The sequence below is a fragment of the Thioclava dalianensis genome (genome assembly GCF_000715505.1).
GTDB lineage: Bacteria > Pseudomonadota > Alphaproteobacteria > Rhodobacterales > Rhodobacteraceae > Thioclava > Thioclava dalianensis.
Map to the genome: position 1 here is coordinate 1 of NZ_JHEH01000013.1, position 55,947 is coordinate 55,947.

Here is a 55,947-nt window from a genome sequence, read left to right on the forward strand (position 1 = left end):
CTTCCAGCGCTGACTTCTGCAACAACGCCCAACAGATGCAACCTCACAAAATGTTACACTATAACACGTTTCGTGATCATCCGGTCGAAACGCCTCTCACACCGCATTGGAGCCAATCTAGAAACGGTTTTGTGATGCGCAACATGTTGAAAAGACTCGTGAATCATGCATCGGAAGCCGTATAAAGATCACAACGAACGTTGACGATTTTGAAAGGCTCTCAACATGGTCCGGAAGTATGTGATTTACCGCCGCGTCAGCACCCAATCTCAGGGCGAAAGTGGCCTCGGGCTAGAAGCTCAGGACCGCGATATTGCCCTCTTCCTCGATAACTACAGCGACACCCCCTTTGAGGTGCTGGACACCTTCACGGAAGTCCTGAGCGGCAAGCAGGACGACCGCCCGGAGCTGCAAAAAGCGATTGCTCTGGCCCGCTCTGAGGGCGCGGAATTGCTCGTGGCGAAGCTGGACAGACTGTCTCGCAAGGTCAGCTTCATCGCGGCTCTGATGGACAATTCAGCCTTGAAAATAAGGGTCGCGAGCATGCCTCACGCGGATAAGTTCCAGCTTCATATCTACGCGGCTCTAGCCGAGCAAGAGCGCGACTTCATCAGCAAAAGAACGAAGGCCGCGCTGCAAGAAGCCAAGGCCAGAGGCGTCCAGCTCGGCGGTCTTCGCGATGCAACGATGAAGCGCAACGAGGCTGCCCGCGAGGCGGCTGACGCCGCCGCCCAGCGTGTCGCCCAGATCATCCTCCCGATGCGCAACTCCGGCTCGACATTGGCGCAGATCGCGGATGCCTTGAACGCTGCCGCGCTGCCCACTCCCAGAGGCAAGCGCTGGGCACCGATGACCGTTTCGAACGCTCTTAAGCGGCTCGCTGCCTGATCGTCCGTCACCCCCGCTGAGCGCGTCGAGACTGGTGGAATCGTCATAACATAAGCTCGCTGGCTCTCAGGCTCGGTGAAGGCCCGCGTCAGCGGGCTTGAACGCGCAGTCGCGACCTTGCCCAAAACACTATTTTATCATTATTTTTCAATGCATTAGGGACCCGCAAGGGGGGTATGGGGGAGGATCCCAAACGCGCCTCGGTAACTGCGAGCGAGTTGCTCTGCAAAAAAGGGTTTACATGATTCAGCAACAAAATGCCCCGCACACCCCGATTTGGCCCGTATGGCGCAACAGTGAGGCGCTTTTCGACCGGGGGACCCAGCCGGAAATGACCCGGCCCCCTTCCAGAAAGGGCGACACCCCGAATTTGGGAAAATTTTTTCGCCGGAATTGGTGCACATGCCCGAAACCGCCCCCGGAAACCCGTTGCATTGCCCTCATCACGCGACAACCGTTTTGGCGCATCCCTATGAAATCTAGCCATTTTCGGCTATAGTGGCTTTTTGGGTAGTTGTCGGCCCGGCGCGGCTCTCCTCGGTCGCGCCGGGATACCCGAACCGACCGTGCCCAGCCTCCTTGCCATCATCGCGCCTTGATTCAGTGGATAACAGCACAGCCGTGACAGGCCTTTGCCCATTTACCGGGTCAGGCGACGCCATCGTGCATTTTCACTAGTCCTGTCTTTCGCTGCGATTGCGAGGTCGATGAGCCATTGGAGGTCAGGAGAGCGTCTTCCGCTGGCATCGTACGTTGCCGTTAGAAATGGTGACCTGAAGGAAACCGAACTCGGGTACCGCGCAACGACCACACAGATGTGTTAATCTGTAGGTCATCGCCGCCGGTTCATCCGCTTGCTCCGGTTGCGCCCCTTAGACGAAGCGGGATAAGTTGAAAATTGGTAGTGGCCGTGTGATGCTCAACGCACAATATGTAGATTTTGGGATCCTTGGGGGTGATTCTGTATCCAAGGAAGCAAGCGGGCGCCGGATGAATAAGCACAACCTTAACGAAGAAATTAGCCAAGAATTACTTTTCGAGGTCCTTGAAAACCAAGCGACCTTAGACGCTGTACGGGTCTTCCTACGAGACAAGAAATTGTCCCATTCTGCTTCAAGTTGGAAGCAAATGATCGAGGATCGGATTGAACCAGCGCTGTCGAGTGGAGCGATAACGCGGAACGACCTGATTGGGATCATTCGTGAAGCTGAAGAGCATGGCAACAAGCATGTGCGCCTGTTCCATTTTGGCACAGACTACCTAGATAGTATTCGTGGTGCAATAAAGCTAGAAGCAGTCAGTGCTTGGGCAAAGGACAAGGGTTTCCCTGGGACAGGCGAGTACCTCTTTGCAGCCTACCCAACCCACCCGGTTGTAACCGAGGTTAGAATCGGCGACGGCGGAGATACCGACGCGCTCGTCGTCAAAACCGCTAGAACGGAGTATCGGCGGAAACGAGGCGTACTGACGGAGGTCGCTGGTCAGGAAGTATATCTAGCACCTAGGGTCCGGTTTCGCGCCGTTGACGTCTTGAAAATTCGCCGAGATGGCCTCGTAGAAGTGCGCCTAAGTCCTCGAGCAGAGCATCCAATCTCCTATTCAGGCACGGCAAACGCGATGCTCAAGCAGGTGAACGGACTGGTCGAAACAACCTTGATAAGCGAACTCAGCCTATCGACGGCGAAGAACTCATTCTCGGACCTTCAGAAAAAGCAGGAAGTCTCCGAAAACTTCGACCTTTATGAGGCGCAGCACAGAAATGACCGAGGTGACCGAATACAATCCAGCTCACAGGCGGAACAAGGTGGTATACTTAAATCTAGCGTAATGACAGAAGTCATTAAGCAGTTCACCGTCGGTGATCCGGAGGCATACTGCGAAAAGGTCCGCGTTTCTTACTACTTCGGTAAGGTTAAGAGAATAAACGCAATTCTGTCCGAGGACATTAACGAGATAATCTTCACTGCCGGGCTATCTCGAGATGAATACGACGAAGTGCTTGACGCAATCATCAAGGTGAACAGCGAGGAATGATGTTCCAGAGACGTCAAAATGCAGATTGGGAGAACCGCCTCGACACCGAGGTCGGCAAGCTTCGCAATGCGCTGACGTACCGGGAGGTGACGCTGAACCGCTTCAAGGATTTGGTCGGTGCTCCAAGCGAAGCCGAACTAATGCGCGCGCTAGCGAAGCGAGTGTCCGAGGGCAACCTGCGAGTTGTCTACCGCGTAGTGTCACCGTCTACGAAGGCCTCACTTGCCACGTTCAAGAGCCCATGGGACGTGCCTGAGACGATGCTCGATGAGAGCACAGGTGAAGAGATCGACATTGACCGCTATCGGAACGTCGAGCCAGTGTACGTTTCCGAGGCCGTCCGTGCGCAGTGAAAACACCCGCAAAGAGTGGTTAAAAAAGGCCGAGAAGATCCACCGATCAGTGAAGAATCTTAACGGCTTGGAACAGGCAGAAGCGATAAGACAAAAGCTCGACGCAATAGTGGACGAGAGCGAACGTTCTGGCGTCGAAATGTTGGTTTGGTACTGGCTGGGTCACGGGAAGGAGCCCGTTCGATCAGGAGAGTGGCTGAATACGAACCGGATACTGGCGGCGACGTTCGCGGCCGTCTTTCTCATAGGCTGGTTTGAGCTCGGGATATCCTTCATCTGGTCCGGGACTGCCGCGTTGGTCACGACCGTCTTCGTGAGGATCGTCTTCCGCATGCTCGACCGTGGCTTCATGTTCAGGCGGCTCTTCACGGCTTGCATAAGCTCCGGGCTTATCCTGATAGTCCCCGCGCAATTTGCATTCGCATTCGAAACGCCGTTTGGCCCGATCTCTTGGGGTGGGGCTCCGAGTGGTGCGCTCGTCTTGATCTGGGTGATGTGCACGCTCCTAACCTTCTGCGGAGCCGTGTGGGAGCACTACGTTTCCGATAGAACGTAAGTCCATGCTAACGAGTTTTCTTCATCCCGCCATCGGATGCCACCCGGCCAAGTGCCTCTACACCCTAGTCCACAGTGGAGCTTGCCGTTCTTCTATTAGCTGACGTACTTATTGAGGCTGCCGCGAATGAATGTAAGCCGACTGCCTTGGGTACGATGCCCATGCTGAGTCGGCGAGGTTCATGTCCGTTTTGGGCTGATTTTGTTGAAAAACTCTGTGTTTGAGCGGCTGCTGTCAGTTTTCAGAATATTCGTCTGCCAAACAGCTCTCTACAAAACTGTGTTTCCCAACCTTCGGTTTTGGCGAACGGAATTCCAAGTCTTCCGCGCAAATTTCTGATCGAAGAGTTTTTCAACAAAATCGGCTGTGACCGGGCCTTCGCTGCGCCTAGAACATGCGTCCGCTGAGGGCCGAGGCTGTGTGAAAACTCAGATTCCCTGAATCCGACACGAACAGAATTCCGTGGGGAGGGTCAGTATCGTCGATAAGCGGAACGATCACGCGGGTTCCCGGCCTGACGAGAACCTCGTTCCGGCAGTCGTAGACCAGGGGCGAGTTTTTACACAGCCTCGGCCGATTGCACCTCTAAACGAGATGGCGGAGAGCGGGCGCTCGCTGCCTCGAGCACGACCATCCATAACATCGGGTATGCCCTTATCGACTGCGCGCCACAACAGGGGCGATACGACGCCATGCTTTCTCTGCGTCATGACGGCAGAACAATTTAGCAATAGGCTCCCGCTGACGCGGGCCAAGAGCCTGCCCCCGAATGAGCCGCTGAGGCCTATCGGAAAAAAAATTCGATCACGATGTTTAAAAAGTCCGAATTTAGGACGCTATACATAGATGGGGGTGCGGGATTACCTGCGCCCCCATATTTTCAAACAAATATTGAGGACCCACGATGAGTCATTTTGATGACCTAGAAAACGCACGCGTGCGCTACGAGATGGCAGAGCACCTCGAACACCTTTTTCAGGCAGGCATCATCAGAGAGTGCGATCAGCCTGTCTATGGCATCGCGCGGCTTGTGCAAGACAAGGGGCAAGAAATCCTGACGCCCAAGCAGAGCTGGCATTTCCGCACCAAGGTGGAAGAGCCCTATTGTCGGCCAGAGTGTTGGCGATGCGGGTTTACCATCTCCGTCGACCAAGCTTGGGACGTCGAATCTGGCGACCTAAACGACCTGTGCCCCAGTTGCCGCCACGACTGGGATCGAATGTAGTGAAACGCGGAGGGGCGGCGTCAGCCGCCCCGAATCTCATTCATTTTTCTTGTGTCAACTTTTGTGTTAATTGCCTCGATATACCCACCTAGCACGCGCTATAAAAAATCGTTCAATAACAGATACTTATGATGGACTCTGGAGAAATCCTAGACAATTCAAATCTCTCCAGCAGCACCACTTCACCCCCCATCGATGCGACAGATAGCCTTGGCCCTGCGGGGTCTTTTGTCATTTCTGACATCAGATTCGGTGCCCTTACGCGGGTATCGGCGGCATGTCGGCGGGCGGTCGATATTTGTCCCCGCCAAGTTCCGAGGCAGGCCTACCCCGTTCGCAACGCAAGCCCCGTCGAGACATCTCGACAGGTTTCACCAGATCCGTCATGGATTTGACCTCTTTAGGGATTTGAGGAGCAGACGTGATGCGTTGGGCGGTTTGATGACGGTGGAGGTGATTGGCCTGTGCATTGCCGCATGTGCGACGGCATGTGTCATCCTGCGTCCTTTTGGCTGGCATGACTGGATCTTCGCGGTGACGGGCGCTGTGGCGATCGTTGTGCTGGGTGCGCTGCCGCTTTCGGATGCTTTGCATGCGATCGGCGAGGGGCGGGAGGTCTACGCCTTTTTGATCGGGATGATGCTACTGGCCGAGGTCGCGGGGCGCGAAGGTCTCTTCGATCATCTTGCCGCTCGCGCCGTACAGGCAGCCGCAGGTTCGGCGCGGCGTCTCTTCCTGATCCTCTATCTCGTGGGCACAGGCGTGACCGTCTTTTTGTCGAACGACACCACGGTCGTCGTGCTGACACCGGCTGTTCTGGCCGTGACCCGCCATGCGCGCGTGCCACCGCTGCCCTATCTCTTCACCTGCGCCATCATCGCCAATGCGGCGAGTTTCGTCCTGCCGATCTCGAACCCGGCGAATCTTGTGCTCTATCATGGCGTCCTGCCGTCGCTGGGAGATTGGCTCGCGCGGCTCGGACCTTCTGCCGTGGTGGCCGTGCTCGTCAGCTATCTCTCTCTGCGCTGGGTGATGCGGCATGAGCTGGGCACGCAGCCCGCAAGCTGCGACGTGCCGGTGCTGTCAACGGGCGGTTGGGTCGCGGCGGCGGGGCTCGGGATTTCCGCTGTGCTGCTCGTCACGGTCTCGGCTTTGGGCGGCGATCTGGGGCTAGCGACGCTCGGCGCCGGGATAAGCGTCGCCTTGGCGGTGAGCCTGAGCACGCGCCGATCCCCTTTGCCGCTGTTGCGCCAGCTCACTTGGGGCGTGCTGCCCTTGGTGGCCGGACTGTTCGTGCTGGTCAATCTGTTGGAGCAGCAAGGGCTCTTGACCGATCTGGGGCGATGGCTCGGGCAGATGGCTGAGATCTCCCCGCGCCTGACCGCCGGGCTGAGCGGGCTTGGGGTCGGCATCGCGAGCAACCTTGCCAATAACCTGCCCGTCGGGCTGGCCGCGGCGGCTGCGGCCACGGCCGGAGATTTGGGGCATCTCATGCGCGATTGCCTGATGATCGGCGTGGATCTTGGGCCGAACCTTTCGGTGACCGGGTCGCTCGCCACGCTGTTGTGGCTTGCGACCCTGCGCCTCGCGGGGCTGCATGTCTCGGCGCTCCAGTTTCTTTGGGTGGGGCTCAGGGTGATGCCGCCTGCGCTGATCCTCGCGCTTCTCGTCCGTTTGTGCGTGCCTGGATAGGGCGCGCGACCCGCCAACGCGAAAGCGCCGCCTTTACCCTTCCCTCTCAAGCACACGCGTATCGGGCAGAAAGGCGGCGAGTATGCCGATCACCGGCAGCACGGAGCACAGGTCGAACACGAATGTGATGCCCTTCCAATCCGCCAGAGCGCCCAACATCGCCGCACCAATCCCCCCGATCCCGAAGGCGAGGCCGAAAAAGAGCCCCGAGACCATGCCCACCCGCCCGGGCATCAGATCCTGACCGTAGACCAGGATGGTCGGGAAGGCCGAAGCGATGGTGAAACCGATGACCGCGCTGAGCAGAACCGTCGGCGTCAAACCGACATGCGGCAAGATCAACGTGAACGGCAGCACGCCCAGGATCGACGCCCAGATCACCGGCTTGCGCCCGATCTTGTCGCCGATCGGACCGCCTGCAACCGTGCCCGCCGCGACCGCTCCGAAGAACACGAATTGACAGATTTGCGCCTGCTGCGTGCCGATCCCGAACTTCGCGATCAGGAAAAAGATGTAATAGCTCGTGAAGGAGGCCAGATAGATATATTTGGAAAACAGCAGCGCGATCAGCACGCAGATCGCCATGCGAACCTTGCGCCGCGACAGCACCGCATGCCGGATCGGCGCCTTCGCGGATGGGCGTTTCGCATGGCCGTTGACCTTATACCAGCGGCCCAGAGCGCTCAGAATGATCATCCCGGTCAGTGCCGCCAAGGCAAACCACGCAAGCCCCTGCTGCCCGCGCGGCAGCACGATGAAGGCTGCGGCAAGCGGACCGATGGCCGTGCCGAAATTGCCGCCCACCTGAAAGATCGACTGTGCCATGCCATGTGAGCCCCCCGAGGCGAGCCGGGCGATGCGCGAGGATTCGGGATGAAAGATCGAGGAGCCGACGCCCAGCAGGACCCCGCCCGCAAGCAGCACCGCATAGCTTGGCGCATAGGCCAGCGTCAGCAAGCCCAGCATCGAGGACGCCATGCCGAAGGGCAGCGAATAGGGCAACGGTCTGCGATCCGTATAGGCGCCGATAAAGGGCTGAAGGATCGAAGCCGTGATCTGGTAGACAAGCGTCAGACAGCCCACCTGTACAAAGGACAGCGCAAAGTGGCCCTGCAGGATGGGATACACGGCAGGCAGCAGCGACTGAATCATGTCATTGAGGAAATGGCACAGGCTGGCTGCGCCGAGCACAGAATAGCTCGCCCGCCCTCTGGGTGTCGGGGCGGCTGTGATGGTCAGGGACATAGGATCAGCCTTGGTCGGAGAAGAAGCGAGGGTCACTTGCCAAAGAGGCACCTCCGTTCTACGGATCGTGCGATTGGCCTGCCACCTTGAGCGGGCCTCGCTCTTACGCAACTGGGCCAGAGATGCGAGATATTCCTATCGACGCGGTGGATCACATTCGCCGCCCCATCGTCGCGATCACCCGCGATCACCCCGACGGCCGTCAGATCGCGCCGCATTCCCACAGGCGCGGACAGCTGATCTCTGGTGCGACCGGTCTTATCGTGCTGTCCACGCCCTATGGCACTTGGGTCATGCCGCCACAGCGGGGTGTCTGGATTCCGCCCGGCGTGATCCACAATGTCCAGATGGTCGGCGCGGTCCGAGTACAAAGCCTCTATATCGAGCCCGATGCGGCGCGCGGCATGCCCGATCATTGTCAGGTTCTAGAAATCTCCAGCTTCATGCGCGGCCTGATTGTCGAAGCCCTCGATCTTCCGCTCGAATATGATCTGGGTGGTCGGGCGGGAGCGCTGATGACGCTTTTGGGCTATGAGATCGCGCGGCTCCCCACCCTGCCCCTGTCGCTGCCCTATCCGCGAGATGATCGCTTGGCCGCGATCTGCAGACGCTTCATGCAACGCCCGAATATTCACGAGACGATCGACGACTGGAGCGGACGGCTTGGCATGAGCAGGCGTGCCTTCACACGGTTCTTTCGCAAGGAAACCGGGCTGAGCTTCGTGGCGTGGCGGCAGCAAGCCTGTCTGCTGTCAGCGCTGCCACAACTGGCAACAGGACGGCCTGTCACAGCGGTTGCCCTCGATCTCGGATACGAGAACCCAGCCGCCTTCACCATCATGTTCAAGAAAGCCTTCGGGGCACCACCGCTCGCCTATCTCGGGCGGCGGGCGAGCGCCCGGGTCTGAGCGGAAATCGCTCCGATGGAAGGGAAATATTAAGGTTGATCGCGCATCTGTAGGGGACGCCGGCGGAACGGAATGGCGCCGGGATTATCCTTCCCTGATGGCGGAGCAAGGCCATGGTGCCGAGTGACAGCGCGCAACCCACTGATATCTTGCCCCGCGCGCTGGCGGGTGCCCGTCCCGCGCTGATCGGAGTCGGGCTGTTCAGCGCGGTGATCAATCTTCTGATGCTGACCGGGCCGCTGTTCATGTTGCAGGTCTATGACCGGGTGCTGGCCAGTCGCTCGACCAGCTCGCTCTTGGTGCTTTTTGCAATCACGGTGTTTCTCTTCGCGATCATGGGCCTGCTCGATCATCTGCGGGGGCGGGTTCTCGCGCGCGTGGGCGCGCAACTCCAGTCCCGGCTTGATGACGCGGCCATTGCAGCGACGCTGCGCGATGCCGAGCGGCCCGCGATGCGCGACCGTCCGAGCCTCGCGCTCGCCGATCTGCGCGCCTTGCAAGAGCTGTTTGCCTCCGCCGCGCCAGGCGCGCTGTTCGACCTGCCATGGACCCCGCTTTTCATCGGCATTCTCTTTCTCTTTCATCCGCTGATGGGCAGCTTTGCGCTCGGCGGGGCGGTGCTCATCTTTGCGCTTGCCGCACTCAACCAGCGTGTCAGCCGGACCGGGCTGCACAAAGCGGCGCGGATCTCGGCACAGGCCGATCACATGGGCGAAGCTGCGCGCCGCGACATCGAGACGATCCGCGCCCTTGGGATGCGTCAGGTCCAATCGGACAGGTGGCGCGCGCTGCGCGACCGGGCGCTGAGCGCACGCATGCAGGCTTCAGATCGAAGCGGCGCGATTGCGGCGGCAACCCGCGCCAGCCGGATCTTGTTGCAATCCGCGATCCTTGCGCTCGGGGCGTGGCTGGTCTTACGCGACCAACTCACCGCAGGGGCGATGATCGCGGGCTCTGTCCTGCTGGGACGCGCTTTCGCTCCGGTGGAGCAGACCCTCGCTCACTGGCCTCAGATCCAGCGCGCCCTTCAGGCCCGCGCCAGCCTGAATGCGCTTCTATCGGCTCATCTCCCAGACGTCCCGATGCCCCTGCCCCGCCCGCAACCGCCGCACCTTACTGTCGAGGGGCTGGCCGTCATACCGCCCGGCAGCGAGGCCCCGAGCCTGCGCAATATCAGCCTCCGGGCCTCTGCCGGAGATGCGGTTGCGGTGATCGGCCCCTCGGCCAGCGGGAAGTCTTCGCTTGCCCGCGCCCTCACCGGGCTTTGGCCGCCAATCCGCGGCGCGATCCGCCTCAACGGCGCGGACCTCGCGCAATATGACCCCGACCGTCTGGGCGGGTTCCTCGGCTACTTGCCCCAGAAGGTCGTGCTGCTTCCCGGCACCGTGGCTGAAAACATCGCGCGCTTCGCGCCCGATGCCAAGCCTCAGGCGATCATTGACGCCGCGCGCGCCGCCTGCGTCCACGATCTGATCCTCGCCCTCCCGCAAGGCTATGACACGGTGCTGCATGATGACGGGGCCGCGCTTTCGGGCGGGCAGCGCCAACGCATCGGGCTGGCCCGCGCCTTTTTCGGCGAGCCAGAAATGCTCATTCTAGACGAGCCCAATGCCCATCTCGACGATCAGGGCGTCCATGCGCTCAATCTCGCGATCGCACAGGCACGCGCGTCCGGCAAGCTGGTCTTCGTGATGTCGCACAGGCCGTCGGCGTTGGCGCAATGCAACCTTGTCTTACTGCTTGATGGCGGGGTCGCGCGCGATTTCGGGCCGCGCGATACGGTGCTCGCGCGGCTGAACCAGACCGAACCACAGGTGTTCACCTCGCAACGCGGGGCCGTACCATGACGCAAGACTGGTCTGCGCGCCCCTATCTCGCGGCGGGCTCCTTGGTCCTCGGGCTCGGGCTGGGCGGCTTTGTGCTCTGGGCGGTCCTGTGCCAGATTTCCGGCGCGGTGGTGGTGCAGGGACGGGTTGCCTTCGAGATGCAACGCCAGATCGTGCAACATCCCGATGGCGGGGTAATCTCGCAGATCCATGTCCGCGATGGCGATCATGTCAAGGCCGGGGATGCCCTGATCACGCTCGACGATACCGAACTGCGCACCCAACGCACGCTGCTGATCCAGGCGCTCTCAAAGACCACCGCGCGGATTGTTCAGCTGACAGCCCGCATCGCGGAAGACACAGCGCTGCGCTTCCCGCCTGAGCTTACGCAGGCGGGACGCGACGATCCGGGGGTGGCCCGCATCATCGGCGCAGAACGTGCCGCCTTCACCGCGTTCCACGACACGCGCGCGCTGGCCGAGCGCCAATTCACGCAGCGCAAGACCCAGATCGAGGCTCAGATCGCGGGATACACCCGGCAGCGGGCCGCCCAGACACGCCAGCGAGCCTTCATCGCGCAGGAGCTTGCCGTGCAAAGCGCCTTGCTCAATCAAGGCCTGTCGCAAGCGCCTCGCGTGCTGGCCCTGCAAAGGCAAGATGCGGAATTCGACGGTCGGATCGGCCAGCTCACCGCACAGATCGCCGAGGCCCGAAGTCGAATGGCGAGCGATCAGCTTGAGATGCTGGGCCAGCAAACCGCGCAGCGCGCCGCAGCCCAAGAGGAACTGCGCGAGCTTTTGCCTGCCGAGACCGATCTGCGCGAACGGCTTGCCTTGATCGAGACCCGGATCGGTCGCCGCGTGCTGCGCGCCCCGATCACAGGCGAGATCATCGATATGCAGCTCCACACGCTCGGCGGGGTCATGCCCGCGGGCCGCGATGTGCTCTCGATCGTGCCCGCCGGATCGCCCCTGACATTCACCGCGCAGATCGATCCCCGAGAGATCGACAGGGTCACGGCGGGGCAACCTGCCACGCTCCAGTTTCCAAGCTTCAATCGCCGCACCACGCCCAGCTTTCCCGCGATTGTGCGCGACGTCTCGGCCGACGTCATGCGCGATCCACAGACGGGCCGGACCTATTTTCTCGCCCAGCTTACCGTGACAGGACCGGGCCTGCCTGTGCCTGTGGCGCAGGGGCTGAAGCCCGGCACACCTTTTGAGGGTTTCATCGGCACCGGGGCCCGCAGCGTTGCCTCTTATCTCATAAAGCCCTTGGGTGACTACCTTTCCTACGCCCTGCGCGAGGACTAGCCTTCTGCGGCCCGTTCACAGATCGTTGATGAGATGGCACACCGCCGCACTGCGGCGAATTTTTCGGTGTGAACCGTCGCATTTCGTGGTTAATAAGGCGTGATTCAGACGAGACCGGCGGAGAGACGCAACTTGCCCCACAAGCTTTTTCGAGTGTGCCTGACGTTGGCCTGTATCGTCGCGCTGAGCGCATGTACGCTGCCGCGCGGCGTCGGTATGACGAACGAGATCATCGGGCATGGACAGAGCAACAACAAGGATGCTCCCTTCGAGATCGTCCGCGTCAAACGCGATAATGTCGTAGCGCTTGATGCTTGGCCCACCACGGGGTGGTCGGGCACCTATCACTGGTTGCCCAAGACCACCGGCTCCAACGCGCCGCTGATCCAGACCGGGGATATGATCACGCTGAAAGTCTGGGACAACAGCGAAAATTCCCTGCTGACCAATGCCGACCAGAAGGTCGTTCCGATCAGCAAGGTGACCGTGGCTCCGGATGGCACGATTTTCGTGCCCTATGTTGGAGATATCATGGTGCGTGGCATGCGCCCGAATACCGCGCGCAAAAAGGTTGAGGATGCGTTGCAGCCCTTCATCCCCTCCGCGCAGGTTCAACTTGACTATGAGCCCGGCGAGAGCAGCTCTGTCGATCTTGTCTCGGGCGTCGCCAAGCCCGGCACCTACCCGCTGCTCGACCGCAACAGCACCGTCTTGTCGATCATCGCGCGTGGCGGCGGCATTTCACCGACGCTCAACAACCCGCTGGTGCGGCTGATGCGCAATGGGCGGACCTATGACATCCGGTCCAAAAAGCTGTTCTCTGATGCGCGCTATGACACAACCGTCAGCGGCGGGGACAAGGTCGTCGTGCAGGAAGATCAGCGCTACTTCACCGCCTTCGGTGCGAGCGGCAAAGAGAACATCGTGACCTTCCCGAAAGAGACGCTGACCGCGCTTGAAGCCATGTCACTGGTGGGCGGCCTCGACGATACCCGCGCGAACCCGAAAGGTGTGCTGGTGCTGCGCGAATATACGCCCGATCAGCTCCGTCAGGACGGCAAGGGGCCGAACCGCGCGGACGTGGCCTTTGTCTTCGATCTGACCAGCGGCGAGGGGCTGTTCGCTGCCCGCAAGTTCGAGATCAATCCGCAAGATACGGTGATCGTGACGGAGTCCCCGGTGGTGAGCGTGCGCACGGTCTTCGGCTTGCTCAACACCTTGCTAATCACAGGCAACAGGCTGAAATAGGCCGCGCGCCAGTGCGACAAGAAAGGCCCCACGCAACTGCGCGGGGCCTTTTCTATTATGGCAGATGCGCGGCGATCTGGCGCGTCGTTCGGCGGCGGTTCGATCAAATCAAAACCTGACGCGCGCAATCAAGCGTGCATGTCACTCCCTTACGTCACACCATGCAACCGGCTCAGATCACACCATTCGCGGCGAACAGGGTTTTGAGATCGACCTCGGGACGCGCGCCGTAATGGCTGATCACTTCAGCGGCAGCGATACAGCCCATGCGACCGGACACCTCGAGGCTTTGCCCCGTGGCCATCCCGTAGATGAATCCGGCCGCGAACTGGTCGCCCGCGCCTGTCGCATCAAGCGGCACCACACGTTTGACCGGCACATCGACCCGTTCGCTGCCACGGATCACAACCACGTCCGAGCCCGAGCGCGTGCACACGACCGTGCCGCATTCCTGCGCGGCCTGCTGCAAGGCCGGTTCAAGCTCGGTCTGATAGAGCGCCTGCCATTCGTGCTCATTGCCGATCACGTAATCCATCTGATCGCGCACGAGGCGCCGAAAATCGTCGCGGTGACGGTTGACGCAGAACGGATCGCTCAGCGCGATGCCAGCGCGCCCCCCGCCCCGGTGACAGCCCTCAGCGGCCTTGTGAAACGCCGTCTTGCCGTGGTCCTTGTCAAACAGATAGCCCTCGAGAAAGAGCCATTCGCAATTTTCCACGACCTCAAGGGCGACATCCTCGGTGCCAAGATCGGCACCCGCGCCCAGATAGGTGTTCATCGAACGCTCGCCATCAGGCGTGACAAAGATCATCGAGCGCGAGGTCGGAAGCTCAACCGTCGGCACCGGCGCGTTCGGGAAATCGGTGCCCTCAGCGGCAAGCGAGGCGGCATAGAATCGCCCCAGCACATCGTCTTTCACACGACCGATAAAGGCGGTTCCAAGCCCCATATTGCCCAGCCCCGCCAAAGTATTGCCGACCGAGCCGCCCGGCGCCTGCGTACGATCTTTCATCGCGCCGTAAAGCGTCTCTGCGCGCTCGCGCTCGATGAGCTGCATGATGCCTTTCTCGATCCCCATATGATCCAGAAAGCTGTCGTCGCATTGCGCGATCACATCGACAATGGCGTTTCCGATGCCGACGACCTGATAGTTTTTCAAAGCGTTTTCTCCTCGAACTGGCACAGGTCCCGGATCGGACAGGCGCCACATTTCGGTTTGCGTGCCACGCAGATATAGCGCCCGTGCAGGATCAGCCAGTGATGCGCGTGATGTTGAAATTCGACCGGCACATTGTCCTCGATCGCCCGTTCGACCGCGTCGACATCCTTGCCCGGACAGATCCCCGAGCGGTTGCCGACCCGGAAGATATGCGTGTCCACCGCCTGCGCGGGATGCCCGAACCACATGTTGAGCACGACATTGGCGGTCTTGCGCCCGACGCCGGGCAGCGATTGCAGCGCCGCGCGCGAGCTGGGCACCTCGCCGCCATAGTGATCGACGAGGATCTGGCTGAGCTTGATGACATTCTTGGCCTTTTGCCGAAACAGCCCGATCGTCTTGATATGCTCGGTCACGCCATCGAGGCCCAGCTCCAGCATCTTCTCGGGGCTGTCGGCGCGCGCAAAGAGCCCGCGCGTGGCTTTGTTCACGCCCGCATCCGTCGCCTGCGCCGAAAGCGCCACTGCGACCACTAGCGTATAGGCATTCACATGCTCGAGCTCCCCTTGGGGATGGGGCTCGGAAGTCTGGAAGCGGGAAAAAACCTCTTTCATAGAGGCATAGTCGAACTGTTTGGCCATATCCCCTAATGCCTTCCTCCCCGCGCAAGGGCAAGTCTGCGCGGCAATTGGTGAGGATTTTGCGAAAACTGTCGCGATCGGACGCGAGGGTTTTTGCCAGCGCTTAACCCGATATTTGCGCCAACGCGCGACACTCCCCCCAACAGCAGCACCGTCCGGGGACGAAAATGGAATATGGCTATCCCGAAGGCAGCGTCTTCCACGACAGGCGCACAAATCGTTGGTATCTGGCACCCGATTTCGTTCAGTCGGGGGGCCTGTGGTCTCTGGCCCCGGCTCCGGGGGAGAGCGGCACATATGTCTGCCTCTATGACGCGCAGGGCCGGAGTGTCGCGCGCGGAAAGCTGAGCGCTGATCTGCCGTTGTTTCTGGACGGCCCTGACGCGGTCCTGCGTCTCGACCGGATCGAGATCGACGGGGTGTTGTCTCTCTATATCCCCTCGGAACCGCTGGTCCCTGGCCATGCCTATGCGCTGGCCCCGCCCGATTGGGAGGGCAGCCGCCCAGCCTCTCCGGAGCAGATCGCGACGCTGCCAGCGCTTGGGGCGGGCACGCTGATTGCGACACAGTCGGGCGAGGTGCCGATTGATTGGCTGCGGCCCGGCGACATGATCCACACGCGCGATCATGGCTATCAGCCGCTATTATGGCTTGGTCAGCATGTCATGCCGCGCCTCTCCCCGCCCGAATGCAGACCGATCCAGCTTGCCCCGGATCAGTTCGGCGAAGCGCAGCCCGCTCAGGCGATGACGCTTAGTCCCGATTGCCCGATACTGCTTGCGGGCTATGAGCTGGAGCTGTGGTTCGGAGAGCGGGAGATGTTCGCTCATGCGGGCGATTTGACTGTGCCCCCAAAACCCGCGACGGGGCCTCAGGTGCTATACACACTGCTTTTCGATGCGCCCGAGATCGTGCTGGCGGGACAGCTCTGGGTCGGGTCGGTTCACGCCGATGCCGCCTATCTTGCCTTGCTGCCCGATGGCATACGTCACACGATTGCAGCGCAGGTGATCGAAAGCCACCGCACCGCCGCGCGCGGGGTTCTGGCCGACTGGGAGACCGCGCTCTTCACACAGGACGGGATACGCAGCGAGGCAAGTTTTGCCGCCTGATTGCGCAGCTTCCGGGTCGCAGACCGCAGCGTCTCAGGGTACTCTGAGCGCCAAGGAAAGGCTCGCAGATGACCCAGCAGACCGCGCTCGACGACCGTTACCACTACCGCCTGATCGCACGCGCCCTGCGCGAGATCGATGCCGCGGATGCCGCAGGCGAAATGCCCTCGCTTCAAGGGCTCGCGGATCGGCTGGGCATGAGCCCGGCGCATTTCCAGCGCGTCTTCTCGGCTTGGGTTGGCGTCTCTCCCAAGCGCTACCAGCAATATCTCCGGCTCGACCTCGCGCGCGATCTGCTGGCCCGCCAGATGCCGCTTGACGAGGTCGCTGATCTTGCGGGGCTGTCGGGCAGCGGACGGCTGCATGATCTCATCCTGCGTTGGGAGGCGATGACGCCAGGCGCTTTCGCGGCAGGCGGTGCCGAAATCACGATTCGCTGGGGCCTATTCGACAGCCCCTTTGGTCCGTTGATCGCGATGGGCACGGATCAGGGGCTCTGCGGCATCGGCTTTTACGCCGAGACGGGCCAGCAGGCGGCGTTCGAAGACCTTGCCCGACGCTGGCCCGCAGCCCGCTATGTCGAAGACCCCGCGCCCCTGCGCGCTTGGGTCACGGCGGCGCTGTCGGGTCGGGGCCAGGCGCAGATGACGCTGATCGGCGCCCCGTTCCAGATCAAGGTCTGGGAGGCGCTGCTCGCGATCCCCTCGGGACATGTCACGACCTATTCCGATATCGCCACGGCCATCGGCCACCCAAAAGCCGTGCGCGCGGTGGGCACGGCGGTCGGGCGCAATCCAATTTCGTTTCTGATTCCCTGCCACCGGGCCTTGCGCAAATCGGGTGGGCTGGGCGGCTATCACTGGGGATTGGGCGTCAAGCGCGCCATGCTGGGCTGGGAAGCCGCGCGCGCCGATGCCGCGGCCCCACAATAAGGCCCCTTACGTTGCGAAACTGTGATGGGCGGAAAGCTGCCAGTCCGCAAATCTCGATGGAACCTTCCGCGAGATTGAGCGTAAGATTTCAGCCAAGCCTCGAATTTGAGGCGCAGAACAAGGCAGACGAGCGACATGACCACTTATATCAAGACCAAGACCCTTCTTCTGGGCGCCGCCGCCTCGATGGCGTTGGCCGCCTGCGTGCCCGGCGGCTACACCGGCGCAAATAACCCCGATCAGGGCCCCAATGCGAACCGCAATGCAGGCGCCATCACCGGCGCGCTTATCGGTGGCGCGCTGGGCGCGACCAGCGGCGGCGATGAGCGGCTGACCAAAGCGGCCGCGGGTGCCGTGGTTGGCGGGCTGATCGGTGGCGGGATCGGATCGGCCCTCGACCGGCAGGCACAAGAGCTGCGCCGCGATCTGACGACCAACGGCGTGAGCGTCGTGCGTCAGGGCGACCAGCTGATCGTGACGATGCCGCAAGACGTGCTGTTTGCAACCGACAGCGCGAGCCTGCGCCCCGATCTCCAGCGCGATCTCTACACGCTCGCGGGCAGCCTCAACCGCTACCCCGACACCACCGTCGAAGTGGTTGGCAATACCGACAATACCGGCAGCGCCGATTACAACCTGAACCTCTCGCGCAAGCGCGCTCAATCGGTGGCATCGGTTCTGCAAGCCGGTGGCGTGGCACCGGGCCGCATCATCGTGAGCGGCCGTGGCGAGAGCGATCCGGTTGCGAGCAACCTCACCGCCGAAGGGCGTCAGGCCAACCGCCGCGTCGAGTTCATCATTCGCTCGATTCGCTAAGGCCAGCGCGCCTCCAACGGCAGGACAGATCGAAGGGCCGGGGCAACCCGGCCTTTCTTATTGCCCGCCGCCCCCTGCGGTCATATATTTTGACCAATCGGAGGACACATGCCGTTTCAGAAAATCCAAGCCGAAAAGCTCGCCACTGCGGTGGTGCGCCAGATCGAAGGTCTCATCTTGCAGGGCATCTTGCGCCCCGGCGAACGCTTGCCCTCCGAACGCGAGCTGGCAGAACGCCTTGATGTGTCGCGCCCATCGCTGCGCGAGGCGGTGGCGCAACTTCAAGAGTCCGGCCTGCTCTGCGCCCGCGCGGGTGCGGGAATTTTTGTAGCGGATGTTCTGGGCTCGGCCTTCTCACCCGCGCTGATCCGGCTTTTCGCCAGCAATGAACAGGCACTCTTTGATTATATCTCCTTCCGGCGCGATCTGGAGGGGCTGGCGGCGGAACGTGCGGCTCTCTGCGGGTCGGACACTGATCTGCAAGTGGTCAACACGCTGTTCGAGCAGATGGAGGCCGCGCATTCCAAGCGCAATCCGACCCAAGAGGCCCAACTCGACGCGCAGTTTCACATGGCCATCATCGAGGCCAGCCATAACGTCGTGATGATCCACATGATGCGTGCGATGTTCGACCTGCTGGCCGAGGGGGTCTTCTTCAACCGCGCGGTGCTGTTTCGCAATCGGTCTACGCGCGGGCAATTGCTAGAACAACACCGGGCGATGAACGCGGCCATTCAAGCCCGCGACCCGAAAGCAGCGCGCGCCGCCATCGCCGCCCATATGGATTTCGTCGATCATGAGATGACGGCAATGCGCCAGGCCGAGCGCAACGAGGCCACGGCGCGCCTTCGGCTGGCCAATAGCACGCCCGGCTGACGGCCCTTGCCCGGACACGAAAAAACCCGGCCAAGCAGGGCCGGGTTCATCCAAATTCCGTGGCGCGCTCAGGCGCTCAGTTCATGCGCGCTTCGACTTCCGAGATCGACGAGTCGATCATCGCGGCGCGGTCCGCAGCGCTCAACTGCTTGGACAGCACATCGCCCGCAGCCGCAATCGCAACGCTTGCCGCCCGATCCTTGACCTCGCGCAGCGCCTTGACCTCGGCGGAAGCGATCTGCTCGTCTGCCGCTTTCAGGCGCCGTTCGATCGACACTTTGAGATCGGCCTTGGCCTTTTCGGCGGCCGCCTCTGCGTCGCGCTTGGCGGCAGCGACGATCTGATCCGCCTGTGCCTGAACCTCACGCGATTTGCGCTCATAGCTGGCCAGAACCGATTGTGCTTCTTCGCGCAGGCGGCGGGCCTCTTCAAGATCCGAGCGGATATGCCCCGAGCGCTTGTCGAGCATCTTGCCCAGCGTGCTTGGTACTTTCGCGTAGATCACCAACCCGACGAAGAGCAGGAAGGCGATCATCACGATGAAGTTCGTGTTCGAAAGCGAGAAGAACGGACCGCTCGCAGCAAAAGCCGGTTGCGCAACGATCAGAAACAGAAGCGAAAGTCTCTTCATCATCTTATCCTTTCAGCCGCGCATCGACCGCGCGGTTGAGCGCCGCCTTGTCTGCTTTGCCGCCAAGGGCCGTGACGATTTCGCCCGCGGTGTCCTTTGCGACCTCGTCGATGGCAGCCAGCGCGCCATCGCGAATTTCCGCGATCCGCTGCTCGGATTGCGCCGAACGGGCAGCAATCTCTGTATCTGCCTTGGCGATCGCGGCATCGAGGTCCTTCTGGATCTCAGCCTTGGTTTCGCCTGCAATCTTTTGCGCATTCTTGCGAGCCTCGGCCAATGCCTTTTCATAGGCGGCCTCAGCCTCTTCAGCCTTGCGCTTGAAATCTTCCGCAGCCGCAATGTCGCCGGCAATCGTGCCCTGGCGATCCGCCAGAACCGCCGCGATGCGGGGTAGCGCGATCCGCGACAGCAGCCAATAGATCACACCAAGCGTGACCAAAAGCCAGAAGATCTGGTTCGGAAAGCTGCTGAAATCAAGCTGCGGCATGCCACCGGCGTCGGCGGTATGCATATGCTCGGCGCTTGTGGCAGCGCTTGCCATATCGTGCGTTTCGCTTGCCATGTCGTCCCTCGACCCTGCTACACGGTTCCCCTGAAAGGTCACGGGATGGGCCCCGTATGAGCCCACCCGCCTCAAGGAAAGGAGTGCCGGATCAGACGGCGAACATCAGCAGCAGAGCGACGAGGAACGAGAAGATCCCCAGTGCTTCTGCGAATGCGATGCCGATGAACAGCGTTGCGGTTTGGCCTGCGGCAGCCGAAGGGTTGCGCAGTGCGCCCGACAGGAAGTTGCCAGCAACATTACCCACACCGATGGCCGAGCCGCCCATGCCCATGCATGCGAGACCAGCGCCGATGTAAGCACCCATTTGAACGATATCGCCTTCCATTGTACGTCACTCCTTGAGGTTGGAATTGGCAGAATTAGTGTGAAACGGTTTGATCCTCTTGCCCCTTAGTGAGCCGGGTGCAGCGCGTCCTTGAGATAGACACAGGTGAGGATCGTAAAGACATAGGCCTGAATGAAGGCCACGAGCACTTCGAGCCCGTACATCGCCGTGATGGCGACGATCGAAAGCGGCGTCACCGCGATGCCAACGCCAGAGAACAGGATCAGCGGCGCGAAGGCTGCGAACACTTTCATAACGGCGTGGCCCGCCATCATGTTGCCCGCAAGACGAATGGAATGGCTGACGGGGCGCACGAAATACGAGATGACCTCGATCAGCGCGAGCACCGGGCGCAGCGCCAGCGGTGCCGATTGAACCCAGAACAGCCCAAGGAACCCGGCCCCGTTCTTGACGAAGCCCACAACCGTCACCGTCACAAAGACCAGCAGCGCAAGCACGCCGGTTACGGCGATATGCGAGGTCGTGGTGAAGGCGCGCGGCAGAAGCCCGAGGAAGTTCGAGAACACGATGAACATGAACAGCGTGAAGATATAGGGGAAGAACTTGAGACCGTCCTTGCCTGCCACATCCTCGACCATCTTGTGGATGAACCCGTAGGCCAGCTCTGCAATCGACTGAGCGCGGCTCGGGATCACGGCGCGACCGCGCGTGCCGATGACCATCATGAAGAAGATCGCGGCAACGGTGATAGCCATCCAGAGCGTCACGTTGGTCGGCGTGTACCAATGCACCGGGCCGTCTCCGAAGAGCGGCTTAACGATGAACTGGTCCATCGGGTGGAACACCAGCTCGCCTTCGACTCCATGCTCAACTTCAGCCACGTTCGTCATCCTCTTCAGGCTCTGCCAGCAGCGTATCAGCCTGCTCGGCAGCACGATCCTCGTTCATCTCTCTGGCGGAGCGCAGCATGACCCGCACCCCAGCCGCGAAGCCCAGCATCGTGAACAGCACCATGAACCAGGGCAATGTGCCAAGAAGCGCATCCAGCCCGTATCCGATGCCGAAGCCGATACCCAGCCCCGAAACCATTTCGATCACCATCCGCCACGCCATATTGCTTTGGCTCAGGTGATGATCGATGCGTTGCGGAGGCGGCGTCTGCGCCTTCCTCACCGCCGCAAGCTTTTTCTCCAACGCCGCGAGGCGTTCGGGATCCGGCTCTGACGGGTGTTCGGACATTGGACTTGGCCCCGCTCAACTTGGTAGTTTGATAGACGGCGCCCGCGCCTGAGTCAATCGCGATAGCCCTCTGAAGGGCTAGGCTCAACATATTGATAAATAATGATAATGCTGATCGGCGTGAATCGTCGTACACCGCGATGTCACGAAAATGCGAGCGACGGCATATTCAACCGATAGGTTGACGATTGCGCGCGGTCGGGTCATCAAACTCAAATGCTCCCGGTGACTCCGCCCTCTCTCGACGTGATTTTCGCAGCGCTTGCCGATCCGACACGGCGCGCGATCCTGACGATGTTGCTGGAAGACGACATGGCGGTCACGGATGTGGCCGAGCCTTTCGCGATGTCTCTGGCGGCGATCTCAAAACACCTTGGCATCCTGACCAGTGCCGGGCTGATCAGCCAAGAAAAACGCGGGCGGGTGAAGTGGTGCAAACTCGAGCCGCACGCGATGACCGGGGCGATCACCTGGATTCAAGGGTTCGGCCAGTTCGAGCCGCTCGATTTCGATGCGTTCGAGCGGTTTCTGGAGGGCGAGTTGAACGCCTCCGACGCAAGCGAGCCCCTGCCCGAGCCTGCGCAAAAAGAAACCCCGGACGCAATGCCGGGGTCAGGGTCGCCACGATAGAAAGCATTGGCGATCAAATCACCAACAGCCTCAGGCCGCGGTGAAATATTCATACATCAGCTCAACGCCTTCGAGGCCCTGCCCAACAGCAGGCTCGGTCTTGGGCGTCACAGCTTCGGGAGCCGGGGCCTGATCGGCCGTGTAGTAAGCCAGATGCTCTTCGAACAGCCCAGCTTTGCGGGCCTGTTCGGGAAATTCGACGATGGGTGCCATGGAACATGTCTCCAGTCCGGTATCTCTCCCTGACCCTTCATCTAGAGACTCCGGCCCCCGGTTTCAGCCCACAATGGTGCAAACGCGCTATGCGCTTTCTGCAATGCAGCAAAAAGGGCAGCCGAAGCCGCCCTTTTGTGTCTTTGATCTGCTTTCGGAGGCCAAATAACAGCCCGCCGCGCCTCACACCGTGCGGCCGACCATCATCTTCTTGATCTCTGCGATCGACTTGGCCGGGTTCAGCCCCTTCGGGCAGGTCTTGGTGCAGTTCATGATCGTGTGGCAGCGATACAGTTTGAAGGGGTCTTCAAGCTGATCGAGGCGCTCTGCCGTGGCTTCGTCGCGCGAGTCGACGATCCAGCGATAGGCGTGCAGCAGCGCCGCCGGGCCGAGATATTTATCGCTGTTCCACCAGTAGGACGGGCAGGAGGTCGAGCAGGATGCGCACATCACGCATTCATAAAGACCATCGAGCTTCTTGCGATCCTCGATCGACTGGCGCCATTCCTTCTCGGGACGGTTCGTCTTGGTCTCAAGCCACGGCATGATCGAGGCATGCTGCGCATAGAAATGCGTGAGGTCCGGGATAAGATCCTTGACCACCGGCATATGCGGCAGCGGGTAAATCTTGACGTCGCCCTTCACCTCATCCAGCCCGTAGATACAGGCCAGCGTGTTGATCCCGCCGATATTCATCGCGCAGGACCCGCAGATCCCTTCGCGGCACGAGCGGCGGAAGGTCAGGGTCGGGTCGACCTCATTCTTGATCTTGATCAGTGCGTCGAGCACCATCGGACCGCATTTGTCCATATCAAGGAAATAGGTATCAAGCCGCGGGTTCTCACCCGTGTCCGGATCCCAGCGATAGATTTGAAACTTGCGGATATTCTTGCCATCCGGCTTCGGCCAGGTCTTGCCGACGCGGATCTTGGAATTCTTCGGAAGCGTGAACTGAACCATATTGGTCCCCTTTTCCGTCAGTACGAATAGAACGGCCGCGAGGGCATTCGGCCGGATTTACGATAGACACAGGCGTCATAATTGGCCGAGGGGTCACCCTGCACGTTCGCGCCAAGATTGACGTTCACACGCGTGCGCGACTCGAAACCGCCATCGCTGCTCACCCCGATCCGCGCATCGCCCGATAGCGGGCGCACGGGCGCGAATTGGGTGTAGCACTGGCGCTCGGCCAAAGACACCGGCACGGGCGCACAGGCAGCAAGGGAAAGCCCTGCCGCCACAAGCGCATATGCCGGTGCAAAACGCATCAATAGACCCGCTTCTTGGGCGCGATCTTCTTGATCTCGATGCCGCCTTGATCTTCAGGCGTCAGCGGATCCATGTGCACCGGACGGAAGGTCAGATCGACCTTGTTGCCGTTCACATGCATGATCGAGTGCTTGCGCCATTCCTTGTCGTCGCGGTCGGGATAGTCCTCATGGGCATGCGCCCCGCGGCTTTCCTTGCGCGCCTCGGCCCCGGTGATGGTGGCCAGAGCGTTCGGCATCAGGTTTTCCAGCTCGAGCGTCTCCATCAGGTCCGAGTTCCAGACCAGCGAGCGGTCGGTGACCTTGATATCATCGAGCTTGGCGGCCACGGCCGTCATCTTCTCGACGCCTTCCGCCAGCGTCTTGTCGGTGCGGAACACCGCCGCGTCGGCCTGCATCGTGCGCTGCATCTCATCGCGCAGCTCTGCCGTGGGCGTTGCGCCATCGGCGTAACGGATCTTGTCGAACCGCTCGAACACCGCGTCGATCTTGGACTTGGCGATCACCGGGTTGGGGGCCTCCGGATCGACGATCTGACCGGCGCGGATTGCGGCGGCGCGACCAAAGACCACGAGGTCGATCAGCGAGTTCGACCCCAGACGGTTGGCACCGTGCACCGAGGCAGAGCCTGCCTCACCCACAGCCATCAGGCCGGGGACAAGCGCATCGGGCTCACCCGGTTTCGGGTTGATCACTTCGCCATGATAGTTCGTGGGAATACCGCCCATGTTGTAATGCACCGTCGGCAGAACCGGGATCGGTTCTTTGGTGACATCGACACCGGCGAAGATCTTGGCGCTTTCCGAGATTCCCGGCAGACGCTCGTGCAGCGCTTCGGGCGGAAGGTGCGAGAGGTTGAGGAAGATGTGATCTTTCTGATCGCCAACCCCCCGGCCCTCACGGATTTCCATCGTCATGCAGCGCGACACAACATCGCGCGAGGCCAGATCTTTATAGGTCGGCGCGTAACGCTCCATGAAGCGCTCGCCCTCCGAGTTGGTCAGATAACCACCCTCGCCGCGTGCGCCTTCGGTGATCAGGCAGCCCGAGCCGTAGATACCGGTCGGGTGGAACTGAACGAATTCCATGTCCTGAAGCGCAAGCCCCGCGCGGGCCACCATGCCGCCACCGTCGCCGGTGCAGGTATGGGCCGAGGTCGCCGAGAAATAGGCGCGCCCGTAGCCGCCGGTGGCCAACACGACCATCTTGGCGTTGAACACATGCATCGTGCCATCGTCGAGCTTCCAGCAAACCACGCCCTGACACTGCCCATCATCGGACATGATCAGATCGATCGCGAAATACTCGATGTAGAATTCTGCGTTGTGCTTGAGCGACTGGCCATACAGCGTGTGCAGGATCGCGTGACCGGTCCGGTCGGCGGCGGCACAGGTCCGCTGCACGGGCGGGCCTTCGCCATATTCGGTGGTGTGACCGCCGAAGGGACGCTGGTAGATCTTGCCCTCTTCGGTGCGCGAGAACGGCACGCCGTAATGCTCAAGCTCGTAGACGGCCTTGGGGGCCTCACGAGCAAGATATTCCATCGCGTCGTTATCGCCCAGCCAGTCCGACCCTTTGATGGTGTCGTACATGTGCCATTGCCAGCTATCGGGACCCATATTGCCCAAGCTCGCGGCGATGCCACCCTGTGCGGCCACGGTGTGCGAGCGAGTCGGGAACACCTTGGTCACGCAGGCGGTGCGCAGACCTTGTTCCGCCATGCCGAGCGTCGCGCGCAGACCCGATCCACCAGCGCCGATCACGACGACATCGTAATTGTGCGTTTCGTATTCGTATGCAGCCATTCGTCTCGTCCGATCTATCAGTTCGCGCCCAGCAGAAGGCCGATGAAGACCATCTTGCCGAGGGCATAAAGCGCTGTCGCTATGATGACATAGGCCAGCGAGTGCATTGCGATCTTGGTAGCCTTAGCGGCGGTGCCGTGAAGGTAGTCCTCGATCCAGATTTCGGCCCCTTTGGCAAAGTGCCTCATGCCGACCACGACGATCAGTGCCGTGAGGATGGCCGGAAAGGGGTTCGAGAAGGTGGTGATGACCGTCTGCTGGTCAGTCCCCAGCGTGGTGCCCACGATATACAGCCAGATCGGGATCATGAAGGCGAGGGCCACGCCCGAGGCGGACATCCACCAGTGATGTTCGGTGCCGGTGCCCGAAGCCCCGTTGCCCACGGCCCGCTTGCGATCAGTCAGGTAACGCATGTCGGCCTCCGTTACAGATGAATAATGATAAGGGTGAGCAGCGTCAGCACGACCGAGCCGATCACGCAAACCCAACCGAGCATCTCGGCGGTCTCGATCTCGAGGCACCGACCGGTGTCGAAGATCAGGTGCCGGATCCCGGCAAGGTAGTGATACCACACGCCCAGCAGGCACAGCGTGAACACCAGATCCCCGAACCAAGACGTCGCGATCGCATTCACGAAGTTGAAGTAGTCGGGGCTCGTCGCAGCGGCGAGAAGCCACCAGACCAGCAGTATCACACCCACGACGATCCCGTTGCCGGTGATCCGCGTCATGATCGACGAAAAGCTCGTCATCTGCGGGCGATAAATTTGGAGATGGGGGGAAAGCGGGCGCTCAACCGGTTTCGCTTCAGCCATATTCGGTCCCTTCGTGCTATGCCCCGTGGCTCACACGAAACGGTTCGTGCGGCGAGGCTGGCCGGAATTATAGTTTGGTGTAGCGCAATTTCGCCCGGAGTCACGAGACCAGAAACACGAAACTGCGCAAAATTTGGCAAATTGAGGCGAAAAAAACGCTTTGTGATCACATAAAATCCGTGCGTGATCACACAGCTGGCACCTGACAGACATCTGACGCATTCGCAACGCGCAAGACATTCGGCGCCCGCCCGATCTGCGGGGCGGGTTCAGCCTCAGATCGGCATCAAGGCCCAATAGTCGAGATCAAGGAGCACCTCGGGGGCGTATTTTCCGGCCTCGGTTTTGAGCGCGAACGGCTCGGCGCCTTGCTTCACCGCCACCAGCCGCAACCGGATCGCGCCGATCCCGGGCACCGACGTCTCGGCACGATCCAGCACCTCGGACCACGCCCGCACGGTGTCGCCTGCGAAACACGGATTCGCATGCGCACCGCCATTGAGCGCCACGATCATCTGCGCATTGGCAAGCCCATTGAAGCTCAGCGCGCGCGCCATCGAGATCACGTGACCGCCATAGATCAGCCGCTTGCCGTCTTCGCGAAACGTCGCATCGAAATGGACCTTGGCGGTGTTTTGCCAAAGCCGCGTGGCCAGCATGTGCTCGGCCTCCTCGATGGTCACACCATCCACATGGTCGATCTTCTCGCCGATCTCGTAATCGCCCCAACGATGCGGCGCGCCAGCCAGCTCAAAATCGTAATCCTCAAAACTCAGACCTTCGGGGATGACCAGCTCCGACGCAGGCACGACCGCGGGCAGATCGGGGATCACCGTCTCGGGTGCGGGCGCGTCGAGATCGCCTTTGCGCACCATCACCCAACGCACATAGTCCAGCACGATCTCGCCGACCTGATTGAAGCCGCGCGTCTGCACCCAGACGACACCGGATTTCCCGTTCGAGTTCTGCTTGAGACCGATCACCTGGCTCTCCGCGCGCAGCGTATCGCCCGGATAGACCGGCTTGAGCCAGCGCCCCTGCGCGTAGCCCAGATTGGCCACCGCGTTGAGCGAGATATCCGGCACCGTCTTGCCGAACACCACATGAAACGCCATGAGATCGTCGAGCGGCGAGCCCTCAAGTCCGCAAGCCGCTGCAAACTCATCGCTGGAATAAAGCGCGTGACGTGCCGGGTAGAGCGCGTGATACAACGCGCGCTCCCCCTCCGCGACCGTCCGGGGCACGGCATGGCGGATCACATCGCCCACCTCGTAATCTTCGAAGAAACGCCCCGGATTGGTCTTGCCCATTACTGCTCTCCCAGCTTCATCTCAGGATAATAGGTTTCGGTCGCCTGCTTGGTGACAGCCTGCGCGCAGCGCATCACGCCACGCGCCGCGTCGAAAGCGTATTGCGGATCGCCATGCAGCTCCCAGCCCTTCGAGATGGCCAGCGACACCTTGTGGCAAAACGCAGACGTGTCATCTTCGGTCAGCAATCTATAAAGCCGCATATCAGCCTCCAAACGGGTTGTGGCCGAACCAAATATGGATCATCGCGATCACGCCATAGACCACGATCGTGCCCACGATGCCGCCGATTTCCTTACCGACATTGACCGGCCCCGAGGGACGAACCCAGTCGCGGTTCTGACGGTTGATCACGATCACTTCGACCACTGCCCAGATCAGCAGACCGCCGAACAACACGAAGCCCGGCACATCGCCATTCACCAGCAAATGCGCAATCGCCCATGTCTTAACGGCAGTCAGTTGCGGATGGCGGATCTTGCGCGTGATCCAAAGCTTCATGCCCGAAGCTGCAAAGAGATAGACCGCGAACAGCATCAGCAGGTTGTTGATGCCCTTGAGCGGCGCCGAGGGAGCCCAGAAATAGACCGGCTCACTGACGCGCCAGCCGATGAACATCAGCACGACCGAAATCACGACGAGAGCGGCCACCATCGGTCGTTCAGCCCCTTTCATCATGCGGTGAAAGCCCGGAAAAATGCGTGGTGCGAGATGTGCGAACGCCCAGAGAAGAACGCCGAGGATTAGTAATGCCATAGTGGTTGCCCTTTAGCTGCCGATCGCGGCAATCGCCTCGGCCTTGGCGAGGATTTGCCGCGCGGTCACGATATGCAGATTTTCCACGATCTTACCATCCACCACGGCCACGCCCTGCCCGGCGGCCTTTGCGGCCTCAAACGCTTCGATCTGGCGTTGGGCGAGCGCAATTTCATCCTCGGACGGCGCGAAGGCTGCGTTGCAGACCTCGAGCTGAGCCGGATGAATGAGCGTTTTGCCGTCGAAGCCCATATCGCGGCCCTGTTCGCATTCCTGCGCCAGCCCCTCGTCATCCTTGAACGCATTATACACGCCGTCGATGATGATCTTGCCCTGCGCCTTGGCCGCCAGAAGGCAAAGCCCAAGCCCCGCCTGCATCGGCAAGCGATCTGGCCGAAACCGCGATCCCAGCTCTTTTGCGAGGTCATTGGTGCCCATCACCATCCCCTCAAGGCGCGGATGTGCGGCAATTGCGCCCGCATTGAGCATGCCTTGCGCCGTTTCCATCATCGCCCAGAGCGGCACGCCCTGAATAAGATCGCCCGCCCGGTCGAGATCGGCCGGGGCCGAGACCTTCGGGATCAAGATGGCATCGACGCGCGCGCCCGCCCGAATCGCCTCGGCAAAGGCCAGCAGATCCGCGCGGCCCCATTCAGTATCCAGCCCGTTCACGCGGACGATGGTCATGCGCGGGCCGTAATCGACCTCACGCAGCGTCTTGGCCAGCAGCGCACGCGCGGCCAGTTTCTCGTCTATGGCGACCGCATCCTCGAGATCGAAGATGATTGCATCACAGGCAAGCCCGGTGGCTTTTTCCAAAGCACGGGCCTTGGAGCCGGGAATGTAGAGCACAGAGCGGGTCGGGCGGGCCATTTGATTCTCCATCTCGCAACTTTCTTTCGTCAAGTCGCACAAAATGGACACAATCAGCAAGAAAAGAAATGCCGCATTGCAGAATTTTCGCCTCTGCGGCCTGCGCGCCCGGCCCTTTAACTCTATTTTCGGACCTTGAGCGCCACTCTGGGCACCTTCTTTCGTGAAAGGCTGTTCTCATGTCACACAAGATGATTGCCCTGTCGCTGGGCTTTGGCGCCCTGATCCTTCTGAGCGGGCGCAGCTATGCGCAGCCGACCACCTGCGGGCTGCGCGAGGAAATCGTTAATCAGTTGCACAGCCGCTACACCGAAACGCGCCGCGCCGTCGCACTTGCCGACACCAACGCGGTGCTTGAGGTGTTCGCCGCCGAGTCGGGAAGCTGGACCATCCTGATCACCCGCACCAATGGCGTCAGCTGTATGATCGCCTCGGGTCAGGCGTTCGAGGCCGTGCAAGAGCCGCTTCCCGCCAGCGGCACCACGCTTTGAGGCGCGGCGCCAGTGCCTAGCCCATCAACGATTGCTGGATCAGCTTGAGCGAGATCAGCAAAAGCGTCCAGATGACGATCTTGAAGAAGAGCTCGGTCGGCAGGCGCTTGACCAGCCAAACCCCGAGAAAGACCGAGGCCGACGCAGGAATCGCCAACAAAACGGCCGTTCCGAAACTGTGTAGATTGACCTCGCCCAAAGCGATGAACGGACCCAGCTTGGCGAGATTGACATAGCTGAACAAGACCGTCGCCGTGCCCGCAAAGATCCGCTTGGGCAAGTTCAACGGGAGCGTGTAGGCCTGAAAGGGCGGCGCACCAGAATGGCTGACAAAGCTGGTGAACCCGGCAATCGTGCCCCAGAATACCCCCGGCACCACCTTCGCGGTGCGGCGCTCGCCCAGACGCCGCCGCAACAGCGCGTTGAGCGCGAAGACAACGCCGATCACCCCGACCATCAGCGTCACATAGCGCTCCGTGATAATCTCCGCGGTCGCCCAGCCAATCGCGATTCCGAGCGTGGTGGCCGGGATCATGATCGCCAGCACCCGTTTGTCGAAATGCTTCCGATAGGCCCAGAGCCCAAACATATCGGCGATGATATAGACCGGCAGCAACAGCCCCGCCGCCTCGATCGGGTTCATCACCACTGACAACATCGGCACCGAGATCGAAGCAGCCATCGGAATGCCGCCCTTCGACAATCCGACCATCACCGCCGAAATCAGCGCCAAGCTCCAGCCCAGCGTCCCAAGATCAAGTATCACGCCATCCTCATTCGAAAGCCCCGCCCAGCGGCAGTGCCACTGCTAGTGACACGCCCGCGACGCGTTGAAAAGCCGCGCCATGCCACATAGCCCGTCTCGCGTTGCACGCTTGCGCCTACAAGGGCAAAGAGCTACGTCAACGGCGTCATATTACCCAATCCATCCATTCGGAGGACCCAATGGCCAGACCCAAGATTGCTCTGATCGGCGCAGGCCAGATCGGCGGGACGCTCGCCCATCTCGCCGTCGTCAAAGAGCTCGGCGATATCGTCCTGTTCGATATTACGGATGGCACGCCGCAGGGCAAAGCGCTCGATATTGCGGAATCCGGTCCCTCCGCGGGGTTCGATGCCAAACTCAAGGGCACGACCGATTACGCCGATATCGCGGGGGCCGATATCTGCATCGTGACCGCGGGCGTGCCACGCAAACCGGGAATGAGCCGGGACGACCTGCTGGGCATCAACCTCAAAGTGATGCGCGCCGTGGGCGAGGGCATCGCCACCCATGCGCCCGACGCGTTCGTCATCTGCATCACCAATCCACTCGACGCCATGGTCTGGGCCCTGCAGCGCTTCTCGGGTCTTGCGCCCGCAAAGGTCGTGGGCATGGCAGGCGTGCTCGATTCCGCGCGGTTCCGGCATTTCCTGAGCCTCGAATTCGGCGTCTCGATGCGCGATGTTTCGGCCTTCGTGCTCGGCGGGCATGGCGACACGATGGTGCCGCTCGCGCGCTACTCGACCGTCGGCGGCATCCCCCTGCCCGATCTGATCAAGATGGGCTGGACCACGCAGGAGCGTCTCGACGCGATCATCCAGCGCACCCGCGATGGCGGCGCCGAGATCGTTGGGCTGCTGAAAACCGGCTCTGCCTTCTACGCCCCTGCGACCGCAGCGATCGAGATGGCCGAGGCCTATCTGAAGGATCAAAAGCGCGTGCTGCCCTGCGCGGCTTGGGTCAAAGGCGCGCTTGGGCTCGACGGGATGTATGTCGGCGTGCCCACCGTGATCGGCGCGGGCGGCATCGAGAAAGTCATCAACATCAAGCTCAACAAGGAAGAGCAGGCGATGTTCGACAGCTCGGTCGAGGCCGTCAAAGCCCTTGTCGATGCGTGCAAAAACATCGACTCGTCGCTCGCCTGAGCACCACCGGAGCGATCTACAAGACCAAGGGGCGTAGCGTCAGGCTGCGCCCCGTTTCATTGGCTCATCAGAGGCTCTGGATCGAACCCGAACGTCTCGTGCAGCCGCGCCAGCAGGTCTGCCTCATGCGCAATCAGTGCACGGTCAAAGGCGGCGGGGCTCAGATCGACGCGCTCCCCGAAAAGCGCTGATACCTCGGACGTGATCGCGATCTCGGGCCGGGTGAGCAAGCCATGCTCGGCCAATTCCTCCGCCTCATAGGGCCGCAACGCCTGAACGTCGCGCCAGAGGCCACGCAAAATCTCCGGGTCATCGGCGAATTTGGCAGCCTCGGAAAACTGCGCGGTCCGGGGCGCGACAAAGGGGACCGGGTCGCCCTTCACCTTGGTCGTCGCGCGCCGCAACATCTTGAGCAGATAATGCAGCGGCGTCATCCCGTCGAAATGCAGCAACCGCCCGTTATAGCTGGGGCGATAGGGCAAATCGTTAACCTTACTGTCCCAGTTCGACAGCGGGAAATGCACGCCAATGGCATAGCCCTGCCCCGCGCGCACCACCGGCTTGCCCGCGATATGACCGCCCACCCCGCGATTGAGAAAGCGCTTGCGGAAGCCGTAAAACAGCAGCCCTTCCTTTTCGAACCCGTCCCATTTGCGCCGGAAGGCCCCGTCGAAGATGCTCGCCCGTGGTTCGCCATCGACAAAGCAGCGCTCATCGACCTCCAGTCGAATCCAGGCCTTTCCGGGGCCGGTCTTCTGCAGCTCCCATTCCAGCGGGCGCTGGAGATTGACATATTCATCCGCATCGCAATGCACGATCCAGTCGAGTTTGGTCTCGTCGAGGATGCGTGTGGCGTTGTATTTCTGGCGTCCCTCATGGCGGGCGGGCCGCTTGTTGCGCCAACCGCGCGCCCAGCCATCCTCTCCGCAATGATGGACGAAGGCCCCCTCGACACCGTCCAGCAAGGCCTCAGCCTCGGGGTTCGGGCGGTCCAGAAAGACATGCACCTCCCGGGCGCCGACGGCCAGATGATGCGCGACAAAGGCGGCGACCAGCGGGGAGGGCTCATCGATTGTTGAAACAACACCCCATGTGGGCATCTGAGGGTCTTGCGTCATATAGTCGTCATGTCCTTGATATTTCATCGATGTGCAGATCACTCGATTTCACCGAGTCGCGCCAGTGCAGCAGCGCCACAGAGTAGGAATTTGGTTTTGTGATCACACCCAATCAGCCCGTGATCACAAATGTCGGATTTTCGGCGGGTAACAGCCTACTCAAGCGGATTTCTATTTATGCAGCGGCACGAACGCCCTAGAACCCCGTGCAAATCGCACCCGCAACCAGCATGGGGATCTGAGGATGAACATCCACGAATATCAGGCCAAACAGCTACTCAAGAGCTATGGCGCGCCCGTCTCTGACGGCCGTGTCGTTCTCAAAGCAGAAGACGCCAAGACCGCTGCAGGCGAGCTTGACGGACCGCTCTGGGTCGTCAAGGCGCAAATTCACGCCGGCGGCCGTGGCAAAGGCCACTTCAAGGAATCCGAAGCCGGTGAAAAAGGCGGCGTGCGCCTTGCGAAATCGGTTGAAGAGGCCGAGATGCTGACCAAGCAGATGCTTGGCAAGACGCTCGTCACGCACCAGACCGGCCCGGCCGGCAAGCAAGTCAACCGCATCTATATCGAAGACGGCTCAGACATTGAGCGCGAGCTGTATCTCGCCCTGCTCGTCGACCGCGTGACCTCGCGCGTCTCGATCGTGTCCTCCACCGAGGGCGGCATGGATATCGAGGAAGTCGCAGCTTCGACCCCCGAGAAAATCCTCAGCTTCTCCGTCGATCCGGCCACCGGCTACCAAGCCTTCCACGGTCGCCGCGTTGCGTTCTCGCTGGGCCTCCAAGGCCCGCAGGTCAAGCAGATGGTGAACCTGCTGGGCCTTCTCTACAAAGCCTTCATCGAGAAGGATATGGAGATGCTCGAGATCAACCCGTTGATCGTGATGACCGACGGCAATCTCAAAGTGCTCGACGCCAAGCTCGGCTTCGACGGCAACGCGATGTATCGCCAGCATGACGTGGCGAACCTGCGCGACGAGACCGAGGAAGATTCCAAGGAACTCGAAGCCTCGAAATACGACCTCAACTACATCGCGCTCGATGGTGAGATCGGCTGCATGGTGAACGGCGCTGGCCTCGCAATGGCCACGATGGACATCATCAAACTCTACGGTGCCGAGCCCGCCAACTTCCTCGATGTCGGCGGCGGCGCCACGAAAGAGAAAGTCACCGAGGCGTTCAAGATCATCACCTCGGACAAGAACGTCAAAGGGATCCTCGTCAACATCTTCGGCGGCATCATGCGCTGCGACATCATCGCCGAAGGCGTGATCGCTGCCGTGAAAGAAGTGGGTCTCAAAGTTCCGCTCGTCGTGCGCCTTGAAGGCACCAACGTCGAGAAAGGCAAGGAAATCATCGCGAATTCCGGCCTGAACGTGATCGCTGCCGACAACCTGTCGGACGGCGCAGAGAAAATCGTCAAAGCGGTGAAAGGTTAATTCCATGGCAGTGCTCGTTAACGAAAACACCAAAGTCATCTGCCAGGGCTTCACGGGCTCGCAGGGGACTTTCCATTCCGAGCAGGCGATCGCCTACGGCACCAAGATGGTCGGCGGCGTGACCCCCGGCAAAGGCGGCCAAGAGCATCTCGGCCTGCCGGTCTTCAACTCGGTCCATGAGGCCAAGGCGAAAACCGAAGCCAACGCGTCGGTGATCTACGTGCCGCCGCCCTTCGCAGCCGACTCGATCCTCGAGGCAATCGATGCCGAGATGGAGCTGATCGTGTGCATCACCGAGGGCATCCCGGTGCTCGATATGATGAAGGTCAAGCGCGCGCTGATCGACAGCAAATCGCGCCTGATCGGCCCGAACTGCCCCGGTGTCATCACCCCCGACGCCTGCAAGATCGGCATCATGCCCGGCCACATCCACAAGCGTGGCTCCGTGGGCGTCGTGTCGCGCTCGGGCACGCTGACCTATGAGGCGGTCAAGCAGACCACCGATATGGGTCTGGGCCAGTCGACCGCAGTCGGCATCGGCGGCGACCCGATCAAAGGGACCGAGCATATCGACGTGCTCAACATGTTCCTCGACGATCCGGAAACGACCTCGATGATCATGATCGGTGAAATCGGTGGCTCGGCGGAAGAAGAAGCCGCAGAGTTCCTCGCCGCTGAGCGCAAAAAAGGCCGTTGGAAGCCCACCGCTGGCTTTATCGCTGGCCGCACGGCCCCTCCCGGCCGCCGCATGGGCCATGCCGGTGCCATCGTGGCAGGCGGCAAAGGCGACGCTGAGTCCAAGATCGAAGCCATGAAATCAGCGGGTATCGTGGTCGCGGACAGCCCGGCGACGCTGGGCGAGGCCGTCATGAAAGCGATCAAAGGCTGATCGCGCAGACACGCTGCCGCCCCTCACATATCTGAGGGGCGGCGCATCCCGATGGAGAGTGAACCGATGCTGATGCACACCGCCGCGCGCACCGCCACCCCCGCTCTGGGGTTGGGCCGTTGCGCGCTCTATGCGGTCGGAGCCTGCACGCCACATCTCTTCCCTGTGATGAAACCGCGCGCATTCAGCTTCACTGCACGCCGTGGAATTCGCAGGAAAAGTACCTACATGACAAGTCGTGTTGACAAGACTGCCCGCAAAACTGTTTTGCTGGTAGAAGTTAGACATGACGATACGGCATCCGAGCGCCCGGCGCGGCGCGGACAACCCCGGGAACGGCTCTATGACGACACAACGTCCCAAGCCCAGATACCTGCCAGCCCCCGCAAGGCTGGCCACCCGAAGTCGGTGTCCCCTGACCGCTCCCTGCTCAATACCGACCAAACATCGATGACGACCTTCGCTGCATTCCAACCGTGACCGGCCGCCGCTCCTGATCCAACCACACCCTTGAGGTGAGACACATGACCGAACAATCCCCCAATGACGAATTCAACGCCTCGCAATTTCTGCAAGGTGCGAATGCCGATTACGTGGAGCAGCTTTATGCGCGCTTCGCCGAGGATCCCTCCTCGGTCGATACCGCTTGGGCCGCCTTCTTTGCCTCGCTGGGCGATCCCGCGCAGGACGTGAAGAAATCCGCAGCCGGCGCAAGCTGGGAGCGCAGCGACTGGCCGCAAACGGCCGCCGACGACCTGACCGCCGCGCTGACCGGCGAATGGCCGGTGGCAGAGGTCAAGGGGGCTGCTGACAAGATCAAGGCGAAGGCCGCAGATGCGGGCGTCAAGCTTGATGAAGGCGCGATCAAGCGCGCCGTGCTCGATTCCATCCGCGCGTTGATGATCATCCGCGCCTACCGGATCCGCGGCCACCTCGCCGCCGATCTCGACCCGCTGGGCATGCGCGAAGAACGCGACCATCCCGAGCTGGACCCGAAAAGCTACGGCTTCACTGAAGCCGACATGGATCGTCCGATCTTCATCGACAACGTGCTGGGGCTGGAAGTCGCCTCGATGCGTCAGATCATGGATATCGTGAAGCGCACCTATTGCGGCACGTTCGCGCTGCAATACATGCATATCTCGGACCCCGAGCAATCGGCTTGGCTCAAGGAGCGGATCGAGGGCTACGGCAAGGAAATCACCTTCACCAAGAACGGGCGCCGCGCGATCCTCAACAAGCTGGTCGAGGCCGAGGGCTTCGAAAAATTCCTGCATGTGAAATACATGGGCACCAAGCGCTTTGGCCTTGATGGCGGCGAAGCGCTGATCCCGGCGATGGAGCAGATCATCAAGCGCGGTGGTCAGCTTGGCCTGGAAGATATCGTCATCGGCATGCCCCACCGGGGCCGCCTCTCGGTGCTGGCCAACGTGCTGAGCAAACCGTTCCGCGCGATCTTCCACGAATTCCAGGGCGGCTCGTTCAAACCCGAGGATGTCGACGGCTCGGGCGATGTGAAATACCACCTCGGTGCCTCTGCCGACCGTGAGTTTGACGGCAACACCGTCCACTTGTCGCTGACCGCCAACCCCAGCCACCTTGAGGCTGTGAACCCGGTGGCGCTCGGCAAGGTCCGCGCCAAACAGGACCAGCTTGGCGATCAGGCCGATCGCAGCAAGGTCATGTCGATCCTGCTGCACGGCGACGCGGCCTTTGCCGGTCAGGGCGTTGTGGCCGAGTGCTTCCAGCTTTCGGGCATTCGCGGGCACCGCACGGGCGGCACGATCCATATCGTGGTGAACAACCAGATCGGCTTCACCACCGCGCCGCATTTCTCGCGTACCTCGCCCTACCCGACCGATATCGCCCTGATGGTCGAAGCTCCGATCTTCCATGTGAACGGCGATGACCCGGAAGCCGTGGTGCATGCCGCTCGCGTGGCCACCGAGTTCCGCCAAAAATTCCACAAGGATGTTGTGCTCGACATCTTCTGCTATCGCCGCTTCGGTCACAACGAAGGCGATGAGCCGATGTTCACCAACCCGGTGATGTACAAGTCGATCAAGACGCATAAAACCACGCTGCAACTCTATACCGAGCGTCTCGTGGCCGACGGGCTGATCCCCGAGGGCGAAATCGAGGACATGAAAGCGGCCTTCCAGTCGCATCTCAACGACGAGTTCGAAGCGGGCAAGACCTTCAAACCAAACAAGGCCGACTGGCTGGATGGCCGTTGGTCGGGTTTTGAGCAGGAGAAGGGCGAATACACCCCCGGCTCCACCGCGATCTCGCCCGACACGATGGCCGAGGTCGGCAAGGCGCTCGTCACGGCCCCCGACGATTTCTCGATCCACAAGACGGTCACCCGTCTGCTCGAGAACAAAAAGCAGATGTTCGAGACCGGTGAAGGTTTTGACTGGGCCACGGCCGAGGCTCTGGCCTTCGGTTCGCTCGTGACCGAGGGCTTCCCGGTGCGCCTGTCGGGTCAGGATGCCACGCGCGGCACCTTCTCGCAGCGCCATTCGGCCTTCATCAATCAGGATAATGAGGATCGCTACTACCCGATCAACAATATCCGCGAGGGTCAGGCCCGCTACGAAGCCATCGACTCGATGCTCTCGGAATATGCGGTGCTCGGCTTCGAATATGGCTACTCGCTGGCCGAGCCCAACACGCTCACCCTGTGGGAAGCCCAGTTCGGCGACTTCGCCAACGGCGCGCAGATCATGTTCGACCAGTTCATCAACTCGGGCGAGCGCAAATGGCTGCGCATGTCGGGCCTCGTCTGTCTGCTGCCGCATGGCTATGAGGGTCAGGGTCCCGAGCACAGCTCGGCCCGTCTTGAGCGCTACCTGCAGAACTCGGCGGAAGACAACTGGATCGTCGCGAACGTCTCGACGCCTGCGAACTACTTCCACATTCTGCGCCGTCAGATCCATCGCGACTTCCGCAAGCCGCTGATCCTAATGACGCCGAAATCGCTACTGCGGCATCCCAAATGTGTGTCCAAGACCGATGATTTCGTCACCGGCTCGACCTTCCACCGCGTGTTGTGGGATGATGCGGAACGCGGAAATTCCGACACCAAGCTGGTGTCCGATGACAAGATCAAGCGCGTCGTGATCTCGTCGGGCAAGGTTTATTACGACCTGCTCGCACAGCGCGACGAGCGCGGCCTTGATGACGTCTACCTGCTCCGTCTGGAGCAGTTCTATCCCTTCCCCGCTCAGGCGATGACCAAGGAGCTGACGCGCTTCAAGGATGCCGAGATCGTCTGGTGTCAGGAAGAACCGAAAAACCAAGGCGGCTGGAGTTTTGTCGAACCCTATATCGAATGGGTTCTCGCCAAGATCGACGCCAAACACGGGCGCCCGCGCTATGCCGGTCGCGCAGCCTCGGCCTCCCCCGCGACGGGTTTGGCCAGCCGCCACAAGTCCGAGCAAGCCGCGCTCGTCAATGATGCACTGGAGGGTTAATTAATGTCCACTGAAGTCCGCGTCCCCACGCTCGGCGAGAGCGTAACGGAAGCCACCGTCGCAACCTGGTTCAAGAAGCCGGGCGACACCGTCACCGCAGACGAGATGCTGTGCGAGCTGGAAACCGACAAGGTCACCGTGGAAGTCCCCGCGCCCGCCTCTGGCACGATGGGCGACATCGTCGCCGCCGAAGGCGAGACGGTCGGCGTCGATGCGCTCTTGGCGACGATCGAAGAGGCAGGCGCCGCCGCCAAGCCGAAGGCCGAGAAATCCGAGGAAAAACCGGCGGAAAAACCCGCCGCAGCCCAGTCGAATGAGGGAAAGATGGTCGATGTAATGGTGCCGTCCCTCGGTGAGTCCGTCACCGAAGCGACAGTTTCAACCTGGTTCAAGAAAGTCGGCGACAAGGTCGAGGCCGACGAGATGCTCTGCGAGCTGGAAACCGACAAGGTCTCCGTCGAAGTTCCCGCACCCGCCGCAGGCGTGTTGCAGGAAATCGTGGCCGAGGAAGGCGCAACCGTCGATGCCTCCGCCAAGCTCGCCGTGATCGCCGAGGGCGCCAGCGCTGGCAGCAGCACGAGCAGCGCCAAATCCGACGCGCCCGCGAAATCCGAAGCCCCTTCGTCGGGCGGCAAGGATGTCGAGGACGCCCCGTCGGCCAAGAAGCTGATGGCGGAAAAAGGCATCGATCCTTCCGACGTCAAAGGCTCGGGCAAAGATGGCCGGATCATGAAAGAAGACGTGGCCAATGCCAGCACGTCGTCGAAATCCGCTTCCGTCTCCGTGGCCCCGACCCCGTCGGCCGCCCCGCGCGGCCCGGTCAATGCCGATGATGCCTCGCGCGAGGAACGGGTGAAGATGACCCGCCTGCGCGCCACCATCGCCAAGCGCCTTAAGGACAGCCAGAACACCGCCGCCATGCTCACCACCTATAACGAGGTGGACATGTCGGGCGTCATGGGCCTGCGCAACGAGTACAAGGACCTGTTCCAGAAGAAACACGGCGTGAAGCTCGGCTTCATGTCCTTCTTCGTGAAGGCCTGCTGCCACGCGCTCAAGGAAGTCCCCGAGGTCAATGCCGAGATCGACGGCAATGAGGTGGTCTACAAAAACTACGTCCATATGGGCGTGGCCGTGGGCACCCCGAACGGGCTCGTCGTGCCAGTGCTGCGCGATTCCGACCAGATGGGCTTTGCCGAGATCGAGAAGACGATCGCCGAGATGGGCACCCGCGCCCGCGACGGCAAGCTTTCGATGGCCGATATGCAGGGCGGCTCGTTCACGATCTCGAACGGCGGCGTCTATGGCTCGCTGATGTCCTCGCCGATCCTCAACCCGCCGCAATCGGGTATCCTCGGCATGCACAAGATCCAGGATCGCCCGATGGTCGAAAACGGCCAGATCGTCATCAAGCCGATGATGTATCTCGCGCTGAGCTACGACCACCGCATCGTCGACGGCAAAGGTGCTGTGACCTTCCTCGTGCGCGTCAAGGAAGCGCTGGAAGACCCGCGCCGCCTGCTGATGGATCTGTAATCACAACGGGAAGGCGGCAGCCCCTGCCCCCTTCCTCTTGATGGAAATATCCTCGGGCGGTCCGGGGGGCAGACAGCCCCCCGGTCTTCCCTAACCAGAAAGCGCCCCGATGACCCCTGAATTGACCGCACTCGCCCTCGCAGGCCTGCTTCACATCGTGCAATTCGTCGTGGCCTCCTACATGGCCAATGTCGATCTGGGCCCGGGCTATACCACCAGCCCGCGCGACCGCGCGCCAAGCCGTGAGCCGCGCAAGATCACCGCGCGGATGCTGCGTGCCTATGACAACCATGTTCAGATGTTTCCCTTCTTCGCCGCAGGTGTCGGGATCATCGCGATCACCCAGCAATCGAGCCTAATCACCGTCCTGGCCGCTTGGGTCTATCTTGGCGCGCGCATTCTCTACGTGCCGGCCTATGCTTTGGGCTGGCAGCCGTGGCGCAGCTACATCTGGATCTTGGCGCTGCTTTGCTGCGCCGTTCTTTTCATCGCCGCTCTGGTCTGATCCCGCGCGGCGCCCGTCTCTTGGCACATCCCGTGCCACCCCGAATGACCCCTCGCAGCACGGCTGCAGGCTCCCTGCAAAGGACGAAGGAGAAAACCACATGGCATCCTATGACGTGATCGTAATCGGCTCGGGCCCCGGTGGCTATGTTTGCGCAATCCGCTGCGCTCAGCTCGGCCTGAAAACCGCCTGCGTGGAGGGGCGCGACACCCTCGGCGGCACCTGCCTCAATGTCGGCTGCATCCCCTCCAAAGCGCTGCTGCACGCAACCCATTCGCTGCACGAGGCCGAGCACAACTTCGCCAAGATGGGCCTGAAAGGCAAAAGCCCGTCGGTCGATTGGAAGCAGATGCTGACCTACAAGCAGGACACCATCGACACCAACACTAAGGGCATCGAGTTTCTGTTCAAGAAGAACAAGATCGACTGGCTCAAAGGCTGGGGCTCGGTCCCCGAGGCCGGTAAGGTCAAGGTCGGCGACGAGGTCCATGAGGCGAAATCCATCGTGATCGCTACCGGCTCCGAGCCGTCCTCTCTGCCGGGCATCGAGATCGACGAGAAAACCGTCGTGACCTCGACCGGCGCGCTCACCCTCAACAAGATCCCGAAATCCATGGTCGTGATCGGCGCAGGCGTGATCGGGCTCGAGATGGGTTCAGTCTATGCGCGTCTGGGTGCAGAGGTGACGGTCGTCGAGTATCTCGACGCGATCACCCCCGGCATGGATGGCGAGGTTGCGCGCAACTTCCAAAAGATCCTCACCAAGCAGGGCCTGAAATTCGTGCTGGGCGCTGCGGTGAAAGGCGTGGAAACCAAGAACGGCAAGGCCACGGTCAAATATCAGCTCCGCAAGGATGACAGCGAAGCCACGATCGAGGCTGATACCGTTTTGGTGGCCACCGGTCGCAAACCCTTTACCGACGGGCTGGGCCTTGAAGGCGCAGGTGTCGAACTGCTGCCGCGCGGCCAGATCAAGACAGACGCGCATTGGCAGACCACGGCCAAGGGCATCTTTGCCATCGGCGATGCGATCGTGGGTCCGATGCTGGCCCACAAAGCCGAGGATGAGGGCATGGCGGTGGCCGAGGTCATCGCAGGCAAGCATGGCCATGTGAATTACGACGTGATCCCCGGCGTGATCTACACCACCCCCGAAGTCGCCTCCGTGGGCCTGACCGAAGAGGCGCTCAAGCAAGAAGGCCGCGCCTATAAGGTCGGCAAGTTCTCCTTCATGGGCAACGCCCGCGCCAAGGCAGTCTTCCAAGGTGAGGGCTTCGTCAAGCTCATCGCCGACAAGGAAACCGACCGCATTCTGGGCTGCCACATCATCGGCCCGGGCGCAGGCGATCTGATCCATGAGATCTGCGTCGCGATGGAGTTCGGCGCCTCGGCGCAGGACGTGGCGCTGACCTGCCACGCCCACCCGACTTTCTCCGAGGCCGTGCGCGAAGCCGCACTTGCCTGTGGCGATGGCGCGATCCACGCCTGAGTTCAGGACATTTGACGCAATCGAAAGGGCGGCCCCGCTGGGGTCGCCCTTTTTTTGTCAGGCGCGCCTGCGCTGCTCGACCTGCCATTCTGGCTCAGCCAAGGTCCAAGCCCGCTCAGAGGTGGCCTCGCGCCGTGCCTGCGTTACCTGCGCCATATGGTCGGGATCGTAGAGTGTTCCCAGCTTCGCGGGCAGCTCGTAATCGAAAGGGATGTCGTTGAGCTGCGGCGCGAAACGTTCGACAATATCGTGCACCGGATGGCTGCCCCGGCGATATTCCTCATCCATTGCGAGCACGATGCCCAACTGTTGACGTCCGTTGAACGGAGACATCAGGAAGGTGCGCTGCCAAGCCGGAAAGATCGCGCCGACGGAGGAGGGGTAGAAGATCTCCAGCATCATCAGATCGGTCGAGTTGGCCTCGGCGCAAGGCGGCAAGGCGTTGAGCCACGCCCAATAGCGCCCTCGAAAGCGCCTATGCACCGATGAGTCGAATTCCGGGCGCGGAACAGCCAAGAGGCGCCGCACCTGCCAGGGCAGACGTCTGCGCGCCTGAGCGCCGATGCGCTCTGAAAAAACAGCCCGCAACAAACCTGTCTGATGGCCGCGAAAGATCACAGCCCCTGCGGGCAGTTTCAAATGAAGCCCGTTGTCCAGTTCCGAAGGCGCTTTCATCGGAAACCCGAGACCGGCGTGGAAATTCGCGACATCCACCTCGGCCCGGCGCTTCTTTGTCTTATGGTCCCGATAATCGTGCCGCTCGAAAGCAAACCCCATGCGGGCCGCTAGGCGCTCGCCAATGGCCGCATCCCGCCGATTGGCGTAGTTCGAGACATGCGCAAAGCCGCTCTCGATCTTCTCAAGCGCGCGCCCGGCCATCGCCAGCAGCAACCGGCTGTCCTGTCCCCCGGTCAAAGGCAGCCAAGCCCGGCGACGATGCGCGATGGCGGTCATCACCTTCTCTGTGCGCTCCTGAAGCAAGTCATAGCTGTCCGCGAGCCGTCCATTATGCAGCGCAATGCTCTCGGGGCGCGGCCAGTAGCGGGTCTCGGAGAAGTCGCTCAGGTCGAGATAGCAGTTTGGATTCATCCGGCGCGCCGTCGCATCGCGCGTATCAAAGAGGGTGTAGCGCCCGCCCCGCTCTTCGACAGCGGAATGATCGTAATCGGGATGATCGACGACCTCTCTGGTCAGGCACAGCCCAAGCGAGGCGGCAAGACTACGGCTGTTGCGATCATAGACCGCCCCGATTGACCCGCTTGGATCGGTATAAAACCGCGTCGCGCCCTGATCGGTAACAAGCGCGCCCCAACGTCCGGTCAAGGACTCGATCCACTGCTCGAACGCAGGCCACCCGGCGCGCTCAGGCGAGGGAGCATCATGATAGCCCCCCTCAAGAAACTCGCCATCCGAGTCGACCGCAATTCCGAACACATAGCCGAAGGTCGAACGATCCGGGTTGAGGAGACGCGCCACGGATAGGCTCTGCCCGAGATAAAGTGACCAGCGCCCGAAAGTGACATCTGCATCGGGAAAGTCCGGGCGCTTGGTATCGCATATCAAAAACTGGTTTTGCAGATAGCCCCGCAACGACATCTTTTTCAAAGCCATAACCGTTCAATCCATCAAATTATCAATTGCGCGAAAAAGGCGATGGGTTCGCCCCGTCTCAAGAAGGATGCGCAGAAAAATCACGCACGATCACATCTGAGCACGCAGCCGTGATTGGCGCAAACTGCGATCAGAGGAGAAGGGTGCTAAGGTGTTCAATGCATTGAAATTTGTTGCGAGAGGGCAACAAATTCAGCACATTGTGGCGCTCATGTGGCGGCTCTTGGGGGCATAAAGGATCGGGCGCGCCGTGTCCTTGAGAGGGCAGTGAGACACTCACCCCCCGCGGCTGGCCTCGGCAACAGGCGCGCCCTTGCCGAGGCCAGCTGCGGGCTATGTCCTGCGCGACCTGTATTCCCAAACCCGTCACGCCGCACGGCACAGCGCGCTTGGCATGTTCAAGGAGCGCGGCCTACCCCTCGCCGTGATCCGCCGCTGCCTCCATCTTGGCTGCGAATTCGCGACGAAGCTCGCGGCGCAGTTCCGAGGCGCGCCAGCGGTGCTTTTCCTCTGGCGTCTCTGGCACCAGCTTGGGCACGGCGACCGGTTTGCCGTCATCATCCACGGCCACCATTGTAAAGTAGCAGCTATTGGTGTGGCGGAAGGTGCCCGCGCGGATATTCTCGGCCTCAACCTTGATCCCGATCTCCATCGAGGACCGCCCGGTATGGTTCACGCTTGCGCGAAACCGCACCAGCTCGCCCACGTTGATCGGTTGCTGGAAGGTCACCTGATCGACCGACAGCGTCACTGCATATTGCTGCGAGTAGCGCGAAGCGAGCGAGAAAGCCACGCGGTCGAGCCATGCCAGAAGCGCGCCGCCATGCACCTTGCCCGAGAAATTCGCCATCTCAGGCGTCATCAGCACCGACATCTCAAGCCGCTTGCGTTCTTCGTCCTTCAGGGGGGTGGTCATGGCGATCCTTTCGCTGGGCCCGGGAGGGCGGGGCTACACGGCAATATTATCGATTAAGCGCACATCGCCCAGCCAGAGCGCGGCAAGCAGCCGGACGGGCTGAGACAGATCGGAGGCAGGACGGAGGCCGTCGACGCTGCGCAGTTCGAAATAGTCGATATCGCGAAACCCGGCCGCCAGCAGCGTGGCTTTCGCCTCATCCAGCACCGGCTGGGCCTGCGCACCTGCGCGCAGCTGCGTTGCCGCCGCCTGCATTTCTCGGTGCAACAGCGGCGCCAGCGCCCGGTCTGTGGGGCCGAGCAGCAGATTGCGCGACGACATCGCCAAGCCATCCTCTTCGCGGATCGTCGGGCAGCCGATGATCCGCACGGGGATATTGAGATCGCGCACGAAGCGCTGGACGACCTGCAATTGCTGCCAGTCTTTTTCGCCAAAGAAAGCACGCCCCGCCTGCGTCATCCCAAAGAGCTTGGTGCAGACCGTGGCCATCCCGTCGAAATGGCCGGGACGAAACGCGCCCTCCAGCGGCTCGGTGATGCCGCTGACCGACACGGTGGTCGCAAACCCCTCCGGATAGACCTCATCGACGCCGGGCGCGAAGAGCACATCGACCCCCTCCGCCTCCAGAAGCGCCAGATCCTGCGCTTCGCTGCGCGGATAGGTCTCAAGATCGGACGCATTGTTGAACTGCATCGGGTTGACGAAAACCGTCACGATCACCCGATCCGACTGCGCGCGGGCGGCCCGGGCAAGGCTCAGATGGCCCTCGTGCAGCGCCCCCATCGTGGGCACGACCCCCACCAGCATCCCCGAGCGTTTCCAGCCCGCGACCTTCTCGCGCAGCGCCTCCGCCGTGCGGATAATCTCGGTCATTTTTTCACCTCATCGGCAAAGACATGTTCGGGGCCGGGGAAACTGCGGGCGCGCACTTCGCGGGCATAATCGGCAACCGCCGCTTCCGCATCCACGCCCAGCTCCCCGAAGCGTTTGACGAATTTGGGTTTGAACTCGGTGAACAGGCCCAGCATGTCATCGACGACCAAGACCTGACCATCGCAGCCCGCGCCCGCGCCGATGCCCACGGTCGGGATCGACAGCGCATCCGTGATATCGCGAGCCAGCCCCTGCGGGACTTTCTCAAGCACGACCGAGAAGGCACCCGCCTCTTCGATGGCGCGCGCATCCGCGATCATGCGGCGCGCACCCTCGGCACCGCGCCCCTGCACCTTGTAGCCGCCCAGCGTGTTGACCGATTGCGGCGTGAGGCCAATATGCGCCATTACCGGCACGCCGCGCGCGACGAGAAAGGCAATCGTCTCGGCCATGTGGCGGCCGCCTTCCAGCTTCACCGCAGCGGCCCCGGTCTCGGCCATCAGCCGGGCTGCATTGGCAAAGGCCTGCTGCGGGCTTTGCTCATAAGAGCCGAAAGGCATGTCGATCACCATCAGCGCTTGGCTCAGCCCGCGCGCCACCGCCTGCCCGTGCATCACCATCATCTCCAGGGTGACGCCCAGCGTCGAGGGCAGGCCATGCAGCACCATCCCTACCGAGTCTCCGACCAGAACGAGATCGCAATGCGCATCCACCAGCTTGGCCACGGGCGTCGTGTAGGCGGTCAGACAGACGACCGGCTCGCCCCCTTTCATCGCGGCGATATCAGCGGGCATCAATTGCCGGGTTTGTCCTGTGGCGCTCATCTGTCGTCCTCCCTGCTTGCCGACAAATACCTAGCGGGCACAAAGGCACATGGAAAGACACCTTTGGGGCAAAGCGGCGTCCCACCTGACACATCCCGAAACGCTTTGTGCCACAAGACTTGATGCGCCGCGCGATCACGGTGATCATCGCGGGGTCACGGAAATCGGAGCGCATATCATGATGCCACGCCTTCTCACCGCTGTTGCGGCCCTTCTGCTCTCGACCGCCAGCGCTTGGGCTGCGCGCGATACGATCACGATTGGCATGGTGCTCGAGCCACCGAACCTCGACCCGACCGCAGGTGCAGCCGCCGCCATCGACGAGGTCGTCTATGCCAATGTCTTTCAGGGGCTGACCCGATTTGGGCCAGATGGATCGATCCGGCCTGATCTGGCGAAAAGCTGGGATGTCTCGGAGGATGGCACGCGCTACACCTTCCATCTGCAGGAGGGCGTGACCTTTCAGGATGGCTCGCGCTTTGATGCAAAGGACGTGAAATTCTCGCTCGACCGGGCGCGTGCGGATGACAGCGTCAATGCGCAAAAGCAACTTTTCGCGGGGATCGAGCAAGTCACGGTGATTGACCCGCTAACGGTTGAGGTCACGCTCAAGGCGCCCGACGGCGCACTGCCTTTCAAGCTCGCTTGGGGCGATGCGGTCATGGTCGCGCCCGAAAGCGCGGCAGATAACGCAACCCATCCCATCGGGACCGGCCCGTTCATGTTCAAGGACTGGGCAAAGGGTGATCATGTGACGCTATCGGCCTATGAGGGGTATTGGGGCCAGCCGCCAAAACTGCGCGAGGCGACATTCCGGTTCATCTCGGATCCAACGGCTGCGTTTTCCGCTCTGATGGCGGGCGATGTGGATGCCTTTCCGAACTATCCCGCGCCCGAGACGGCCGCGCAGTTCAAGGCCGATCCGCGCTTCAAGCTGATCATCGGCTCGACCGAGGGCGAGACGATCCTCGCGATGAACGAGCGCAATCCGCCGCTCAACGACACGCGCGTGCGCGCGGCAATCGCCCATGCGCTCAATCGCGCCGACATCATCAATGGCGCGATGTTTGGCTATGGCACCCCGATTGGCACCCATTTCGCGCCGCATAACCCGGCCTATGTCGATCTGACGGCGCTCTCGAACTATGACCCCGCGGAATCGAAAGCTTTGCTGAAAGAGGCCGGGGTGAGCGATCTCACCTTGCGGATGGCCTTGCCGCCGCCCTCCTATGCGCGCCGCTCGGGCGAAATCATTCAGGCCGAGCTGGCTGCTGTCGGCATCCAGACGAAAATCACCAACATGGAATGGGCCGATTGGCTGGAACGAGTGTTCAAGGGGCACGATTTCGACCTCACCGTGGTCAGCCATACCGAGCCCATGGATATCGGCATCTACGCCCGCCCGGACTATTATTTCGGCTACAACAGCCCGAAATTCGATGCGGTGATGCAAGAGCTGGAGGGCACAAGCGACCCGGACAAACGCACCGAGCTTTTGCAACAGGCCCAACGCATCCTCGCCGAGGACTATGCCAACGCCTTTCTGTTCCAATTGCCCAAGATCGGGGTCGCGAATGCCAAGATCGAAGGGCTCTGGAAAAACGCCCCCACGCAGGCGAATGATCTGACACAGGTCTACTGGGACGAGTGACCCCCCTCAACGGGCACAGCCGCAATGCAAACCGCCCGGAGGCCTCAGGCCATCCGGGCGGTTTTTTTGTGGCGACGTGGTTGAGCGCGCTCAGTTGTTCATCGTACCGATGTCAGAGCAGGTGCCAGTGCCATCATAGCTGCAATCGACGGAGGACCGAGCGTTCTCGCCCGACCCACCAACCTGCTCGGCCAGCGCGACCGAAGCCTGATGCTGCTCTTGCTCGACCTTGCTCTGATCGGGGATCCGACCAGCCTTATAGGCCTCTTCGTCGGCATTGATCGCAACTTGATTATAGGCCGAAACCACATAGCCCGAGTGAAGCTGCACGACCGGCCCCTCCATCTCGAGGCTTTCCTCGCGGTTGCGCACTTTCACCGGCGTATCCAGCGGGACCTTGTTGAAAAGGTCGATGATGTCTTGGTTGAACAGGCGGATACAGCCAGCCGAAGTGGCCCGCCCGATGGAGGACGGGTCCATCGTGCCGTGGATCCGGTAATAGGTATCCTTGCCGTTCTTATAAAGATAGAGCGCGCGGGCGCCCAGCGGGTTGTCCAGACCGCCCGGCAGACCGTCCTTGAGCGGACCATAGAGATCAGGATCTTCCTTGATCATGTTCTGCGTCGGCGTCCAGCTCGGGTATTCCTGCTTGCGCTTGATCTCGGCCGTACCGGCAAAGCCCTTGCCCTCACGCCCAACGGCCACGCCATAGCGCTCTGCCTTGCCCGGTGCGGTGATATAGTAAAGGAACCGCGCATAGGGGTCGATTACGATCGTCCCGACGGCTTCGGGGCCGTGATAGGGCACGATCTGGCGACGGTTACGCTCGACGAGATATGCGGGATTGATCGCCTTGATCTCTTTCCCATCATCTTCGCGCGCTTGATAAATTGCGGGGACCGTTTTACTCGACTGCGTCGGCGGCGCGTATTGCTGCGGCTGCCCGGCACAGGCAGAGAGCGCACCAAGTGCGGCAATCATCAAAATGGAACGGGTTACACGCTTCGGCGTCGTTAAACTCGCGATCACTTGGCATTCCTGTTCTGTCTGCGGGTGTGTTTCGACACCCCATATCCTCTGCGCAATGCTTGAGATAGAGCAAAGTTCCCTACACTCACACTAACATGAATGTGATCGGCCCATTGTTGCGCACCCCGCCCCTTGACGAAAGGGTCGCCCCGACGGACCTTGACACCCATGCGCCAATATCTGATCCGCCGCTTTTTCGTGCTATTGGCCAGCCTCTGGGTGGCAAGCGTCGTGATCTTCACGCTGGTCGAAGGCGTACCCGGCGATCCTGCAAGTTTCATGCTGGGGGTCAATGCAGCCCCCGATACACTGGCCGCCTTGCGCACACAAATGGGGCTCGATCAACCACTTATCTGGCGCTACCTGCATTGGGCGGGCGGCATGCTTACGGGAGATTTTGGCCAATCCTTCACCTATAAGGTGCCGGTCGCATCGCTCATCGCCGAGCGGCTGAGTGTTTCGCTGCCTCTGGCCGTGATCGCGCTGGCCTTGTCTGTGGCCTTGGCACTACCGATGGGACTTTTTGCCGCATCCCGGCGCGGACGATTCAGCGACGGGACGGTTATGGCGGGCACGCAACTGGGAATCGCCGTGCCCAATTTCTGGTTCGCGATGCTGCTGGTGCTGCTGCTGGCCGTGCATTGGCAAATCTTCCCCGCCGGAGGCTTTCCCGGATGGAGCCATCCCTTGGGGGCCCTGCGCGCACTGACCCTGCCCGCGATCTCGCTGGCCCTGCCGCAAGCAGCGATCCTGACGCGGGTGCTGCGTTCTGCCCTGATCGAGACGCTGGATCAGGACTATATCCGCAGTGCACGCGCCAAGGGGCTCAGCCGGTCGCGCGCCCTCACCCGGCACGCGCTGCGCAATGCGCTGATCCCGGTGCTGACCATTCTGGGGCTGCAATTCTCGTTCCTGCTGGCGGGCGCGATCATCATCGAAAACGTGTTCTACCTGCCGGGTCTGGGGCGGCTGATCTTTCAGGCGATCACCCAACGCGACCTGATCGTTGTCGAATCCGTGGTGATGGTGCTTGTCTTCGCGGTGATTGTCGTCAATTTCCTGACCGATCTCGCCTATGCGGCGGTCGATCCGAGGCTCAGGAGACGCGCATGAAATTCTCGCTGTGGATCGGCGCGCTGCTCAGCGGCGGCGCAGTTCTGGCCGCCTTGATCTCGCTGGTCTGGACGCCCTATGACGTCACGGCCCTCGACATCGCGCATAAGCTGCAATCGCCCTCGGCTGCACATTGGCTCGGGACGGATCATTTCGGGCGCGACATTGCCTCGATGCTGATGGCGGGTGCCCGGACCTCGCTGGCCGTGGCGCTGGTGGCCGTGGTGATCGGTGCCGGGCTGGGTGTGCCGCTGGGATTGGCGGCAGCCGCGATGCGTGGGCGTTGGATCGATGAGCTGATCATGCGCGCCAATGATCTGATCTTTGCCTTCCCGGCCCTCGTGATTGCGATCCTGATCACCGCAACCTTCGGACCGTCGGCCACCAATGCGATCATCGCCATCGGGATCTTCAACATCCCCGTCTTTGCCCGGGTCGCGCGCGCAGGCGCGCTATCGCTCTGGCAGCTCGACTATATTCGCGCAGCCCAAGTGTCGGGCAAGGGCCGCGCCCGGATCTCGGCGGAGCATATCGCGCCCAATATCGCCAATCTGCTGATCGTTCAGGGCACGATCCAGTTCAGCCTTGGCATTCTGGCCGAAGCCGGGCTCAGCTATGTCGGCCTTGGCGCGCAGCCGCCCACGCCAAGCTGGGGCCGGATGCTGGCCGAGGCCCAGACGATGGTCACCATCGCCCCCCATGTCGCGATCATGCCGGGGCTTGCCATCGTGCTCACCGTGCTGGGGCTCAACCTTCTGGGCGACGGGCTGCGCGATGCGCTTGATCCGCGGCTGAAAGGTCGGTCCGCATGAGCCTGCTATCGCTTGACCACCTCACATTGCAGATCGGCAAGGCGCAGATCTTGCGCGACGTCACGCTCTCGGTGAAACCCGGCGAGATTCTCGGGCTTGTCGGCGAAAGCGGCTCTGGCAAGTCGATGACGGCGCTGGCAGCAATGCGGCTGTTGCCGCCGCGCGCGCGGATCTCGGGCGATATCCTTCTGGGCGGGCTGAACCTGCGCCACCGCTCGGAGCGCCAGATGTGCCGGTTGCGCGGACGCGACATCGCGATGATCTTTCAAGAACCGATGAGCGCGCTCAACCCGATGATGACCATCGGCGATCAGGTGGCCGAGACGCTTACTCTGCATGAAAAGATGCCCCGCGCGGCAGCCCTAGAGGTGGCCCGCGACACGCTTGCGCGGGTGGGGCTGCCCGCATCCCGCTTCCCGCTGACGCTCTATCCGCATGAGCTGTCGGGCGGGCAGCGTCAGCGCGTGGCCATCGCGATGGCGATTGCGCTGCATCCCAAGCTGCTGATCGCAGATGAGCCCACCACGGCGCTTGATGTCACCACGCAGGACGAGGTGCTGGGCCTGCTCTATGATCTCGCGCGCGAGGAAGGGATGGCGCTGATCCTGATCACCCATGATCTTGCCGTTGTGGCCGCGATGGCCGACCGGGTCGCGGTGCTGCAGGCGGGCGAAATCGTCGAGAGCGGCCCAACGGAGACACTGTTTCGCGCGCCGAAATCCCCCTATACGGGCGCCCTTCTGGCGGCTTCCACGCATCGCCCGGCGCAGGCCCGCCGCCCGCTGGCCAGCGATCTTTTGCGGGTCGAGAATGTCACCCGCAGCTATCGGCTGCCGCGCCCCCAACCCTTCTCCCCGGCGCCGCTTTTGAACGCCGTCGACGGCGTGAGCTTCACCCTTCGCAGCGGGGAATCGCTGGGGTTGGTCGGCGAATCGGGCTGCGGGAAATCGACCCTGACGCGCGCGATCCTCGGCCTCGACCCGCTGCAATCGGGCGCAATCACGCTGAACGGCCAGCCGGTTCATCCAAAGATGCCCGCCGCGCGCCGCGCCGATATGCAGGTGGTGTTTCAAGATCCCTACGGCTCGTTCAACCCCCGTCAGAAAGTGGAACGGCTGGTGGCCGAGCCCTTCCACCTCACCGGCCGCCCCGAGGATTGGCGCGACCGCGTGGCCGAAGCGCTGCGCGAGGTCGGCCTGTCGCCCAATGATGGCGCCCGCTTCATCCACGAGTTTTCCGGCGGCCAGCGTCAGCGCATCGCGATCGCCCGTGCGCTGATCATCCGGCCCAAGCTGATCGTGCTCGACGAGGCGGTCTCGGCGCTTGATGTGCAGGTCCGCGCGCAGGTGCTCGACCTGCTCAGCCATCTGCAGGCAGTGCATGATCTGGCCTATCTCTTCATCTCGCATGACCTCTCGGTGGTCCGCGCGGTCACCTCGCGCTGCATGGTCATGCGGGCGGGCCAGATCGTCGAAGAGGGGCGGACCGAAGATCTCTTCTCCGCCCCACAGCACCCCTATACGCGCCAGCTGATCGCCGCGACGCCACGCATTCCCGCGCATTGGCTGCAGGGTTGAGCGCCTCGGGTTGGGGCTTGCCTTCAGGCGCGATTGCGGGTGCTCTGGGCGTGGTATGCCGCCCCGATCCTGACAGCTGAGGACAGATGAAACCCGGAGCAAGAAACCTGATTACCGATGTGGCCGGTCTGCGCGTGGGCAATGCCCATGATTCTGCGCTGCGCTCGGGTGTAAGCGTGCTGACCGGCGCGCGCCCCTTCACCGCCGCCGTGCATGTGATGGGCGGCGCGCCCGGCACGCGCGAGACCGATCTGCTGGCCCCGGACCGGCTGGTGCAAGAGGTCGATGCGCTGGTTCTCTCAGGCGGCTCGGCCTTTGGTCTGGGCGCCTGTGACGGGGTTATGGCGGGGCTGCGCGCGCAGGGCCGGGGCTTTGCGGTGGGCGCGCAGCGCGTCCCGATCGTGCCCGGCGCAATCCTCTTCGATCTCGCCAATGGCGGCGCCAAGGACTGGCAAGACAGCCCCTACCCCGCGCTCGGGCGTCAGGCGCTCGACGCCGCGCACACGCGGTTCGATCTTGGCAGCGCCGGCGCCGGGTTTGGTGCGATGACCGGCACGCTCAAGGGCGGGCTCGGATCGGCCTCGGCGGTGCTTGAGAGCGGCTATACGATTGGCGCATTGGTCGCCGTGAATGCGCTCGGCTCGGTCACGGCTGATGCGCAGGGTCATTTCTGGGCCGCCCCGTGGGAGCTGGAGGCGGAATTTGGCGGGCGCGGTGCTGCGCAGCACTTCGCCCCCGAGTTTGAGCCCGAACCCACCAAGCGAATGGGCGAGGCCACCACCATCGCCATTATCGCAACCGATGCCGCACTGAACCAGCCGCAGGCCACCCGAATGGCGACGGCGGCCCATGACGGGATGGCGCGCGCGATCCACCCCTCGCACACGCCGCTCGATGGCGATCTGATCTTTGCCGCAGCCACCGGAGACAGGCCGCTGGCCGATCCGCTGCGCGACACGTTCCAGCTGGGCCATGCAGCGGCCTGCGTGCTTGCCCGCGCGATTGCGCGCGCCATCTATGAGGCAAGCGCGAGCCCGGGTGATCTGCAACCGAGCTGGCAAAAGCTTTATGGAACATGAAGGACGGGCGGGACTTGACCCGGTAACACGTCGATCTTCACGGAGGACCCTATGCTTGACGACAAAACCGATCTGAATTCGATGCTCAAAGACCCGTCGCTGCTGGTGACCAAAGCCTATGTCGCGGGCGAATGGGTCGATGCCGATGACAAGACCACCTTCGAGGTCCGCAACCCCGCGCGCGGCGACGTGATCTGCACCGTCCCCGATATGGGCCGCGCCGAGACCGCCCGCGCAATCGAGGCTGCCCGCATCGCGATGAAGGCCTGGGCGGCGCGCACCGCCAAGGAGCGTGCGCAGGTGATGCGCAAATGGTTCGACCTGATGATGGAGAACCAAGACGATCTGGGCGCTATCTTGACCGCCGAGATGGGCAAACCGCTGGCCGAGGCCAAGGGCGAGATCGCCTATGGCGCAAGCTTCATCGAATGGTTTGGCGAAGAGGCCAAGCGGATCTATGGCGAGACGATCCCCGGCCACCAGCCCGACAAGCGGATCTCGGTGATCAAACAGCCGATTGGCGTCGTGGGCTCGATCACGCCTTGGAATTTCCCCAACGCGATGATCGCCCGCAAGGCGGGACCCGCACTTGCCGTGGGTTGCGGCTTCGTCGCGCGCCCGGCATCCGAGACCCCGCTTTCGGCGCTGGCAATGGCGGTGCTGGCCGAACGTGCAGGCATGCCCAAGGGGCTGTTCTCGGTCGTCACCTCGAACAAGGCCTCTGATATCGGCAAGGAGTTCTGCGAGAATCCGACCGTGCGCAAACTGACCTTCACCGGCTCAACCGAGGTGGGCCGCATCCTGCTGGGTCAGGCCGCCGATCAGGTGATGAAATGCTCGATGGAGCTGGGCGGCAACGCGCCCTTCATCGTATTCGACGACGCCGATCTCGACGAGGCGGTCAAAGGCGCGATGGCGTCGAAATTCCGCAACAACGGCCAGACCTGCGTCTGCGCCAACCGCATCTATGTGCAGGCAGGCGTCTATGATGCCTTCGCCGAGAAACTCGCCGATGCGGTCCGCGCGCTCAAAGTGGGTGACGGTCTGAGCGAGGGCACCGATGCCGGACCGCTGATCTCGGAAAAGGCGGTTGAGAAGGTCGAAAGCCACATCAAGGATGTGCTTGATGGTGGCGGCCAGATCGTGACCGGCGGCCACCGGCATGAAATGGGCGGCACGTTCTTCGAGCCGACGGTGCTGACCGGGGTAACGCAGGAAATGAAAGTCTCGACCGAAGAGACCTTCGGCCCCGTGGCACCGCTCTTCAAATTCGAGAAGGAAGAGGACGCGATCGAGCTGGCCAATGCCACGATCTTCGGTCTTGCGAGCTATTTCTACGCCCGCGATGTGGGCCGGATCACGCGCGTGCAGGAAGGTCTTGAATACGGGATCGTCGGCGTGAACACGGGCCTCATCTCGACCGAGGTCGCACCCTTTGGCGGGGTCAAGCAATCGGGCCTTGGCCGCGAGGGGTCGCATCACGGCGTCGAAGACTTCCTTGAGATGAAATATATCTGCCTGTCCGTGTGACAGGTGCGGGCCGGAGAGACACCCCTCTCCGGCCCGTTTTCTCAAGCGCCGCTCAGAGGCCCTGAGGCAACCGGGCTTTGCGCATCGGTCGGCGGTTTATACCGCTTGATGCCAACCCCTCAGCCAAGCTCTGGCGCAACCGGCACGATCACGCGGCCACGGATCTGCCCATCGAGGAATTTCGGCGCGGTCTCGATGACCTTCTCCATCGGCACTTCCACCGCCATCGCCTCGAGACGGTCGAGATCCAGCTCGGCCTCCAGCAGGCGCCACGCCTCGCGCCGGGTCTGCTGCGGGCACATCACGCTGTCCACGCCCGCAAGCGTGATCCCACGCAGGATGAAGGGTGCAACGCTCGCGGGCAGATCCATACCCGCCGCCAGCCCGCAGGCCGCGACTGTACCGCCATAGCGGATCATCGAGAGCAGATTGGCCAGAGGCGTGCTGCCCGCGACATCGACGGCGCCCGCCCAGCGTTCCTTGTTCAGCGGACGCGGCTTGCCCGCCAACTCGGCCCGGTCGACGATATTCGTAGCGCCCAACCCCTTGAGATACTCGGCCTCATCGGCACGCCCGGTCACAGCGCTCACCGTGTAGCCACGCGCAGCCAGCAGCGCGATTGCCACCGAGCCGACACCGCCTGCCGCCCCGGTCACCGCAATCTCTCCTTGATCCGGCGTCACGCCATTGCGCGCCAAAGCCATCACGCACAGCATCGCCGTATAGCCCGCCGTACCAATCACCATCGCTTGGCGCAGCGAGATCCCCTCGGGCAGCGGCACCAGCCAGTCACCCTTGACGCGCGCCTGCCGGGCAAGACCGCCCCAATGCGTCTCGCCCACGCCCCAGCCATTGAGCACGACCTTGT

Annotated in this window: 57 protein-coding genes (1 of these 57 only partly in view); 31 read left to right on the forward strand and 26 right to left on the reverse strand. The window is 61.8% G+C overall.

Annotated elements, in window-relative coordinates:
* The 7 genes from DL1_RS21965 to DL1_RS11465 form a co-directional block, all read left to right on the forward strand.
* Positions 1 to 185, forward strand: a 185-nt coding sequence (locus tag DL1_RS21965) for a hypothetical protein (RefSeq protein WP_211250630.1), incomplete at its 5' end; no start/stop codon positions are given.
* Positions 186 to 225: 40 nt separating this feature from the next.
* Complete coding sequence (locus DL1_RS11440; RefSeq protein ID WP_038066215.1) at positions 226 to 888, forward strand: recombinase family protein; 663 nt, start codon at positions 226 to 228, stop codon at positions 886 to 888.
* An 891-nt stretch (positions 889 to 1,779) separates the two neighbouring features.
* Positions 1,780 to 2,922: a hypothetical protein gene (locus tag DL1_RS11445; RefSeq protein ID WP_156022733.1), complete on the forward strand. Its 1,143-nt coding sequence runs from the start codon at positions 1,780 to 1,782 to the stop codon at positions 2,920 to 2,922.
* Positions 2,922 to 3,275 carry a hypothetical protein gene (locus DL1_RS11450; protein ID WP_038066220.1) on the forward strand — a complete coding sequence of 118 codons (354 nt, stop codon included), beginning with the start codon at positions 2,922 to 2,924 and terminating at the stop codon, positions 3,273 to 3,275. Before DL1_RS11445 ends, DL1_RS11450 begins: the two co-directional genes overlap by 1 nt.
* A complete protein-coding gene (locus DL1_RS11455) occupies positions 3,265 to 3,831 on the forward strand; it encodes a hypothetical protein (RefSeq protein WP_038066221.1) in 567 nt (188 codons plus the stop codon). Before DL1_RS11450 ends, DL1_RS11455 begins: the two co-directional genes overlap by 11 nt.
* A 904-nt stretch (positions 3,832 to 4,735) precedes the next feature.
* On the forward strand, positions 4,736 to 5,056 hold the full coding sequence (locus DL1_RS11460; protein ID WP_038066222.1) for a hypothetical protein: 321 nt from the start codon (positions 4,736 to 4,738) through the stop codon (positions 5,054 to 5,056).
* Between the two features lie 441 nt (positions 5,057 to 5,497).
* Positions 5,498 to 6,748: an SLC13 family permease gene (locus DL1_RS11465; RefSeq protein ID WP_038066224.1), complete on the forward strand. Its 1,251-nt coding sequence runs from the start codon at positions 5,498 to 5,500 to the stop codon at positions 6,746 to 6,748.
* 33 nt (positions 6,749 to 6,781) lie between these two features.
* Here DL1_RS11465 and DL1_RS11470 read toward each other — a convergent pair whose 3' ends face one another.
* Positions 6,782 to 7,993, reverse strand: coding sequence for an MFS transporter (locus DL1_RS11470; protein WP_038066227.1), 1,212 nt, complete (start codon positions 7,991 to 7,993; stop codon positions 6,782 to 6,784).
* 122 nt (positions 7,994 to 8,115) lie between these two features.
* On the opposite strand from DL1_RS11470, the gene DL1_RS11475 reads away from it, so the two are divergent.
* From DL1_RS11475 to DL1_RS11490, 4 genes are all read left to right on the forward strand, one after another.
* Positions 8,116 to 8,901, forward strand: coding sequence for an AraC family transcriptional regulator (locus DL1_RS11475; RefSeq protein ID WP_038066228.1), 786 nt, complete (start codon positions 8,116 to 8,118; stop codon positions 8,899 to 8,901).
* 113 nt (positions 8,902 to 9,014) lie between these two features.
* Positions 9,015 to 10,748, forward strand: coding sequence for a type I secretion system permease/ATPase (locus tag DL1_RS11480; protein WP_038066230.1), 1,734 nt, complete (start codon positions 9,015 to 9,017; stop codon positions 10,746 to 10,748).
* Positions 10,745 to 12,040 (forward strand): HlyD family type I secretion periplasmic adaptor subunit, encoded by a 1,296-nt coding sequence (locus DL1_RS11485; RefSeq protein WP_051693502.1) that lies wholly within the window; start codon positions 10,745 to 10,747, stop codon positions 12,038 to 12,040. The genes DL1_RS11480 and DL1_RS11485 overlap by 4 nt, the downstream gene beginning before the upstream one ends.
* A 216-nt stretch (positions 12,041 to 12,256) precedes the next feature.
* Complete coding sequence (locus DL1_RS11490; RefSeq protein ID WP_081856330.1) at positions 12,257 to 13,288, forward strand: polysaccharide biosynthesis/export family protein; 1,032 nt, start codon at positions 12,257 to 12,259, stop codon at positions 13,286 to 13,288.
* Positions 13,289 to 13,460: 172 nt separating this feature from the next.
* Here the strand turns inward: DL1_RS11490 and DL1_RS11495 are convergent, their stop codons facing one another.
* The gene (locus DL1_RS11495; RefSeq protein WP_038066232.1) at positions 13,461 to 14,447 is read right to left on the reverse strand and encodes an adenosine kinase; all 987 of its coding nucleotides are present in this window, start codon (positions 14,445 to 14,447) and stop codon (positions 13,461 to 13,463) included.
* A complete protein-coding gene (nth, locus tag DL1_RS11500; RefSeq protein ID WP_038066234.1) occupies positions 14,444 to 15,088 on the reverse strand; it encodes an endonuclease III in 645 nt (214 codons plus the stop codon). Before nth ends, DL1_RS11495 begins: the two co-directional genes overlap by 4 nt.
* 167 nt (positions 15,089 to 15,255) lie before the next feature.
* On the opposite strand from nth, the gene DL1_RS20900 reads away from it, so the two are divergent.
* From DL1_RS20900 to DL1_RS11520, 4 genes are all read left to right on the forward strand, one after another.
* Positions 15,256 to 16,200 (forward strand): Hint domain-containing protein, encoded by a 945-nt coding sequence (locus tag DL1_RS20900; protein WP_051693505.1) that lies wholly within the window; start codon positions 15,256 to 15,258, stop codon positions 16,198 to 16,200.
* 68 nt (positions 16,201 to 16,268) lie between these two features.
* Positions 16,269 to 17,132, forward strand: coding sequence for a methylated-DNA--[protein]-cysteine S-methyltransferase (locus DL1_RS11510; RefSeq protein ID WP_038066235.1), 864 nt, complete (start codon positions 16,269 to 16,271; stop codon positions 17,130 to 17,132).
* 135 nt (positions 17,133 to 17,267) lie between these two features.
* Positions 17,268 to 17,948 (forward strand): YiaD family glycine zipper/OmpA-like lipoprotein, encoded by a 681-nt coding sequence (locus tag DL1_RS11515; RefSeq protein ID WP_038066238.1) that lies wholly within the window; start codon positions 17,268 to 17,270, stop codon positions 17,946 to 17,948.
* Between the two features lie 108 nt (positions 17,949 to 18,056).
* Entirely contained in the window at positions 18,057 to 18,824 is a 768-nt protein-coding gene (locus tag DL1_RS11520; RefSeq protein WP_038066240.1) for an FCD domain-containing protein, read from the forward strand.
* Between the two features lie 76 nt (positions 18,825 to 18,900).
* Here the strand turns inward: DL1_RS11520 and DL1_RS11525 are convergent, their stop codons facing one another.
* From DL1_RS11525 to DL1_RS11545, 5 genes are all read right to left on the reverse strand, one after another.
* Complete coding sequence (locus tag DL1_RS11525) at positions 18,901 to 19,455, reverse strand: F0F1 ATP synthase subunit B (RefSeq protein WP_038066422.1); 555 nt, start codon at positions 19,453 to 19,455, stop codon at positions 18,901 to 18,903.
* A 4-nt stretch (positions 19,456 to 19,459) separates the two neighbouring features.
* Positions 19,460 to 20,017: a F0F1 ATP synthase subunit B' gene (locus tag DL1_RS11530; protein ID WP_038066245.1), complete on the reverse strand. Its 558-nt coding sequence runs from the start codon at positions 20,015 to 20,017 to the stop codon at positions 19,460 to 19,462.
* Between the two features lie 91 nt (positions 20,018 to 20,108).
* Positions 20,109 to 20,345, reverse strand: a complete 237-nt coding sequence (locus DL1_RS11535) for a F0F1 ATP synthase subunit C (protein ID WP_038066250.1) — start codon at positions 20,343 to 20,345, stop codon at positions 20,109 to 20,111.
* 65 nt (positions 20,346 to 20,410) lie between these two features.
* Positions 20,411 to 21,187, reverse strand: a complete 777-nt coding sequence (locus DL1_RS11540; RefSeq protein ID WP_038066251.1) for a F0F1 ATP synthase subunit A — start codon at positions 21,185 to 21,187, stop codon at positions 20,411 to 20,413.
* Positions 21,180 to 21,545, reverse strand: coding sequence for an AtpZ/AtpI family protein (locus tag DL1_RS11545; RefSeq protein ID WP_038066253.1), 366 nt, complete (start codon positions 21,543 to 21,545; stop codon positions 21,180 to 21,182). Before DL1_RS11545 ends, DL1_RS11540 begins: the two co-directional genes overlap by 8 nt.
* Positions 21,546 to 21,761: 216 nt before the next feature.
* On the opposite strand from DL1_RS11545, the gene DL1_RS11550 reads away from it, so the two are divergent.
* Positions 21,762 to 22,175: an ArsR/SmtB family transcription factor gene (locus DL1_RS11550; protein WP_038066254.1), complete on the forward strand. Its 414-nt coding sequence runs from the start codon at positions 21,762 to 21,764 to the stop codon at positions 22,173 to 22,175.
* Positions 22,176 to 22,205: 30 nt separating this feature from the next.
* On the opposite strand, the gene DL1_RS11555 is transcribed toward DL1_RS11550, so the two are convergent.
* From DL1_RS11555 to DL1_RS11600, 10 genes are all read right to left on the reverse strand, one after another.
* Positions 22,206 to 22,388, reverse strand: coding sequence for a hypothetical protein (locus DL1_RS11555; RefSeq protein WP_038066257.1), 183 nt, complete (start codon positions 22,386 to 22,388; stop codon positions 22,206 to 22,208).
* Between the two features lie 183 nt (positions 22,389 to 22,571).
* Entirely contained in the window at positions 22,572 to 23,348 is a 777-nt protein-coding gene (locus DL1_RS11560; RefSeq protein ID WP_038066260.1) for a succinate dehydrogenase iron-sulfur subunit, read from the reverse strand.
* A gap of 17 nt (positions 23,349 to 23,365) precedes the next feature.
* Positions 23,366 to 23,656, reverse strand: coding sequence for a hypothetical protein (locus DL1_RS11565; RefSeq protein WP_051693507.1), 291 nt, complete (start codon positions 23,654 to 23,656; stop codon positions 23,366 to 23,368).
* The gene (gene sdhA, locus DL1_RS11570) at positions 23,656 to 25,461 is read right to left on the reverse strand and encodes a succinate dehydrogenase flavoprotein subunit (RefSeq protein ID WP_038066263.1); all 1,806 of its coding nucleotides are present in this window, start codon (positions 25,459 to 25,461) and stop codon (positions 23,656 to 23,658) included. Before sdhA ends, DL1_RS11565 begins: the two co-directional genes overlap by 1 nt.
* A gap of 17 nt (positions 25,462 to 25,478) precedes the next feature.
* Entirely contained in the window at positions 25,479 to 25,874 is a 396-nt protein-coding gene (locus DL1_RS11575) for a succinate dehydrogenase, hydrophobic membrane anchor protein (protein WP_038066264.1), read from the reverse strand.
* Between the two features lie 11 nt (positions 25,875 to 25,885).
* A complete protein-coding gene (gene sdhC / locus DL1_RS11580; protein WP_038066267.1) occupies positions 25,886 to 26,275 on the reverse strand; it encodes a succinate dehydrogenase, cytochrome b556 subunit in 390 nt (129 codons plus the stop codon).
* Between the two features lie 275 nt (positions 26,276 to 26,550).
* Entirely contained in the window at positions 26,551 to 27,585 is a 1,035-nt protein-coding gene (locus tag DL1_RS11585; protein WP_038066270.1) for a MaoC family dehydratase, read from the reverse strand.
* A complete protein-coding gene (locus DL1_RS11590; RefSeq protein WP_038066272.1) occupies positions 27,585 to 27,788 on the reverse strand; it encodes a DUF1737 domain-containing protein in 204 nt (67 codons plus the stop codon). Before DL1_RS11590 ends, DL1_RS11585 begins: the two co-directional genes overlap by 1 nt.
* 1 nt (position 27,789) lies before the next feature.
* The gene (locus tag DL1_RS11595) at positions 27,790 to 28,341 is read right to left on the reverse strand and encodes an NnrU family protein (RefSeq protein WP_038066273.1); all 552 of its coding nucleotides are present in this window, start codon (positions 28,339 to 28,341) and stop codon (positions 27,790 to 27,792) included.
* 12 nt (positions 28,342 to 28,353) lie between these two features.
* Complete coding sequence (locus DL1_RS11600) at positions 28,354 to 29,214, reverse strand: HpcH/HpaI aldolase/citrate lyase family protein (RefSeq protein WP_425441853.1); 861 nt, start codon at positions 29,212 to 29,214, stop codon at positions 28,354 to 28,356.
* Between the two features lie 179 nt (positions 29,215 to 29,393).
* On the opposite strand from DL1_RS11600, the gene DL1_RS11605 reads away from it, so the two are divergent.
* Entirely contained in the window at positions 29,394 to 29,705 is a 312-nt protein-coding gene (locus DL1_RS11605; protein ID WP_051693508.1) for a hypothetical protein, read from the forward strand.
* A gap of 16 nt (positions 29,706 to 29,721) precedes the next feature.
* Here the strand turns inward: DL1_RS11605 and DL1_RS11610 are convergent, their stop codons facing one another.
* The gene (locus DL1_RS11610) at positions 29,722 to 30,471 is read right to left on the reverse strand and encodes a sulfite exporter TauE/SafE family protein (RefSeq protein WP_245739648.1); all 750 of its coding nucleotides are present in this window, start codon (positions 30,469 to 30,471) and stop codon (positions 29,722 to 29,724) included.
* A 179-nt stretch (positions 30,472 to 30,650) separates the two neighbouring features.
* Between DL1_RS11610 and mdh the strand changes: the two genes are divergently transcribed.
* On the forward strand, positions 30,651 to 31,613 hold the full coding sequence (gene mdh, locus DL1_RS11615; protein WP_038066277.1) for a malate dehydrogenase: 963 nt from the start codon (positions 30,651 to 30,653) through the stop codon (positions 31,611 to 31,613).
* Positions 31,614 to 31,669: 56 nt separating this feature from the next.
* Here mdh and DL1_RS20905 read toward each other — a convergent pair whose 3' ends face one another.
* Positions 31,670 to 32,731 carry a glycosyltransferase family 2 protein gene (locus DL1_RS20905; RefSeq protein WP_162178748.1) on the reverse strand — a complete coding sequence of 354 codons (1,062 nt, stop codon included), beginning with the start codon at positions 32,729 to 32,731 and terminating at the stop codon, positions 31,670 to 31,672.
* A 244-nt stretch (positions 32,732 to 32,975) separates the two neighbouring features.
* Here DL1_RS20905 and sucC point away from each other — a divergent pair, with 244 nt between their 5' ends.
* The 7 genes from sucC to lpdA all read left to right on the forward strand — a co-directional run bounded on the left by sucC (position 32,976) and on the right by lpdA (position 42,064).
* The gene (gene sucC / locus DL1_RS11625; protein ID WP_038066279.1) at positions 32,976 to 34,169 is read left to right on the forward strand and encodes an ADP-forming succinate--CoA ligase subunit beta; all 1,194 of its coding nucleotides are present in this window, start codon (positions 32,976 to 32,978) and stop codon (positions 34,167 to 34,169) included.
* A 4-nt stretch (positions 34,170 to 34,173) separates the two neighbouring features.
* Positions 34,174 to 35,058, forward strand: a complete 885-nt coding sequence (gene sucD / locus DL1_RS11630) for a succinate--CoA ligase subunit alpha (RefSeq protein WP_038066282.1) — start codon at positions 34,174 to 34,176, stop codon at positions 35,056 to 35,058.
* A 66-nt stretch (positions 35,059 to 35,124) separates the two neighbouring features.
* On the forward strand, positions 35,125 to 35,538 hold the full coding sequence (locus DL1_RS11635; protein WP_038066284.1) for a hypothetical protein: 414 nt from the start codon (positions 35,125 to 35,127) through the stop codon (positions 35,536 to 35,538).
* A 44-nt stretch (positions 35,539 to 35,582) separates the two neighbouring features.
* Entirely contained in the window at positions 35,583 to 38,534 is a 2,952-nt protein-coding gene (locus DL1_RS11640) for a 2-oxoglutarate dehydrogenase E1 component (protein WP_038066288.1), read from the forward strand.
* 3 nt (positions 38,535 to 38,537) lie between these two features.
* Positions 38,538 to 40,070 carry a 2-oxoglutarate dehydrogenase complex dihydrolipoyllysine-residue succinyltransferase gene (gene odhB / locus DL1_RS11645; RefSeq protein ID WP_038066290.1) on the forward strand — a complete coding sequence of 511 codons (1,533 nt, stop codon included), beginning with the start codon at positions 38,538 to 38,540 and terminating at the stop codon, positions 40,068 to 40,070.
* A gap of 109 nt (positions 40,071 to 40,179) precedes the next feature.
* Positions 40,180 to 40,575, forward strand: a complete 396-nt coding sequence (locus DL1_RS11650) for an MAPEG family protein (protein ID WP_038066292.1) — start codon at positions 40,180 to 40,182, stop codon at positions 40,573 to 40,575.
* A gap of 100 nt (positions 40,576 to 40,675) precedes the next feature.
* Positions 40,676 to 42,064 (forward strand): dihydrolipoyl dehydrogenase, encoded by a 1,389-nt coding sequence (gene lpdA / locus DL1_RS11655; protein ID WP_038066294.1) that lies wholly within the window; start codon positions 40,676 to 40,678, stop codon positions 42,062 to 42,064.
* Positions 42,065 to 42,121: 57 nt separating this feature from the next.
* Here the strand turns inward: lpdA and DL1_RS11660 are convergent, their stop codons facing one another.
* The 4 genes from DL1_RS11660 to panB form a co-directional block, all read right to left on the reverse strand.
* Positions 42,122 to 43,675, reverse strand: a complete 1,554-nt coding sequence (locus DL1_RS11660) for a hypothetical protein (RefSeq protein ID WP_038066296.1) — start codon at positions 43,673 to 43,675, stop codon at positions 42,122 to 42,124.
* A gap of 412 nt (positions 43,676 to 44,087) precedes the next feature.
* Entirely contained in the window at positions 44,088 to 44,591 is a 504-nt protein-coding gene (locus DL1_RS11665; protein ID WP_038066297.1) for an acyl-CoA thioesterase, read from the reverse strand.
* 33 nt (positions 44,592 to 44,624) lie between these two features.
* Positions 44,625 to 45,464 carry a pantoate--beta-alanine ligase gene (gene panC, locus DL1_RS11670; RefSeq protein WP_038066299.1) on the reverse strand — a complete coding sequence of 280 codons (840 nt, stop codon included), beginning with the start codon at positions 45,462 to 45,464 and terminating at the stop codon, positions 44,625 to 44,627.
* On the reverse strand, positions 45,461 to 46,288 hold the full coding sequence (gene panB / locus DL1_RS11675) for a 3-methyl-2-oxobutanoate hydroxymethyltransferase (RefSeq protein WP_038066301.1): 828 nt from the start codon (positions 46,286 to 46,288) through the stop codon (positions 45,461 to 45,463). Before panB ends, panC begins: the two co-directional genes overlap by 4 nt.
* Positions 46,289 to 46,466: 178 nt before the next feature.
* Here panB and DL1_RS11680 point away from each other — a divergent pair, with 178 nt between their 5' ends.
* The gene (locus DL1_RS11680) at positions 46,467 to 47,939 is read left to right on the forward strand and encodes an ABC transporter substrate-binding protein (protein WP_038066437.1); all 1,473 of its coding nucleotides are present in this window, start codon (positions 46,467 to 46,469) and stop codon (positions 47,937 to 47,939) included.
* Positions 47,940 to 48,029: 90 nt separating this feature from the next.
* Here DL1_RS11680 and DL1_RS11685 read toward each other — a convergent pair whose 3' ends face one another.
* The gene (locus DL1_RS11685) at positions 48,030 to 48,968 is read right to left on the reverse strand and encodes a L,D-transpeptidase (protein ID WP_248642588.1); all 939 of its coding nucleotides are present in this window, start codon (positions 48,966 to 48,968) and stop codon (positions 48,030 to 48,032) included.
* A gap of 168 nt (positions 48,969 to 49,136) precedes the next feature.
* Between DL1_RS11685 and DL1_RS11690 the strand changes: the two genes are divergently transcribed.
* From DL1_RS11690 to DL1_RS11710, 5 genes are all read left to right on the forward strand, one after another.
* The gene (locus DL1_RS11690) at positions 49,137 to 50,081 is read left to right on the forward strand and encodes an ABC transporter permease (protein WP_038066303.1); all 945 of its coding nucleotides are present in this window, start codon (positions 49,137 to 49,139) and stop codon (positions 50,079 to 50,081) included.
* Positions 50,078 to 50,893 carry an ABC transporter permease gene (locus tag DL1_RS11695; protein WP_038066306.1) on the forward strand — a complete coding sequence of 272 codons (816 nt, stop codon included), beginning with the start codon at positions 50,078 to 50,080 and terminating at the stop codon, positions 50,891 to 50,893. Before DL1_RS11690 ends, DL1_RS11695 begins: the two co-directional genes overlap by 4 nt.
* Positions 50,890 to 52,470, forward strand: a complete 1,581-nt coding sequence (locus DL1_RS11700; protein WP_038066308.1) for an ABC transporter ATP-binding protein — start codon at positions 50,890 to 50,892, stop codon at positions 52,468 to 52,470. Before DL1_RS11695 ends, DL1_RS11700 begins: the two co-directional genes overlap by 4 nt.
* A gap of 86 nt (positions 52,471 to 52,556) precedes the next feature.
* Positions 52,557 to 53,549 carry a P1 family peptidase gene (locus DL1_RS11705; protein ID WP_038066312.1) on the forward strand — a complete coding sequence of 331 codons (993 nt, stop codon included), beginning with the start codon at positions 52,557 to 52,559 and terminating at the stop codon, positions 53,547 to 53,549.
* 51 nt (positions 53,550 to 53,600) lie between these two features.
* On the forward strand, positions 53,601 to 55,079 hold the full coding sequence (locus DL1_RS11710) for an NAD-dependent succinate-semialdehyde dehydrogenase (protein ID WP_038066314.1): 1,479 nt from the start codon (positions 53,601 to 53,603) through the stop codon (positions 55,077 to 55,079).
* Between the two features lie 119 nt (positions 55,080 to 55,198).
* On the opposite strand, the gene acuI is transcribed toward DL1_RS11710, so the two are convergent.
* A protein-coding gene (gene acuI, locus DL1_RS11715) for an acrylyl-CoA reductase (NADPH) (RefSeq protein ID WP_038066317.1) crosses the window boundary here: on the reverse strand, positions 55,199 to 55,947 show its 3' portion. Its footprint extends 244 nt past the window's final position; the window shows 749 of its 993 coding nt (coding positions 245-993); its start codon lies off the right edge, out of view — the gene reads right to left on this strand; it ends in the stop codon at positions 55,199 to 55,201.

Coding starts and splice junctions, on each gene's coding strand:
- DL1_RS11450 (WP_038066220.1), top strand. CDS start 2,922: ATGTTCCAGAGACGTCAAAATGCAGATTGGGAGAACCGCCTCGACACC.
- DL1_RS11690 (WP_038066303.1), top strand. CDS start 49,137: ATGCGCCAATATCTGATCCGCCGCTTTTTCGTGCTATTGGCCAGCCTC.
- DL1_RS11550 (WP_038066254.1), top strand. CDS start 21,762: ATGCTCCCGGTGACTCCGCCCTCTCTCGACGTGATTTTCGCAGCGCTT.
- DL1_RS11665 (WP_038066297.1), bottom strand. CDS start 44,591: ATGACCACCCCCCTGAAGGACGAAGAACGCAAGCGGCTTGAGATGTCG.
- DL1_RS11470 (WP_038066227.1), bottom strand. CDS start 7,993: ATGTCCCTGACCATCACAGCCGCCCCGACACCCAGAGGGCGGGCGAGC.
- DL1_RS11515 (WP_038066238.1), top strand. CDS start 17,268: ATGACCACTTATATCAAGACCAAGACCCTTCTTCTGGGCGCCGCCGCC.
- DL1_RS11710 (WP_038066314.1), top strand. CDS start 53,601: ATGCTTGACGACAAAACCGATCTGAATTCGATGCTCAAAGACCCGTCG.
- DL1_RS11585 (WP_038066270.1), bottom strand. CDS start 27,585: ATGGGCAAGACCAATCCGGGGCGTTTCTTCGAAGATTACGAGGTGGGC.
- DL1_RS11595 (WP_038066273.1), bottom strand. CDS start 28,341: ATGGCATTACTAATCCTCGGCGTTCTTCTCTGGGCGTTCGCACATCTC.
- nth (WP_038066234.1), bottom strand. CDS start 15,088: ATGGCCAAACAGTTCGACTATGCCTCTATGAAAGAGGTTTTTTCCCGC.
- sucC (WP_038066279.1), top strand. CDS start 32,976: ATGAACATCCACGAATATCAGGCCAAACAGCTACTCAAGAGCTATGGC.
- panB (WP_038066301.1), bottom strand. CDS start 46,288: ATGAGCGCCACAGGACAAACCCGGCAATTGATGCCCGCTGATATCGCC.
- DL1_RS11700 (WP_038066308.1), top strand. CDS start 50,890: ATGAGCCTGCTATCGCTTGACCACCTCACATTGCAGATCGGCAAGGCG.
- DL1_RS11560 (WP_038066260.1), bottom strand. CDS start 23,348: ATGGTTCAGTTCACGCTTCCGAAGAATTCCAAGATCCGCGTCGGCAAG.
- sucD (WP_038066282.1), top strand. CDS start 34,174: ATGGCAGTGCTCGTTAACGAAAACACCAAAGTCATCTGCCAGGGCTTC.
- DL1_RS11530 (WP_038066245.1), bottom strand. CDS start 20,017: ATGGCAAGCGAAACGCACGATATGGCAAGCGCTGCCACAAGCGCCGAG.
- DL1_RS11465 (WP_038066224.1), top strand. CDS start 5,498: ATGACGGTGGAGGTGATTGGCCTGTGCATTGCCGCATGTGCGACGGCA.
- DL1_RS11440 (WP_038066215.1), top strand. CDS start 226: ATGGTCCGGAAGTATGTGATTTACCGCCGCGTCAGCACCCAATCTCAG.
- odhB (WP_038066290.1), top strand. CDS start 38,538: ATGTCCACTGAAGTCCGCGTCCCCACGCTCGGCGAGAGCGTAACGGAA.
- DL1_RS11605 (WP_051693508.1), top strand. CDS start 29,394: ATGTCACACAAGATGATTGCCCTGTCGCTGGGCTTTGGCGCCCTGATC.
- DL1_RS11520 (WP_038066240.1), top strand. CDS start 18,057: ATGCCGTTTCAGAAAATCCAAGCCGAAAAGCTCGCCACTGCGGTGGTG.
- panC (WP_038066299.1), bottom strand. CDS start 45,464: ATGACCGAGATTATCCGCACGGCGGAGGCGCTGCGCGAGAAGGTCGCG.
- DL1_RS11525 (WP_038066422.1), bottom strand. CDS start 19,455: ATGAAGAGACTTTCGCTTCTGTTTCTGATCGTTGCGCAACCGGCTTTT.
- DL1_RS11590 (WP_038066272.1), bottom strand. CDS start 27,788: ATGCGGCTTTATAGATTGCTGACCGAAGATGACACGTCTGCGTTTTGC.
- DL1_RS20900 (WP_051693505.1), top strand. CDS start 15,256: ATGGAATATGGCTATCCCGAAGGCAGCGTCTTCCACGACAGGCGCACA.
- DL1_RS11510 (WP_038066235.1), top strand. CDS start 16,269: ATGACCCAGCAGACCGCGCTCGACGACCGTTACCACTACCGCCTGATC.
- lpdA (WP_038066294.1), top strand. CDS start 40,676: ATGGCATCCTATGACGTGATCGTAATCGGCTCGGGCCCCGGTGGCTAT.
- DL1_RS11545 (WP_038066253.1), bottom strand. CDS start 21,545: ATGTCCGAACACCCGTCAGAGCCGGATCCCGAACGCCTCGCGGCGTTG.
- DL1_RS11535 (WP_038066250.1), bottom strand. CDS start 20,345: ATGGAAGGCGATATCGTTCAAATGGGTGCTTACATCGGCGCTGGTCTC.
- DL1_RS11485 (WP_051693502.1), top strand. CDS start 10,745: ATGACGCAAGACTGGTCTGCGCGCCCCTATCTCGCGGCGGGCTCCTTG.
- DL1_RS20905 (WP_162178748.1), bottom strand. CDS start 32,731: ATGACGCAAGACCCTCAGATGCCCACATGGGGTGTTGTTTCAACAATC.
- sdhC (WP_038066267.1), bottom strand. CDS start 26,275: ATGGCTGAAGCGAAACCGGTTGAGCGCCCGCTTTCCCCCCATCTCCAA.
- DL1_RS11660 (WP_038066296.1), bottom strand. CDS start 43,675: ATGGCTTTGAAAAAGATGTCGTTGCGGGGCTATCTGCAAAACCAGTTT.
- DL1_RS11490 (WP_081856330.1), top strand. CDS start 12,257: ATGACGAACGAGATCATCGGGCATGGACAGAGCAACAACAAGGATGCT.
- DL1_RS11575 (WP_038066264.1), bottom strand. CDS start 25,874: ATGCGTTACCTGACTGATCGCAAGCGGGCCGTGGGCAACGGGGCTTCG.
- DL1_RS11600 (WP_425441853.1), bottom strand. CDS start 29,214: ATGGCCCGCCCGACCCGCTCTGTGCTCTACATTCCCGGCTCCAAGGCC.
- DL1_RS11565 (WP_051693507.1), bottom strand. CDS start 23,656: ATGCGTTTTGCACCGGCATATGCGCTTGTGGCGGCAGGGCTTTCCCTT.
- DL1_RS11475 (WP_038066228.1), top strand. CDS start 8,116: ATGCGAGATATTCCTATCGACGCGGTGGATCACATTCGCCGCCCCATC.
- DL1_RS11695 (WP_038066306.1), top strand. CDS start 50,078: ATGAAATTCTCGCTGTGGATCGGCGCGCTGCTCAGCGGCGGCGCAGTT.
- DL1_RS11460 (WP_038066222.1), top strand. CDS start 4,736: ATGAGTCATTTTGATGACCTAGAAAACGCACGCGTGCGCTACGAGATG.
- DL1_RS11640 (WP_038066288.1), top strand. CDS start 35,583: ATGACCGAACAATCCCCCAATGACGAATTCAACGCCTCGCAATTTCTG.
- mdh (WP_038066277.1), top strand. CDS start 30,651: ATGGCCAGACCCAAGATTGCTCTGATCGGCGCAGGCCAGATCGGCGGG.
- DL1_RS11480 (WP_038066230.1), top strand. CDS start 9,015: ATGGTGCCGAGTGACAGCGCGCAACCCACTGATATCTTGCCCCGCGCG.
- DL1_RS11650 (WP_038066292.1), top strand. CDS start 40,180: ATGACCCCTGAATTGACCGCACTCGCCCTCGCAGGCCTGCTTCACATC.
- DL1_RS11680 (WP_038066437.1), top strand. CDS start 46,467: ATGATGCCACGCCTTCTCACCGCTGTTGCGGCCCTTCTGCTCTCGACC.
- DL1_RS11555 (WP_038066257.1), bottom strand. CDS start 22,388: ATGGCACCCATCGTCGAATTTCCCGAACAGGCCCGCAAAGCTGGGCTG.
- DL1_RS11705 (WP_038066312.1), top strand. CDS start 52,557: ATGAAACCCGGAGCAAGAAACCTGATTACCGATGTGGCCGGTCTGCGC.
- DL1_RS11635 (WP_038066284.1), top strand. CDS start 35,125: ATGCTGATGCACACCGCCGCGCGCACCGCCACCCCCGCTCTGGGGTTG.
- sdhA (WP_038066263.1), bottom strand. CDS start 25,461: ATGGCTGCATACGAATACGAAACGCACAATTACGATGTCGTCGTGATC.